At 66.7% G+C, this 57,671-nt stretch carries 41 protein-coding genes and 1 tRNA gene (1 of these 42 running past the window's edge); 16 read left to right on the forward strand and 26 right to left on the reverse strand.

What is annotated here, in order from left to right; all coding sequences use genetic code 11:
* Positions 1-3 precede the first annotated feature (3 nt).
* The 9 genes from GGR66_RS12750 (at position 4) to ampC (ending at position 26,410) form a co-directional block, all read left to right on the forward strand.
* Positions 4-6,912 carry a polyketide synthase gene (locus tag GGR66_RS12750; RefSeq protein WP_326521022.1) on the forward strand — a complete coding sequence of 2,303 codons (6,909 nt, stop codon included), beginning with the start codon at positions 4-6 and terminating at the stop codon, positions 6,910-6,912.
* 67 nt (positions 6,913-6,979) lie between these two features.
* Positions 6,980-8,293: an ABC transporter permease gene (locus GGR66_RS12755; RefSeq protein ID WP_184448737.1), complete on the forward strand. Its 1,314-nt coding sequence runs from the start codon at positions 6,980-6,982 to the stop codon at positions 8,291-8,293.
* A gap of 10 nt (positions 8,294-8,303) precedes the next feature.
* Entirely contained in the window at positions 8,304-9,539 is a 1,236-nt protein-coding gene (locus tag GGR66_RS12760; protein WP_184448504.1) for an FtsX-like permease family protein, read from the forward strand.
* Positions 9,536-20,761 (forward strand): non-ribosomal peptide synthetase, encoded by an 11,226-nt coding sequence (locus tag GGR66_RS12765; RefSeq protein WP_255421685.1) that lies wholly within the window; start codon positions 9,536-9,538, stop codon positions 20,759-20,761. Before GGR66_RS12760 ends, GGR66_RS12765 begins: the two co-directional genes overlap by 4 nt.
* A 63-nt stretch (positions 20,762-20,824) precedes the next feature.
* Positions 20,825-21,805 (forward strand): 2OG-Fe(II) oxygenase family protein, encoded by a 981-nt coding sequence (locus GGR66_RS12770; RefSeq protein ID WP_255421686.1) that lies wholly within the window; start codon positions 20,825-20,827, stop codon positions 21,803-21,805.
* Between the two features lie 58 nt (positions 21,806-21,863).
* Positions 21,864-22,823 (forward strand): 2OG-Fe(II) oxygenase family protein, encoded by a 960-nt coding sequence (locus tag GGR66_RS12775; protein WP_160964845.1) that lies wholly within the window; start codon positions 21,864-21,866, stop codon positions 22,821-22,823.
* 37 nt (positions 22,824-22,860) lie between these two features.
* Positions 22,861-23,802, forward strand: coding sequence for a 2OG-Fe(II) oxygenase family protein (locus GGR66_RS12780; RefSeq protein WP_255421687.1), 942 nt, complete (start codon positions 22,861-22,863; stop codon positions 23,800-23,802).
* A 67-nt stretch (positions 23,803-23,869) separates the two neighbouring features.
* Positions 23,870-25,096, forward strand: a complete 1,227-nt coding sequence (locus GGR66_RS12785) for an aminotransferase class V-fold PLP-dependent enzyme (RefSeq protein WP_184448506.1) — start codon at positions 23,870-23,872, stop codon at positions 25,094-25,096.
* A 144-nt stretch (positions 25,097-25,240) separates the two neighbouring features.
* The gene (gene ampC / locus GGR66_RS12790) at positions 25,241-26,410 is read left to right on the forward strand and encodes a class C beta-lactamase (protein WP_184448507.1); all 1,170 of its coding nucleotides are present in this window, start codon (positions 25,241-25,243) and stop codon (positions 26,408-26,410) included.
* A gap of 428 nt (positions 26,411-26,838) precedes the next feature.
* On the opposite strand, the gene GGR66_RS12795 is transcribed toward ampC, so the two are convergent.
* From GGR66_RS12795 to rlmE, 14 genes are all read right to left on the reverse strand, one after another.
* A tRNA-Ser gene (locus GGR66_RS12795) sits at positions 26,839-26,931 on the reverse strand.
* 82 nt (positions 26,932-27,013) lie between these two features.
* Complete coding sequence (gene csrA, locus GGR66_RS12800) at positions 27,014-27,229, reverse strand: carbon storage regulator CsrA (protein WP_160964895.1); 216 nt, start codon at positions 27,227-27,229, stop codon at positions 27,014-27,016.
* A 136-nt stretch (positions 27,230-27,365) separates the two neighbouring features.
* Positions 27,366-30,017, reverse strand: a complete 2,652-nt coding sequence (gene alaS / locus GGR66_RS12805) for an alanine--tRNA ligase (protein ID WP_184448508.1) — start codon at positions 30,015-30,017, stop codon at positions 27,366-27,368.
* A gap of 105 nt (positions 30,018-30,122) precedes the next feature.
* Positions 30,123-30,617 carry a recombination regulator RecX gene (gene recX, locus GGR66_RS12810; RefSeq protein ID WP_184448509.1) on the reverse strand — a complete coding sequence of 165 codons (495 nt, stop codon included), beginning with the start codon at positions 30,615-30,617 and terminating at the stop codon, positions 30,123-30,125.
* A gap of 115 nt (positions 30,618-30,732) precedes the next feature.
* Positions 30,733-31,770, reverse strand: a complete 1,038-nt coding sequence (gene recA, locus GGR66_RS12815; RefSeq protein ID WP_160964901.1) for a recombinase RecA — start codon at positions 31,768-31,770, stop codon at positions 30,733-30,735.
* Between the two features lie 196 nt (positions 31,771-31,966).
* A complete protein-coding gene (gene lexA / locus GGR66_RS12820) occupies positions 31,967-32,602 on the reverse strand; it encodes a transcriptional repressor LexA (RefSeq protein WP_184448510.1) in 636 nt (211 codons plus the stop codon).
* A gap of 347 nt (positions 32,603-32,949) precedes the next feature.
* Positions 32,950-34,626 carry a 2-polyprenylphenol 6-hydroxylase gene (gene ubiB / locus GGR66_RS12825; protein WP_160965205.1) on the reverse strand — a complete coding sequence of 559 codons (1,677 nt, stop codon included), beginning with the start codon at positions 34,624-34,626 and terminating at the stop codon, positions 32,950-32,952.
* 34 nt (positions 34,627-34,660) lie between these two features.
* Positions 34,661-35,155 (reverse strand): nicotinamide-nucleotide amidohydrolase family protein, encoded by a 495-nt coding sequence (locus tag GGR66_RS12830; RefSeq protein WP_048489001.1) that lies wholly within the window; start codon positions 35,153-35,155, stop codon positions 34,661-34,663.
* Between the two features lie 156 nt (positions 35,156-35,311).
* Positions 35,312-36,637, reverse strand: a complete 1,326-nt coding sequence (gene hflX / locus GGR66_RS12835) for a ribosome rescue GTPase HflX (protein ID WP_184448511.1) — start codon at positions 36,635-36,637, stop codon at positions 35,312-35,314.
* A 26-nt stretch (positions 36,638-36,663) separates the two neighbouring features.
* The gene (hfq, locus tag GGR66_RS12840) at positions 36,664-36,939 is read right to left on the reverse strand and encodes an RNA chaperone Hfq (RefSeq protein WP_010341316.1); all 276 of its coding nucleotides are present in this window, start codon (positions 36,937-36,939) and stop codon (positions 36,664-36,666) included.
* Between the two features lie 106 nt (positions 36,940-37,045).
* Positions 37,046-37,996 (reverse strand): tRNA (adenosine(37)-N6)-dimethylallyltransferase MiaA, encoded by a 951-nt coding sequence (gene miaA / locus GGR66_RS12845; protein ID WP_184448512.1) that lies wholly within the window; start codon positions 37,994-37,996, stop codon positions 37,046-37,048.
* Positions 37,996-38,898, reverse strand: a complete 903-nt coding sequence (gene folP / locus GGR66_RS12850) for a dihydropteroate synthase (RefSeq protein WP_184448513.1) — start codon at positions 38,896-38,898, stop codon at positions 37,996-37,998. The genes miaA and folP overlap by 1 nt, the downstream gene beginning before the upstream one ends.
* 281 nt (positions 38,899-39,179) lie before the next feature.
* Entirely contained in the window at positions 39,180-41,117 is a 1,938-nt protein-coding gene (gene ftsH, locus GGR66_RS12855) for an ATP-dependent zinc metalloprotease FtsH (protein ID WP_184448514.1), read from the reverse strand.
* Positions 41,118-41,188: 71 nt separating this feature from the next.
* Complete coding sequence (gene rlmE, locus GGR66_RS12860; protein WP_017910618.1) at positions 41,189-41,821, reverse strand: 23S rRNA (uridine(2552)-2'-O)-methyltransferase RlmE; 633 nt, start codon at positions 41,819-41,821, stop codon at positions 41,189-41,191.
* A gap of 66 nt (positions 41,822-41,887) precedes the next feature.
* Between rlmE and yhbY the strand changes: the two genes are divergently transcribed.
* On the forward strand, positions 41,888-42,193 hold the full coding sequence (yhbY, locus tag GGR66_RS12865) for a ribosome assembly RNA-binding protein YhbY (RefSeq protein ID WP_160964913.1): 306 nt from the start codon (positions 41,888-41,890) through the stop codon (positions 42,191-42,193).
* 19 nt (positions 42,194-42,212) lie between these two features.
* The gene (locus tag GGR66_RS12870; RefSeq protein ID WP_160964915.1) at positions 42,213-42,587 is read left to right on the forward strand and encodes an Mth938-like domain-containing protein; all 375 of its coding nucleotides are present in this window, start codon (positions 42,213-42,215) and stop codon (positions 42,585-42,587) included.
* A gap of 343 nt (positions 42,588-42,930) precedes the next feature.
* On the opposite strand, the gene GGR66_RS12875 is transcribed toward GGR66_RS12870, so the two are convergent.
* From GGR66_RS12875 to surE, 4 genes are read right to left on the reverse strand one after another with little or no spacing between them, the layout of a single operon-like run.
* Positions 42,931-43,737, reverse strand: coding sequence for a peptidoglycan DD-metalloendopeptidase family protein (locus GGR66_RS12875; protein WP_184448515.1), 807 nt, complete (start codon positions 43,735-43,737; stop codon positions 42,931-42,933).
* Positions 43,734-44,348, reverse strand: coding sequence for a YqaA family protein (locus tag GGR66_RS12880; protein WP_160964919.1), 615 nt, complete (start codon positions 44,346-44,348; stop codon positions 43,734-43,736). The genes GGR66_RS12875 and GGR66_RS12880 overlap by 4 nt, the downstream gene beginning before the upstream one ends.
* Before the next feature lie 19 nt (positions 44,349-44,367).
* A complete protein-coding gene (locus GGR66_RS12885; RefSeq protein ID WP_010341528.1) occupies positions 44,368-45,045 on the reverse strand; it encodes a protein-L-isoaspartate(D-aspartate) O-methyltransferase in 678 nt (225 codons plus the stop codon).
* The gene (surE, locus tag GGR66_RS12890) at positions 45,042-45,821 is read right to left on the reverse strand and encodes a 5'/3'-nucleotidase SurE (RefSeq protein ID WP_160964921.1); all 780 of its coding nucleotides are present in this window, start codon (positions 45,819-45,821) and stop codon (positions 45,042-45,044) included. Before surE ends, GGR66_RS12885 begins: the two co-directional genes overlap by 4 nt.
* Before the next feature lie 237 nt (positions 45,822-46,058).
* On the opposite strand from surE, the gene GGR66_RS12895 reads away from it, so the two are divergent.
* The 5 genes from GGR66_RS12895 (at position 46,059) to GGR66_RS12915 (ending at position 52,083) form a co-directional block, all read left to right on the forward strand.
* Positions 46,059-46,592 (forward strand): Smr/MutS family protein, encoded by a 534-nt coding sequence (locus tag GGR66_RS12895; protein ID WP_184448516.1) that lies wholly within the window; start codon positions 46,059-46,061, stop codon positions 46,590-46,592.
* 357 nt (positions 46,593-46,949) lie between these two features.
* Entirely contained in the window at positions 46,950-48,020 is a 1,071-nt protein-coding gene (locus GGR66_RS12900) for a DUF535 family protein (RefSeq protein ID WP_184448517.1), read from the forward strand.
* A 48-nt stretch (positions 48,021-48,068) separates the two neighbouring features.
* A complete protein-coding gene (locus tag GGR66_RS12905; RefSeq protein ID WP_184448518.1) occupies positions 48,069-48,617 on the forward strand; it encodes an RNA polymerase sigma factor in 549 nt (182 codons plus the stop codon).
* Positions 48,617-49,585: a FecR domain-containing protein gene (locus GGR66_RS12910; RefSeq protein ID WP_184448519.1), complete on the forward strand. Its 969-nt coding sequence runs from the start codon at positions 48,617-48,619 to the stop codon at positions 49,583-49,585. The genes GGR66_RS12905 and GGR66_RS12910 overlap by 1 nt, the downstream gene beginning before the upstream one ends.
* Before the next feature lie 113 nt (positions 49,586-49,698).
* A complete protein-coding gene (locus tag GGR66_RS12915) occupies positions 49,699-52,083 on the forward strand; it encodes a TonB-dependent receptor (protein ID WP_326521004.1) in 2,385 nt (794 codons plus the stop codon).
* Positions 52,084-52,111: 28 nt separating this feature from the next.
* On the opposite strand, the gene truD is transcribed toward GGR66_RS12915, so the two are convergent.
* The 8 genes from truD to kdsA all read right to left on the reverse strand — a co-directional run.
* Positions 52,112-53,161: a tRNA pseudouridine(13) synthase TruD gene (gene truD / locus GGR66_RS12920; protein ID WP_184448520.1), complete on the reverse strand. Its 1,050-nt coding sequence runs from the start codon at positions 53,159-53,161 to the stop codon at positions 52,112-52,114.
* The gene (ispF, locus tag GGR66_RS12925) at positions 53,158-53,661 is read right to left on the reverse strand and encodes a 2-C-methyl-D-erythritol 2,4-cyclodiphosphate synthase (RefSeq protein ID WP_184448521.1); all 504 of its coding nucleotides are present in this window, start codon (positions 53,659-53,661) and stop codon (positions 53,158-53,160) included. Before ispF ends, truD begins: the two co-directional genes overlap by 4 nt.
* Positions 53,662-53,699: 38 nt before the next feature.
* Positions 53,700-54,170, reverse strand: a complete 471-nt coding sequence (locus GGR66_RS12930; RefSeq protein WP_184448522.1) for a hypothetical protein — start codon at positions 54,168-54,170, stop codon at positions 53,700-53,702.
* Positions 54,170-54,871: a 2-C-methyl-D-erythritol 4-phosphate cytidylyltransferase gene (gene ispD, locus GGR66_RS12935; protein ID WP_184448741.1), complete on the reverse strand. Its 702-nt coding sequence runs from the start codon at positions 54,869-54,871 to the stop codon at positions 54,170-54,172. Before ispD ends, GGR66_RS12930 begins: the two co-directional genes overlap by 1 nt.
* Positions 54,868-55,224: a cell division protein FtsB gene (gene ftsB / locus GGR66_RS12940; RefSeq protein WP_160964937.1), complete on the reverse strand. Its 357-nt coding sequence runs from the start codon at positions 55,222-55,224 to the stop codon at positions 54,868-54,870. The genes ispD and ftsB overlap by 4 nt, the downstream gene beginning before the upstream one ends.
* 3 nt (positions 55,225-55,227) lie before the next feature.
* Entirely contained in the window at positions 55,228-56,520 is a 1,293-nt protein-coding gene (gene eno, locus GGR66_RS12945; RefSeq protein WP_184448523.1) for a phosphopyruvate hydratase, read from the reverse strand.
* Between the two features lie 87 nt (positions 56,521-56,607).
* A complete protein-coding gene (locus GGR66_RS12950) occupies positions 56,608-56,961 on the reverse strand; it encodes a hypothetical protein (RefSeq protein WP_237475226.1) in 354 nt (117 codons plus the stop codon).
* 76 nt (positions 56,962-57,037) lie between these two features.
* Positions 57,038-57,671, reverse strand: the 3' portion of a protein-coding gene (kdsA, locus tag GGR66_RS12955) for a 3-deoxy-8-phosphooctulonate synthase (RefSeq protein WP_160964941.1). The gene runs 197 nt beyond the window's last position; 634 of the gene's 831 nt are visible here — the last part of the coding sequence; the start codon falls outside the window, past its right edge; its stop codon occupies positions 57,038-57,040.

Genomic DNA, 57,671 nt, shown 5'->3' on the forward strand with positions numbered 1-57,671 from the left:
GTCGTGGGCCTGCTCGCCATCCTCAAGGCCGGCGGCGCCTACGTGCCGCTGGATCCGGACTATCCCGCCGCACGCCTGCAGCAGATCCTCGACGATGCCGATCCGGCCCTGCTGCTGGTCGATGCCGCCGGCCGCATCGCCCTCGGCGACGAGGCGCTGCCGGGCCGCCACGTGCTGGACCTGGACCACCCGCATCCGGCCTGGCACCAACAGCCGCAGACCGATCCGGATCCGCATGCCCTCGGCCTGCACGCCCGCCACCTGGCCTACGTCATCTACACCTCCGGGTCCACCGGAACCCCCAAGGGCGTAATGATCGAACATGGCTCGGTCTGCAATCAGATCTGGGCACTGAAAAGCCTCTACGGGCTGACTGCGCACGATCGCCTCCTGCAGTTCTCGTCGCCATGCTTCGACGTCTCGGTGGAGGAAATCTTCGGCGCGCTTTGCAGCGGCGCCACGTTGGTGCTGCGGACCGATGCCTGGCTAGCCTCCGCGTCCACGTTCAACGAGCTTTGCACCGCCCACGGCATTACTGCGCTCAGCCTGCCCACCTCGCTCTGGTCGCAGTGGGCCGACGCATGGAGCGAAGCGCGTGCGCCGCGGACGCTGCGCCACATCGTCATCGGTGGCGAAGCGACCAGCCGGCACGCGCTGCAGGCCTGGTTCGGCGACGGGGGCGTCAGGCCGACGCTGTTCAACTGCTACGGCCCGACCGAGACGACCGTCAACGCCACCAGCCAGGTGGTACGTGCGCAAGACCCGGCAACGCTCATCGGCCGCCCCGTCGCCAATACCCGCGTCTACATCCTCGACGCGCACGGTCAACTGGTGCCGCCCGGCGCGGTGGGGGAACTGTGCATCGGCGGCGTCGGCGTTGCCCGCGGCTACCTGAACCGTCCGGCACTCAGCGCCGAACGCTTCCTGCCGGACCCGTTTGTCGCCGATCCCGACGCGCGCCTGTACCGCTCCGGCGACCTGGCGCGCCACCTGCCTGACGGCAGCATCGAATTTCTCGGCCGCAACGACCACCAGGTCAAGCTGCGCGGCTTCCGTATCGAACTGGGCGAGATCGAGGCGCGTCTGGCCGCGCACCCCAACGTGCGCGACAACGTCGTGCTCGCGCGTGGCGAGGGCACAGACAAGCGCCTGGTCGCCTATGTCGTCCCCCGTGCGCACAGCGAACCGGGCAGCAACGACGGCACCTCCGAACTGATCGCGCGACTACGCGCGCACCTGGCCGCCGGCCTGCCCGACTACATGGTGCCAGCCGCGTTCGTCATCCTGCACACATTGCCGCTGACCCCCGGCGGCAAACTCGACCGCAACGCGTTGCCCGCGCCCGACGATGGCGCCTTCGCGCGCCACGACTACGTCCCACCCCGAAGCCAGGCCGAAACGCTGCTGGCCGGCATCTGGCAGGAACTTCTCGCGCTCGATCGCGTCGGGATGCACGACAACTTCTTCGATGTGGGCGGCACCTCGCTGCACATCATCGCGCTGCGGCAGAAGATCCACGACAACATCGGCGTCGACATCTCCATCACCGACCTGTTCGCGCACCCGACCATCGCCAGACTGTCTGAGCACATATCGGTCGGCACACAGCAACCGGCGGCGGTCGGCCCGACGCCGGAGCAGTCCGCCGCCTCCGACCCAGGATGCGCGATCGCGGTGATCGGCATGGCCGGCCGTTTTCCCGGCGCCAGCGACGTCGCGACCCTGTGGGCCAACATCGCCAACGGCGTGGAATCGCTGCGCCGCTTCAGCCGGGAAGAGCTGCTGGATGCCGCAGTGGAACCGGCCCTGCTCGACCATCCCGGGTTCGTGCCGGTGCGAAGCCTGCTGGACAACGTGACCGACTTCGACGCCGACTATTTCGGCTTCACCCCGCGCGAGGCGGAAGTGACCGATCCGCAGCAGCGCATCCTGCTGGAATGCGCGCATGAGGCGTTGGAGACCGCAGGCTACGGCGATGCCCGAAGCGAACGGCCGGTCGGCGTCTTCGTCGGCGTTGGCGAAAACCAATACGTGCTGCAACACCTGCTGCCGCAGCTGGACGCCTTTTCGGCGCTGGGCACCAGCATCGTGCACGCCAACAGCAAGGACTTCGCCGCCACGCGCATCTCTTACAAGCTGAACCTGTCGGGCCCGGCCGTCAACGTCAACACCGCCTGTTCCACCTCACTGGTGGCCGTGCACCTTGCCTGCCGCAGCGTTGCGCAAGGCGAGAGCCGGATGGCGCTTGCCGGTGCGGCCGGCATCGCCGAATTCGGTCCAGGCGGCTATCGATACGAGGAAGGCAACATCAACTCGCCGGACGGCCATTGCCGTGCGTTCGACCGTGACGCGCGGGGAACGCGGGCCGGCAACGGGGCGGGCGTGGTACTGCTCAAGCGGCTGGACCATGCTCTGGCCGATAACGACACCATTCACGCCGTGATCAAAGGGTCGGCGGTCAACAACGATGGCGCCGACAAGGTCGGCTACACCGCCCCGAGCGTGATCGGACAGGCGCGGGTCATCCAGCAGGCTCAGCGCAACGCGGACGTATCGCCGGCGAGCATCGGCTACGTGGAAGCGCATGGCACCGGCACCGTGCTGGGCGATCCGATCGAAATGCGCGCACTCAGCCACGCCTTCGCGGGCGAGCCTGCGCAACGCTGCGCGATCGGATCGGTCAAACCCAACATCGGTCACCTGGATACCGCGGCCGGCATGGCCGGCCTGATCAAGACGGTGGAGGCACTCAAGCACGGGCAGTTGCCGCCGAGCATCAACTACCTCCAGCCAAACCCCGAGATCGACTTCGCCGCCAGTCCGTTCTACGTGAATACCCAACTGCGCCCCTGGCCCACGCAGGACGGGCCGCGCCGCGCCGGCGTCAGCGCGTTCGGTATCGGCGGCACCAACGCGCACGTCGTACTGGAGGAAGCGCCGCCGGCGGCGAGCGACTCGGCAACGCGGCCGGCGCAGTTGCTGTTACTGTCGGCACGCAGCGCGGAGGCCTTGCAGGCGGCGAGTACGCGGCTTGCGGACTATCTGCGTAGCGACCAGGCGGCGCCGCTGGCAGACGTTGCCTACACGCTGCAAACCGGCCGCACGGCACACGCCTGGCGCCGCGCGGTGGTCTGCACGACGGCCGCGGACGCCGCCACAGCGCTGACCTCGGCCCCGGCCGAGGCGACCAACACGTCGGACCCGCATGCTTCGCTGATCTGGATGTTCCCCGGACAGGGAGCGCAGCACGCAGGCATGGCCGGCGAGTTGTACAAGACCGAACCGGTGTTCCGCGAACAACTGGACGCCTGTGCGGAAGGATTGCGTACCGCGCTTGGCCTGGACCTGCGCGAGTTGCTGTATCCACCGCACGAGGCACGCGAGGATGCCAACCGGCAATTGGTCCAGACCTGGCTCGCACAGCCGGCGCTGTTCGCCGTGGAGTACAGCATGGCCCGGCTGCTGCAGTCCTACGGACTCACTCCGGATGCGATGATCGGCCACAGCCTGGGCGAATACGTCGCCGCTTGCCTGGCGGGCGTATTTTCCCTGCAGGATGGATTGAGGCTGGTCGCAACGCGCGGCCGCCTGATGCAGGCAATGGCACCGGGGCGGATGCTGTCCGTGCGCGAGGACGAGGAACGCCTGCGGGCGAGGCTGTCCGACTGCGCTGTGGACATCGCCGCAGTCAACGCCAAGGGCAAATGCACGGTGTCCGGCGCTCCCGCCGCCATCGCTGCACTACGTGAAAAGTTGGTCGCCGAGGGCATCGACTGCCGGGATCTGGAAACATCGCACGCCTTCCATTCCGCGATGATGGAGCCGATGCTCGCTGCATGGCGCAAGACGCTGAGCACCGTGTCGATGCATGCGCCGCGCCTCGCCTACGTGTCGAACCTCAGCGGCGGCTTCATTTCCGCCGAGGAAGCGACCGACGTGGAATACTGGGTGCGGCACCTGCGCGGCACGGTCCGCTTCGCCGAAGGCATGGACGTCCTGCTGTCGCCGACCTCGCCACTGAGGAGCCGATGCGTCTTCGTCGAAGTGGGCCCCGGGCAGGCGCTGAGCGGCTTCGCCCGGCAGCGCGTGCATGCAAGCGCGCATACCGTGGTCCCGGCCCTCGGCCACGCCACCACATCGGATCACGACGCCCGATCACTGCAGCGTTGCATCGGCCAGATCTGGGTGCATGGCGCCGGCGTCATCGACTGGGCCGCCTATCACGCCCCCGCGCGCAGGCGACGCGTGCCGCTGCCGACCTATCCGTTCCAGCGCCGCAGGTTCTGGGTGGATACCCCCCGTCATGTTGCGCAGGCAGCACCGTCTGCCGACGCGCGCCGTCCGCATCAGCAAGACTGGTTCTACGCTCCGTTGTGGCGGTTGCGCGGCAGCAAGGCCAGGCCGGGCAGCGCTCACGCCACGCATCCGCTGACCTGGGTGGTGATGTCCGATCGCGGTGGAATCGGCGAGCGCCTCGTGCAGCAACTGCGTCACGCGGGGCAGCGGACGATCACGGTGTGCAATGGCGATCTATTCGCCCGTCTCGGTCCGGACGACTACGCGATCGTTGCCGACGACCCGCGCCACTATGGTGAACTTGCCGACAACCTGGAACGCGACGGTCTGCGCATCGACCGCCTGGTGCACCTCTGGTCGTTGGAGCGCTGCCAGGCGCAGACCGAACTGCTCGGCTTCGACCTGTTCCTGGCGCAGCAGCGCAACGGCTACTGCAGCCTGGCGTTCGCCATCGCCATCCTGATGGCGCGGCTGCAGGCCGACGACGCGGCGATGCACGTGGTGACGCACGACCTGTTTCGTGTGACCGGCGCGGAACTGCTCGCGCCGCACCATGCACCGATCCTCGGCCTGTGCAAGGTTGCACCGCAAGAACATCCGAACCTGCGCTCGCGACTTATCGATCTCAGTGACCCGTACACGGAAGACCGCAGCGAGGGCGCCCTGTCCGCGGCAAGCGCCAGCCTCTTCGGCGAACTGATGACCGAACGCAACGACAGCGTCGTCGCCTTTCGCAACGGAGCGCGCTGGACGCAAACCTACGAGCCCCGCAAGGTGCCGGACGAGCACCTGCAGCCACGCATCAAACGCGGCGGCGTCTACGTGATCACCGGCGGTCTGGGCAAGGTCGGATACGCGCTCGCCGAACACCTGTCAGCGATGTCCGCCAAGTTGGTACTGATCGTGCGCGACGAATTGCCGCCGCGTTCGCTATGGGCCAACTGGATTGCCGAGCGCAGCCCGAGCGATCCTGTGGTTCCGAAGCTGGGACGGCTGCTCGCGCTCGAGTCCAGGGGCGCGCAGGTCCTCGTCTGCCAGGCCGACGTTACCGACGAGGCACAGATGATCGATGCCTTCGAGCAGGCCGAAATCCGTTTCGGCAACATCGACGGCGTGATCCATTGCGCGGGCCAGGTCCGCGATTCGATGCACTCCCTGGCCGACACGACGCTCGAGCGCAGCCGCGCCCAGTTCCTTCCCAAGGTCAAGGGCACGATGGTGCTGCAGCGCGTGCTGAAACACCGGCACGTAGACTTTTGCGTCCTGATGTCATCGCTGTCGAGCGTGCTGGGCGGCCTGGGCTTTTCGGCATACGCCGCCGCGAACGCCTACATGGACGCCTTTGCCACCGCGCGGCATGCGCAAGGCGACGAGGCATGGCTCAGCATCAACTGGGACGGCTGGCACTTCGCCGGCGAGCCCGCCAAGGAAAACGCCCATGGCGTCGATGGCCGTGAAGGCGCGCAAGCGCTTGTATACGCCCTGTCCTGGTCGGATGTGCCGCAGCTCGTCCATTCGACCGTGGACCTGCAGGCGCGCATGGAGAAGTGGATCGACAAGTCGCCCCAGGACGCGGCGGGCATGCAGCTCTATGTCCGTGGCGGCGGCACCGCCTGCGTCGCGCCGAGCACCACCATCGAGTTCCAGCTCCTGGAGATATGGCAGCAACTACTGGGCATCCAGGACATCGGGGTGCGCGACGCATTCTTCGACCTGGGCGGTGACTCGCTGCTCGCCACGCTGCTGGTAGCCCGCGTCAACAAGGCGTTTAACGTGAACCTACCGATCCGCATCGTCTTCGAGGAGGAGACCATCGAGCGCATCGCGTTAAAGATCGACGATCTCACCAAGCGCCCGCCGCAGGGCAAGCCACTAGCGCTCAAGCGCAGCGGTGAACGTCCCCCCTTGTTCTGCATCCACCCCGGCAGCGGATTCGGGCGCCCGTACATGGCGCTGCTGCGGCACCTTCCCGCGGATCTGCCGGTCTATGCGCTGGAGGCGCGCGGACTGAACGACGACGACACGTTGCCGGAGACGATCACCGACATGTGCGCCGACTATATCGAGCAGATCCAGGTCATCCAGCCCATGGGGCCCTATCACCTGCTCGGCTGGTCGTTCGGCGCCATCGTCGCCCACGCCATGTCGGCCGAAATGCAGAAACGCGGCCTGGCGGTGGCCAAGCTGATCATGATCGACGGCGCACCGCTCTACGACGAGGAGTGGCCGCAGCAGGCCGTCGAAGAGCACCGCCTGGACCTCGAATCGCGCCTTTCCAGCTACAGGGACTACCAGACGGCGTCGGAGGACCTGAAGCAAACCATGATCGCGCGGATGAGCGCCATCCAGAGCAACAACATCCGCCTGGCCTACTACCGCGATCCATCCCCCTTCCATGGAAACGTACTGATGATCATCGCCAAGGACTCCGATCGCCCGGAGAAATACGAATTCTTCAAGAAGTACATCCGCGGGGACGTGACCGAGCTGAAGGTGCCATATCACCACAACATCCTGCTGACCAGCGAAGCCCTGGAAAGCTACGCGCCGGACATCTGCAGATTCCTCGACGCCAATACGTTGCGGCACGAGACCCGGCTGGCGACAGAGGCATAGGAACCACGGGACGAATTCCTGGCGCCCGCGAACGGTGCCTTGGTCAGCGATTGATGAAGGAGCGACGATGTTTGGCTACTACTTCCACCTTGGCTTGCGCAGCCTGATGCGCAATCCCGTGTTAACCGGCTTGATGGTGCTGTCGATCGCCGTCGGCGTAGCCGCATCGATGACCACCTATGCCGTATTCCGCGCCACCTCGAGCAACCCGATTCCGGAAAAGTCCGCACAGCTGTTCGTGGCGCAGATCGACAACTGGGGACCCACCGAAAACATCGAGAACGGTGGCGAGCCACCGCGTGCCTTGAGCTACAAGGACACCATCGCCCTGATGCGCGACCATCGCGCGATGCGGCAGACAGCGCTCTACCCGATCAAGGCATCGATCGTGCCCGCCGACATGGCGCTGCTACCGTTTCAGGTGAGCAGCTACGCGACCTACTCGGATGCCTTCCCGATGTTCGGCGTTCCTTTCCTCTACGGCGGGGGATGGTCGGCGGCCGAGGACGAGTCACGCGCGGCCGTGGCGGTGATCAGCCGCTCGCTCAACGACAGCCTCTTCAAGGGTGCAAACAGCGTCGGCAAGGAAATCAATATCGATGGCAGGAGCTACCGCATCCGCGGGGTGATGGATCGCTGGAATCCCCAGCCGCTGTTCTACGACGCGGCCAATACCGGAGGATTCGACAAACCCGCGCAGCTGTTCATCCCGTTCACCCATGCCATCAGCCTGCAATTGCCGACCAATGGCAACCGCAGCTGCTACAAGACGCCCGGCGCGGGATGGGAGGCATGGCTGCAGTCCGAATGCGCATGGATCGCCTATTGGGTCGAACTGCCCGACAAGGCGAGCGCGGAATCCTATCTGAACTACCTGCGCAACTATTCGGCACAACAGCAGCAGTCCGGACGCTTCAACTGGCCGCCCAACGCGCGCCTGCGCGACGTGGCGCAATGGCTCGACTACCTGAAGATCGTGCCGCCGGAGTCGAAGATATCGGCGCTGCTGGGCCTGGGCTTCCTGTTGATCTGCCTGGTCAACACCATCGGCCTGTTGCTGGCCAAGTTCATGCGCCGCGCAGCGGAGATCGGCATCCGTCGTGCGCTGGGCGCACCGCGCAGCGCCATCTACATGCAGTTCCTCGTGGAAGCCGGCACCGTCGGCCTGGCCGGCGGCGTGCTCGGTTTGCTGCTGACCGGCCTGGGAATGCTCGGCACCGACCTGGTGTTCGAGCCGGAAATCGCGCGCCTGGCCGAGCTGAACGTGTCTTTGGCGGCACTGACCCTGGTGGTGGCGACGCTGGCCACCGTCATCGCGGCGCTCTACCCGATTTGGCGCGCGGCACAGGTGCAGCCGGCCTGGCAACTGAAAGCGAACTGAGGCGACAACCATGCGACAACTTGCTCCCATTCTTGCCGCGCTCAAGAAACACAAGGCCGGCACCATCCTGATCGCATTGCAGATCGCACTCACGCTGGCAGTCGTCTGCAATGCGCTGTGCATCATCCAGCACCGCATCGAACGTATCTACCGACCCACCGGCCTGGCGGAACACGAGCTGCTGACGATCCAGAGCGACCGTGTTGGCGTTGCGCCCAAGGACATGCCGCCACTGATCGACGCTGATCTGATGGCGTTGCGCCGCTTGCCGGGGGTGGAGGACGCCACCGAAAGCAATTCGTTCCCCCTGGGCGGAGACAGCTGGCCAGAGGGCGTCCGTCTGGATCCGAATGCACGGGAACGAATGGCCCGCACCGAGCTGTACTTCATCGACGACCATGGTCTCTCCACGATGGGCGCCAGGCTGATCGCCGGACGCAACTTCCATCCGAGCGAAATCCAGACCGGCGACGAGCACGACTTCGCCTGGCCGGGCCAGGTGATCATTACCAAGGCGCTCGCGGACAAGGTCTTTCCGGACGGCGGTGCGCTGGGCAAGGCAATTTACCTGGGGAACACTGATCCAACGCCGAGCACCGTGATCGGCATCGTCGATCATCTACAGGCCTCGTGGTCCGGCGCCGACAGCTATGGCTACATGGACAACGTCACGCTGCTACCGATGCGGCTCACGCGCAGCGACAGCACCTACCTGGTGCGTGCCAAGCCGGGGCAGCTGGACGCGGTAATGCGCTCGGCGCCAGCGACCTTGGTCAAGCTCGATCGCATGCGCGTTTTCCCGGCCGAGCGAGGCGTTCGCACCTTCACGACGGTGCGCGAACAGGTCTATAAAAGCGACCGCGGAACGGCCTACTTGATGGGGGCCATCTCCCTGGTGCTGCTCGGCGTCACCGCGGCGGGGATCGTCGGGCTGACCAGCTTCTGGGTCGGCCAGCGACGAAAGCAAATCGGCGTGCGCCGCGCCCTGGGCGCGACCCAGCGCGACATCGTCAACTACTTCCTAACCGAAAACCTGCTGATCGGCATGATCGGCGTGGCGCTTGGCAGCGTACTCGCGATCGGACTGAACGTCTGGCTGATGAGCTCGTTCGAACTGACCAGGCTCTCTCCGCTCTACATCCTCGTGGGCATGGTCGTACTGCTGCTGCTCGGCCAGGGCGCGGTACTGGCGCCGGCATTACGCGCCTCGCGCGTACCGCCGGCGGAAGCAACCCGCTCGGCATGAAAAGCCTGCGTCAGCCATCCGGCGCCACGTCTCGTATCAGCGGCAATGCCACCCCATTGCCGCAACAGCAGGGAGCTTATTACGACATGAGCAACTCACTCCTCCTTTCAAGCGTCGCCGACTGGCGCCAGCGCATCGATGCCGCACGGAATGATCGCTGCGATCTCGACATCCTTCTGAAGGATACATGGCGCCACAAGATCGTCGTCAGGGACGACGGCCGCGACTTCGGTTCGGCGCATACCGTGTCGGCGGTGATAGAGCACGCCGGATATGCCAGCCTGATGGATTTCATCGCTGGCAATCCGGACACCTCGATAGCGGCGATGGCGCTGGTGAGCCTGCATAGGGTGCTGGAGGCCTATGGCAACGGTGCGCAGACGGTGGTTGGTTATATCCGTAGCAGCCGCGACGCAAGCGGCGACGCGCCACGGAGGCTGCAACCATCCATCATCGATCATCGGCTGCAATCGTCCCTGAGCTGTCTGCAGGCGACCCAGGAAATCGAACGCGACCTGCGCCAGGATGACGCGTTTGTCCTCGCGGACGCGCTGCTCGGTCAGGGCTGCTTCGACGCCGTCGTGCTCGACGCTGCCGATCGCCTGCCATCCTCGGCGACGGCCTTGCCGCTGGCGCTGCTCGTGCACGACGACCGTGCCGACCGCCGCCTGCAATTGCGCATGAGCTACGCGCCCGATCTGTTCGAAGACCAGACCATGCGCGGCGTTCTCGACATCGTCGTGGAAGTGCTGCACCAGATCGTGGCACGACCGCACGGCACGATGATCGATCTGGAATTGATCTCCGAAGACCAGAAGCAACAGCTGCAGCAATGGAACGCCACCGACGGCGACTTCCCGGAAGCTTCGCGCCTGGACGAGTTGTTCGAGCAAGCGGCCGGCGCATCGCCCGAGCGCTGCGCCGTTGTCTGCGGCCAGGATCGGCTTTCCTATAGCGAGCTGAACAGGCGATGCAACCGCATGGCGCATTGGCTGCTGCGGGAGGGCGTGAAGCCCGGCGAGATCGTCGGGCTGTATCTCGACAAGAGCTACAGGATCGTCGTCGCGACACTTGCGCTGTGGAAGGCGGGCGCGGCCTATACCCCATTCGATCCGAGTTACCCGCCCGAGCGCATCCAGTTCACCATGCAGGACACCGGTTCGCGGCGCATCCTGACCCATCGCCACTATTTCGATCGGCTTCGGGAGATGCTGTCCGACGCCGGCCTCGACGTCGAACTCGTCGACATCGAGCAGGCATTGCAGGACGACAATGTCACCGCCACGAATCCGAACCTGGGCCTCGGGTCCGATCAGGTCGCCTATGTCACCTATACCTCCGGGACCACCGGCGTTCCCAAAGGGGTGGCCAAGCTCCATCGCAGCGTCGTCAACAGCATCACCGACCTCTCCGAGCGCTACCGGATGCGTCATGCGGGCATCGAGCACGTCGCCCTGTTCGCTGCACTGGTGTTCGAGCCATTCATGCGGCAGACCTTGATCGCCCTGATCAACTCGCACACCCTGGTCGTGGTTCCGGACGACGTGAGGCTGGATCCGCTGCGCTTTCCCCGTTTCGTCGCCGACCACCAGATCAGCTACCTCAACGGGACGCGCTCTGTACTCCAGCATTTCGACCTCAGCCACTGCAGCTCGCTGAAACGTCTGCTGCTGGTGGGAGAGGAACTGACGCCATCGGGTCTGCGGACCCTGCGCGAGAAGTTCCAGGGCAGGATCGTCAACGAATACGCGTTCACCGAAACCGCATTCGTCACCGCCATCAAGGAGTACCCGCCGGGAGACGCCACCCGCAACGACCGCAGCATCGGCCGGCCGCTGCGCAACGTGAAGTGCTACATCCTCAGCCAGAACATGAAACAGGTGCCGATCGGCGCCATCGGCGAGTTGTACATCGGCGGTGCCGGTGTGGCGAGCGGGTATCTGAACCGCCCGGAGCTGACCGCCGAGCGCTTCCTGGCCAATCCTTTCCAGACCGAGCAGGAGCGGCTTGCGGGCCGCAACGCCCGCATCTACAAGACCGGCGATCTGGCGAAGTTCCTGCCCGATGGCCAGATCGAATTCATGGGGCGCAGCGATTTCCAGCTCAAGCTCAATGGCGTTCGCGTCGAACCTGGCGAAATCGAGGCGCGGGCACTGGAATTTCCCGGCGTTCGCCAATGCGTGGTGGTAGCGCGCGGCGACTCGATCGAAACCGGAAACTGGCGCCTGATCGGCTACTACGTCGCCGACACCGATCAGCCGGTCTCCGAAGCCGACCTGCTGGCCTTCCTCGAATCGCGCCTGATCCGCGTGATGGTGCCCGCACGCATGGTGCGCATGGACATCCTGCCGGTGAACGTCAATGGCAAGGTCGACCGTCATGCCCTGCCCGACGTCGGGCTGCATGCCCTGCCCACGTCGCTCCTGGACCAGGACAGCGCCGCGTTGGCGGAGGAAGGCGTCGTTGGCGTGTTGAAGGCTGAGTGGGGCGAAGTGCTCGGCATCCGTGCCGGCGAGATCGGCGAGGACGACGATTTCTTCCGCCAGGGCGGCCAGAGCATCAGTTGCCTGCAGCTGATCATGCGGATATGGCAGCGGATCCGCATCGCAGTCAGCGTCGAGGACGTATATCGGCTGAAGACGTTCGGCCAGTTGTCCCATCACCTGACCCTCAAAGTGGCGCAGGAGGCCGAAGCGCCGGTCGTCCCGCGCAGCGAGGACGGCGGCGACGGCAGCGACGGCGTCACGATGCTGGCCACCGGACTGCAGCAAGGCATGCTCTACCAGTGGATGAAGAGCGCGGCCACCAATGACGCCTACGTCATGCAGTCGCTTCACCACTACCACCGCGCCATCGATGCCGATGCCATGCGCCAGGCATGGAGTCTTGCGCAAGGCAAGTATCCGAGCTTGTCCCTGCGCTTCGAGTGGCGAGAAGAGGCCTTGCAGCGGATCGAACGCAACAATCGCTCACTGGCGTGGCGCTACATCGACCTGAGCCAGATGCACGACCGCGGCGAGCGCCACGCCTACCTGGCGGCGCTGCAGCGACACGACCGGATGGAACCTTACGAACTGGATCAAGGCCAACTGTTCCGGGTCTACCTGATCAAGCAGGAAGAGCAGCTGTACTCGCTTCTGTTCAGTTGCCACCACATCATCCTGGATGGCTGGAGCCTTCCGCTGCTGCACGACACCGTACACCGATTCTACATCCAGCTGCGGCGCGGCGAGTCGATCGAACTGCAGGAGGACACCGCCTACGTCGCCGCACAGCGCTACCTGGAATCGCATCGGCACGAGCACCTGCAGTACTGGCAGGAACAGTTCGAACGCCTGAGCGACAGAGGCGATTTCGCCGGCATCGTCAACGCGCAGCACCGCTACAAGGCCGATTTCGGCGACTACGACAGGATTCTCGAACACCGTACCAGGACCTTGTCCGTGGATGCGCGCTGTGTGGCCGCGATCAAGCGCTGGTGCGCGCAGAACCGGGTGACCATGCATTCGGTGCTGCAGTTCGCGTGGCACAAGGTACTGTTCGCGCTCGGCGGCCACCCCATCACCGCAGTGGGCACGGTCGTCTCCGGTCGCGGCTTGCCGGTCGATGGCATCGAGGATTCGGTTGGCCTCTACATCAATACCCTACCCGCGATCGTCGATCATGCCGAGCAGGCAGGCAAGACGATCGCCGCAGCACTGATCGACATCCAAGAAACCATCAACCGGATGAACAGCCGCAGTGCGGTAGAGCTGTTCATGGTCCAGACCACAGGCAGCAAGCGTCGCCTGTTCGAAACCTTGCTGGTGCTGGAAAACTATCCACGGCTGCTCGGAGAAGACGAAGCCGCGCTGCACCACGAGTACCTGCACTTCGAAAAGTCTTACGACGCAGACAAAGTCGATTATCCGATCGCCGTGGTTGCACGGGAACATGGCGACACGCTCGAAGTCGATCTGTGGTATGCCGGCGAACTGTTCGATGACGACACGATCGACAACTTGCTGGGAACGCTGGACGCCGTGTTCCAGCAGATTCCGCACGACTTCGAACGCCCCGTACAGGCGCTGGAGCTGATCAGCGACGGCGATCGCCGCCGATTCGAGGCCTGGAACCGGACTTGGACCGACTTTCCCGCCGAGCGCACCTTGCACGCGGCATTCGAAATCGCGGCGGAGCGCTGGCCGGACGCGATCGCGGTGGTGGCGGGCGAGCGGCGGCTGAGCTACCGCGAACTGAACCGTCGCGCAAATCAGCTCGCACGCCTGTTGCTCGCACACGTCGCGCTGAGGCCCGACGATCTGGTCGGCTTGGTGGTCGACAAGAGCGAGTGGATGATCGCGGCGATCCTCGCCGTGTGGAAGACCGGCGCGGCATACGTCCCGATCGACCCGTCCTACCCGGACGAGCGGATCCGCTTCGTCCTCGAAGACACCCAGGCGCAACTGGTCCTGGCCGACGTTGCCCACGCAGGGCGTCTGGACCAGCTCGTGGACGACCTTCACTGCCAGGTGCTTGGCCTCCAGGGCCTGCCTCTGGAACGCCATGCGGCGGACAACCTGGAGAGCCCCGCCGCCAGCACCGATCTGGCCTATGCCATCTACACGTCCGGCACCACCGGCCGGCCGAAGGCCGTGCTCATCGAGCACCGGGGCGTAGTAAACCTGCATGCGTCGCTCGAGCAGTTGTTCGGGCTGCGCAAGGACCAAGGCGACGAAGCCATTCTATCCTTCTCCAACTATGTCTTCGACCATTTCGTCGAGCAGATGACCGATGCCCTGCTGTCCGGGCAGACCCTGGTGATGCTCGACGACGCGATGCGCAGCGACACGTCACGGCTGTATGCCTACATGAACCTGCACGGGGTCACCTACCTGTCCGGAACGCCATCGGTGCTGTCCCTGTACGAATACGGCAGCATTCCATCGCTGAAGCGAATCGATGCCATCGGCGAGGACTTCACCACACCAGTCTTCGACAAGATCCGTTCCACCTTCGATGGCCTGATCATCAATGGCTACGGACCGACCGAGATCTCCATCACCAGCCACAAGCGCCTGTACCCCAGGCACGTACCGCGCCTGGACAAGAGTATCGGCCATCCGGTCGCCAATACCGCCTGCTACGTCCTGAACCCGGGCATGCAGCGCGTGCCGGTCGGCGGCGTGGGCGAACTCTACATCGGTGGCATCGGCGTGGCGCGGGGTTACCTGAATCGCCCCGAGTTGACCGCGGAGCGCTTCGTCTCCAATCCGTTCCAGACGGCTGAAGAGATGACGCAGGGAGTCAATGCACGCCTGTACAAGACCGGTGACCTGGTGCGTTGGCTGCCCAACGGCGAACTCGAGTATCTCGGCCGCAACGACATGCAGGTGAAGATCCGCGGCCAGCGCGTGGAGCTGGGCGAGATCGAGGCGACCCTGTCGTCCTATCCGGGCATCGCACGTGCGATCGTGCTGGCTCGCGAGTACGCGGATTCCGCCGCCAGCGACGCTTCGCAGAAGTATCTGGTCGCCTTCTACCTCAGCGCCGGCCAGTTGCAGGAGACCGAACTTCTGCAGTGGATGAGGGCCAGGTTGCCACAGGCCATCGTTCCTGTACGCATCATCCGGATTCCCGAGATTCCGGTGACCGGCAGCGGCAAGCTGGATGTCAAGCGCCTGCCGCCTACGGAGTTCGCGATTGGCACCGACACCGACTACGCCCCTCCCGCAAACGAGGTGGAGCGGGAACTCTGCCGGCTCTGGTCACATGTCATCGGTCTGGCCCCGGACCGGATTGGCAGCCGCGACGATTTCTTCGGCGTCGGCGGCGACAGCCTCCGCGCCATCAAGCTGGCGCAGGCCATTACCCAACATTTCGCGCAGAACTTCAATGTCGCCGCGGTGTTCGCACATCCGAACATCGCCGCGCAGGCCCGCTTCCTCAAAGCCAACGCACATGCCACCGGCACCGATCGTGCCTCGCCCGCCGGCCTGGCCGAGGCGTCCGGCGCGACGACGCCGGCTTCCCTCGCGCAGGAACGCCTGTTGTTCATCGACGACCTGGTCGATGGCACCGCCGCCTACAATATCCCCTTCGCCTTGGCGATCGACCTGGACCGCCCCACCGCACAGGACGACGTCGCAGCAGCGCTTCGCGCCCTGCTGCGACGCCATGCGGCGCTACGCACCCTCCTGCAAGGCACGGATGAGGGCCGCCGCATCCAGCGCATTCTCCCGGCAGAGCAAGCCTTGCTGCGGTTCGAACTGCGATGTTCCGATGTATCCGACCGCAATGCGCTGGATACGCTGCTCGTGGCCGAAGCCGGCCATGTGTTCAGACTGAACGAAGAACTCCCGCTTCGCGCCCACCTTCTTACCGTCGGCGGCATGCCCCATCGCATCGTGGCCAGCCTGGTTTTCCACCACAGTTGCTTCGACGGCTGGTCGTGGCGGATTTTCCGCGAGGAACTGCAGGCACTGCTGCAAGGAACAGCATACGACGCACTGCCACCACTGAAGGCGACCTACGCGGACTTCGCTCTCTGGCAGCAGCAACAGCTCACCGAGCAGCGCATGGACGCGTTGTTCCACTACTGGGAACGTTCGCTCGCCGGCTGGCAGCCGCTCAACCTGCCGATCGACCATCCGCGCCCAGCGCAATTCGACTATCTCGGCCGGGAGATCGTCTTCGACATCGACGTCGGCACCTCCGACCAACTGAAGGTCCTGGCGCAGACCACGCGCACCAGTTTCTTCAGCGTACTGCTCGCCGCCTACTACCTCACGCTCAAGGTCTACAGCGGGCAAGACGATCTGATCGTCGGCACCCCATCGGCCAACCGCAGGCACGCCGATTTCGATGGCGTGGTGGGGTTCTTCGTCAACCTGCTGGTGCTGAGGACCAGCATCGACGGCAGTGGCCGACTGCTGGACTACCTGCGAGACGTCGGCGGCGTCGTGCTGCAGGCGCAACTGCACGAGGACCTACCGTTCGAACAACTGGTCAAGCGCCTGGAAGTCGCCAAGGACACCAGCCGCCATCCTATCGTCCAGGCGGTCTTCAGCCTGCTGAACAGGGAGTCGGTGGAGACTGGTTGGTCGGCGATCCATGTGCACGTGCCAGAGGACGAAGGCAGAACCACGGCCAAGTTCGACCTATCCGTGACCGTTTCCGAAAAGGCCGACGGGCTTGGGGTCAACTTCACTTATGCCGCGTCGCTGTTTGATGCCGCGAGCATCGACGGCATCATCGCCACCTATCGGCATATCCTTCAGGAGTTCTGCCGTCTCGCGCCGATGGCCGAGTCCGCTGCGTTGTCCGACATCCGCTATGTCGGCACGGACCTGCGTGCACTGCCGGCGGCGCCCCTGGCCGTACCGCGACCGGCCGAGACCTTGCACGCCGCCTTCGAGCGGATCGCCGCAGACATGCCGCACGATGTCGCCCTGGTGCATGGCGACACACGCCTGACATATGCCGACCTCAACGCACGCGCCAACCAACTGGCGCATGTCCTGCTGAACCGCATATCGCTCGAACCCGACGATTTCGTCGCGCTGGTGCTGGACAAGACAGAGTGGTCCGTGATCGCCATTCTCGCCGCATGGAAGGCCGGCGCTGCCTATGTGCCCATCGACCCCGGCTACCCGGACGAACGCATCGCGTTCATGCTGGAAGACACGCGCGCACGGATCGTGGTGACGGAAGCCGCCCACGAACAGCGCGTCCAGCAACTGGCACGCCATCACGACATACCAGTCGTGAACGTGCAGACGCTGCCACTGCAGGACGCAACGTTGCCGAACCCGGCGACGACTGCCGACGGCGGCCACCGCGCCTACGCGATCTACACGTCGGGCACCACCGGCAGGCCCAAGGCCGTCCTGGTGAGGCACCGCAATGTGCTGAGCTTCCGCGATGGCCTGGCACGTCGCTACTTCGGCGATGCCGAGGCCGGATCGCCGCGCCAGGGTGTCCTCTTCCTCGCCAACTACGTGTTCGATTTCTCGGTGGAGCAGCTGGTGTTGTCGATCCTGAGCGGCAATACCTTGATCATTCCCGAGTCCACACTGGTGTTCGACGACGCATTCTATCGACGCATGAACCAGGAACGTCTGAGCTACATCAGTGGCACCCCGACCCACCTGCAACTGTTCGACCTGTCCCGATTCGATCACCTATGCGCAGTGCTTGTCGCGGGCGAAACATTTCGACGCCATCACTTCGAGAAGATCCGCCAGGAGTATCGGGGGCCCTTGTACAACGCCTACGGAACCACCGAAACCAGCGTTTACAACACCATCAGGTACTTCGCGCCCGGCGCGCCGTACCGCAACGACATTGGCCAAGCCATTCCGAACAGCGCGCTGCTCATCCTTGACGACACACTGCGCGAACTGCCGACGGGTGGCCTTGGCGAGATTCACTTGGGGGCCGATTGCGTCGGCGCAGGTTATCTCCACCGCGACGAACTGACGCGCGAACGCTTCATCGCCAATCCCTTCCAGAGCGCAGAGGATCGACAACAAGGGCGCAACAGCATCCTGTACAAGACCGGCGATCTGGCCCGGCGACGCCACAGCGGCGAACTAGAGTTCTTCGGCCGCAACGACCGGCAGGTGAAGATCAACGGCATTCGCATCGAAACCGGCGAGGTCGAGGAGGTAGCCGCGTCCTTCCCGGGCATGACGCAATGCGCCGTGATCGCCCGCTGCGACGACGAAGACGGAGGCGACAGGCTTGTCTGCTACTACGTCGCCGAACCAGCGCTCGACGAACATGCCTTGTCCCGCCATCTGCGTTCGAAGCTGCCAGGGGCGATGATGCCCTCGAGCCTGGTCAGGGTGGAGCATGCTCTACCACTGACCGTGAACGGCAAGCTCGACACCGGCGCGTTGGCGCGCCTGTGCCCAGAGGAACCCGGCGCAATCTATGCGGCGCCTTCGCAACGGATCGAATCGCGCCTTTGCCGCATCTGGAGCGACGTTCTGCATGGCCGGGCGGTTGGGATCCACGATAACTTCTTCCAGATCGGCGGCGACAGCATCGCCGCTCTGCACCTGACCAGCCAGATCCGCAGAAAGTTCGCTCATAAGGTCAGCGTGAAGCACATCTTCGACTTTCCCACTGTCTCCGCGTTCGCCGAACATGTCTTGAAGGATCCGTCAGACAGGTTGCCTGCGCAGGCCCATACGGCACCTGCCGGCGAATGTCCGCTGCTGCCCATCCAGGCATGGTTCTTCGCCAAGAACTTGCACGACCGTGGGCACTGGAACCAGTACCTGACCATCCGCACTCCTGCGCTGGACACCGACCGGCTGCGCATCGCGCTCGGCAAGCTGTCGCGACACCACGATGCATTCCGCCTCAGGTATAGAACCGCGACGATCGCCCCCACGGGCATCACCCAGTTCTACGCTCAGGACAGCGACATTCCGCTCCACGCTATCGATCTGCGCGTCTCCGGCGAAGACACACTGGCGTGGCAACTGGCTGCACTACAGGGCGGCTTCGACCTCGAGCGTGGGCCGCTGTGCAGGGCTGCCGTGGTACATGGATTCGCCGACGGTTCGGCGCGCATCTGGATGTCCTTGCATCACCTGATCGTGGATTCGGTGAGCTGGGAAATCCTGTGTCGCGATCTGGAAGCCCTCTACCATGGCGCAGAACTGGATCCGCCGGCGGGCGACATCCTCCGCTGGGCCCAGGCGTTGCAAGCGTATGTCCCGGCAGCCGGAGAAGTCCAGCATTGGCAGCAGATCGCGCAACAGGTCACGGCGGACCAGCCGGTGCTACGCGAGGACCCGTCCACAGCCGCCGGCCATCGCACGCGCTTTGCGCTCAGCGACGAAGACACGGCGGTGTTGATCGGCCGCGGGCGCAGAGTCGGTGAGGCGCACACGCTCGACCTGATGCTTGCCGCGCTGGCTCGAGCGCTTCGCGGCGTTACTGGCCGGACCCGTCATTTCGTTACCATGGAAAGCCATGGCCGGGAAATACTGCACGATGCCCCGGACGTACAGGACGTCTTAGGGTGGTTCACCGCCATGTATCCACTCGCCATCGTCGGCGAGGACGACATGGGGCAAAGCCTGGCGGCGACACGTGCGAACCGCGATTGCGTTCCCTCCAATGGCGTCGGCTACGGCGCGCTCCGCGGTGTCTACGGCAGCGACGCTGCTCCACTTCCCGAGATCAGCTTCAACTACCTGGGTAGCTTCGCCGATCCTGGCACCGCCGACGCAGGCGATGCGCACGATGGCACCGCGCGCTGGCGACTGGACCCGGCGATGTGCGGCATCAGCACGTCCGGCAGCGATCAACACGCGAGCGACTGCGTAATAGATATCACCGCACGCTGCATCGGGACGCGGATGGTAGTGGATGTGGACAGTCGCTTGGCTGACGAACAGGCTAGACAATTTTCCAGGTCGCTGGAAGCGGCGCTGCAAACGTTCTGCGCGTATGTGGGCAAGCACGCGACGCAACGCGCCGAACCCGCAAAGCCCTCCCCCGCGCGTCCCCGCACCGTGGATTTCGAGCCCTACTTCGTCATCAACGAAGCCACGGCCGGCCCCACGCTGTTCGTCCTTCCGCCCGGCGAAGGCGGCGCGGAAAGCTACCTCAACAACCTGGCGAAACAGCTCCCGACCCTGCGCCTGGTGCTGTTCAACAACGTGCACCTGCACAGCCCCATGCAGTCCTTCGAGGAAATCGCCAAGTACTACATGCACCACGTACGCCAGCTGCAACCAAGCGGCGCCTACAACTTCTTCGGATGGAGCTTCGGCGGCGTGGTCTCCCTGGAGATGTCGCTGCAACTGCTGCGCGAGGGTGAAGCGGTTTCGAATCTGCTCATGGTCGATTCGTTCTTCAACGTGGAGAAGGCGGTGGACGATCTATGCCTGCCTAAACATGCAAACTCGCTCGATCCGATCAATCACCGCTACAGACCAAATCAAAAGGCGCTGGCAACGCTAGCGGAAACCGCCGACAACATTGTGCTCTTCAAGGCCGTTGAGCCCATTGCCGACCATCGCAGCGACGAGCAGCGCAAGGTGTTCGAGTACTACGCGAGTTCGCCCTTCAACAATCTCGATACGTTGCTGCCGCCGTCGTCCTTCACACTGCAGACCCTCGGAGACAACAGCCATTTCTCCTGGATCCACGAGAAAGCGACCGTAGGCAAGGTGTGTTCGACGACGGCATCCCTGATCCAGGAAAGGGCGACCATCTAGACCCGAGCGCAACACGACATCCGCCTGACGCATCGACAACTTCCCTTAGCGACAGAGATGACCATGAACAGCCATGCAGACGTACCGGTGATCGACATTTCCAGACTCGCCGGCAGCGACCCGGCCGCCAAGCGCGCTGCCGCCGACGAAATAGACCGCGCTTGCCGCAGTTCCGGATTCTTCTATGCAGCCAATCACGGCGTCGATCTGGCAGCGCTGCAGAAGGTAACCACGGACTGGCACATGGCCATGTCCGAGGCAGAGAAATGGGCCTTGGCGATCAATGCCTACAACCCGACCAATCCGAGGAACCGCAACGGCTACTACATGGCAGTTCAGGGCAGGAAGGCCAACGAGTCGTTCTGCTATCTGAACCCATCATTCAACGCGGAGCACGCATCGATCAGGGAAGGACTGCCTTCCCACGAAGTCAACATCTGGCCCGACGAGGAAAAGCATCCCGGCTTTCGCCCATTCTACGAGCGCTACTACACGGACGTGTTCGACGTCGCATCCTTGGTCCTGCGCGGTTTCGCCATCGCTCTGGGCAAGGATGAAACGTTCTTTGAGCCCCACTTCACCGCGCAAGACACCTTGTCGGCGGTGTCACTGATCCGCTACCCGTACCTTGAAGACTATCCGCCAGTCAAAATCGCAGCCGATGGAACGAAACTCAGCTTCGAGCATCACCAGGACGTCTCGCTGATCACCGTCCTCTATCAGACCGCCGTTCCCAACCTTCAGGTCGAGACCGCAGAAGGCTATTTGGACATCCCGGCATCCGAAGAGCACTTCCTGGTCAATTGCGGGACCTACATGGCGCATATCACGCACGACTACTACCCAGCGCCGGTGCACCGGGTCAAGTTCATCAATGCCGAGCGGCTTTCCATACCCTTCTTTGCCAACCTCTCCTACAGAAGCACCATCACGCCGTTCGCCCCTGCGCAACATCGTCCCGCCTACACCAACAGGGCGCTCTCCTACGGCGACTATCTGCAGCACGGGCTTCTCGACCTGATCAAGGCCAATGGCCAGACCTGACCCACGTGACCCGAGCCGCACACGACATCTGCATATCACCAGCGCCGAGGCGACACACATGACCGACACCGGGATCCATGTCTTTGAACTGGATGAGCTCAAGCAGCGCATTCGCACCGATTCTTTACGCAAGTCTCTGTTCGAGACCGGCGTTTTCTACATCAGGGAGGACGACGACCTGAAACTACAGCATCGGAGGGCGATGGAGGCCGTCATGGACCTGTTCGAGAACGGCAGCGCGGAACAAAAGAACGCGCTGCGCAATCTCACCCCCAACATCCGACGGGGACTCTCCGACCTCGAGGCGGAAAGTACCGCAAAAATCACCAAAGGCGGCCAATACACGGACTATTCGATGGTCTACTCGATCGGCCTTTCGCAAAACCTGTTCCCCTCCAAGCCCTTCGAGGACGTCTGGACCGCTTACTTCGATCGTTTTTACGGCGTTACCAAGGACATCGCACGGTGCGCCCTGCAGGCCGCCGACGTGGATCCCGACGAGGGGCTGGATGCGTTCCTGGAATGCGATCCATTGCTGCGTTTCCGCTACTTCCCCGAAGTGCCTGAAGACCGATGCGCGGAACAGGAGCCACGCCGCATGGCGCCGCACTACGATCTCTCCATCATTACCACCATCCAGCAGACGCCCTGCGCCAACGGCTTCGTCAGCCTGCAGTGCGCCGTGGACGGCCGCTACGTCGATCTTCCACCGCTGCCTGGTTGCATGGTGGTGTTCTGCGGCGCAGTCGCTCCGCTCGTATCGAATGGAAGGATCAAGGCACCGCGGCATCAGGTCGCTTCGCCGTCGATCAGCCAGCGCAGCGGCAGCGCGCGAACTTCCAGCGTGTTTTTCCTGCGTCCGAAGCCAGATTTTCGATTCTCGGTCGCGCTTGCCAAGGCCGCCGGCCTGGACGTCGATTTCACCGGCGACACCGCCACGTTCGGCGAATGGATCGGCGGCAACTACGTCAATCTCCGCTCCGCGGCCAGCGGTTCGCTTGCCCCAGCCCTCGCTTGACCGTTGAAGCGACCCATCACAGAAGGAGTGCAAACGCATGAACGAACGGACCGTTCCGACTTTCGCGCTGGAAAACATCATGCGTGGCGAGCAGATGGAAGAACTGCGACGCTGCGCGAGCGAGCAAGGCGTCTTCTATCTCGAGGTGAACGGCCCACTGAACGATGCGCACGTCCAGGCCGGAAACGCCGCGATGACGTTCTTCGCCAATGCCGACGACGCTGCAAAGCAGGCTGTCACCAACAGTAGACCGAACATGCGCCGTGGCTTTTCTCCGCTAGGCTCCGAAAGCACCGCGCGCTGCACCAATACCGGCGAGTACTCCGATTACGCGATGGTCTACTCGATGGGAATCTCCGGCAACCTGTTTCCCACGCAGGACTTCCAACGGCTGTGGAGCAATTACTTCGACATCTACTACGCGATTTCGCAGCAGACGGCGAAAGCCGTGCTGCGGAGCATGGATGTCCATCTCCACACCGATATCGACACCCTGCTCGATTGCGATCCGGTACTGCGATTCCGCTACTTCCCCGATGTCCCCGAAGACCGTTGCGCCGAACAGCAGCCCAACCGCATGGCGCCTCACTACGATCTGTCAATCGTCTCACTGATCCTGCAGACCCCATGCCCAAACGGATTCGTCAGCCTGCAGGTGGAACTCGACGGGCACTTCGTCGAATTGGCGCCACGTCCAGGGTGCGTAGTGGTTTTCTGCGGGTCCATCGCGCCCCTGGTTTCCGATGGGAAGATCAAGGCACCGCAGCACCGGGTGGTATCACCGAGCAGGACGCAACGGATCGGCAGTAATCGCACATCGAGCGTGCTCTTTCTGCGGCCGCGTTCGGAATTCACCTTCTCGGTGCCGCTAGCCAAGGCGCTCGGCATGGGCGACGACCTGAGCGGCGAGCGTGCCACGTTCGGAGAGTGGTGCGGCGCCAATTACATGGAGATGCACGTCATGTCGCCTCAACCCTAGTACATTCGGCATGGCCACGCTATCAGTGCCCGCCAGCGCGCCGTCATCCCACCGGGAGTGCCCGTTCATGATTTCGCACATCGACGCGACGCACGTGCGTGAGCGCATGCTGTTACCGCCCTCCGTCGTCTATCTGAACGCTGGCTCATTCGGCCCACTTCCGCGCGCCGTATTCGACACAACCGCGGCGCTTCGGCACCGGCTTGCACAGGAACCAACTGACTTCCTGTTGCGCCAGGTGCCCGACCTGCTCTGGCGCGCACGCGAGCAGTTGGCCGAATTCCTGGATTGCGCGCCTAACCGCCTTGTTTTCACCGCAAGCGTCAGTGCCGCGACAAGCCTGGTGGCATCCTCGCTGGCGCTTGCCACTCCCGGCGAAATCCTGCTCAGCGACCAGGAATACCTGACCATGCGATGGTGCTGGGAACGCATTGCGGACCGGCACGGCCTGGCGCTTCGCACTTTCCAGGCTCCGCCCATGCCGTCGGACCCCGAGGAGATCGTGCAAGCGGCCGTTCACGCCATGGGACCGCGTACTCGCCTGCTCTTCTTCAGTCATATCGCTTCGGCAACCGGGCTGGTACTGCCCGCCCGGCGGATCTGCGAAGAAGCGCAAAAGCGCGGCATCATCAGCGTGGTCGACGGCGCGCATGCTGTGGCGGCCAGCGCACTGCGACTGCAACAGATCCCCTGCGATTTCTACGTCGGCAGTTGCCACAAGTGGCTGCTTGGGCCGAGCGGTGCCAGTTTTCTCTATCTGGGACGCGAGCGGGAAGAGCGACTGCAACCACTGACGATCAGTTGGGGGCACCACAGCGCACAGGCCGCATCGGCGCCAGACGAACGCGATCGATTCGGGAGCACACCTCGGCTGCGTCGGCTTGAATGCGAGGGAACACGCGACATCTGCCCATGGCTCGCCCTGCCGGAGGCCATCGCCTTCCACCGCTCTTTCAAGCCAGACCACGCCATCGCCCATATGCGCATGCTGGCCGAGTATGCGCGGGAACGCCTCGCAACGCTGGGCCTGATCGCTGCGACGCCCACCGACCCTTCGTTTAGTGGGCCAATGATCGCCTTCGAGCTACCTTCGGCGGCAACGCCGGCACAATTGCAAGGCGTGCTTTGGGACCGGTTCCATCTCGAGGTTTCCGTCATCGAGCGCCAGGACGTGGCACTGCTTCGGCTATCTCCTCACGTCTACAACACCTGTTCGGACATCGACTATCTGGTCGAATGCTTGGCTGCGCTCATGCGCAAACCGTCATCGAGGCGCCGATCGGCGGTCGTTTAGCCGGCACCGGGCCGCTAGCGCAAATGAGCCGCTTCCCTCCCGCTGCTTTTTTGTCCATCCTGTAGAACGCGAAAGCGGCACGATCCACGCAGTGGACGTGATCGCCACAATCTCAAGCAGGTAGGAAAAGGCAGGGTACAGACGATGAAGAGGCTTTTGGCCTTCTGTTTGCTTTTCGTTGCCGCCATCGGCAGCGCGAAGGACGTGCCCACTTCGCGGGCAGATGCGCAGAAGCAGCTACAGCACACCGTTCAGGCCTTCATGCAGCAGTACGACGTGCCCGGTGTGGCCGTTGCCATAACGGTCGATGGAACGGACTACTACGCCACCTATGGCGTGTCCTCGCGAACGACGCAGGCGAAGATCAGCAAGGACACCTTGTTCGAAATCGGCTCGATCAGCAAGACTTTCACCGCCACCTTAGCCGCCTATGCGCAGGTCAACCACAAGCTGTCCCTAATGGATCACCCCAGCAAATATCTGCCGGAGATGAAGGGTCACGACTTCGACAAGGTCACGCTGCTCAATCTCGCGACGCATACAGCAGGCGGCTTCCCGATGCAGATGCCGGAGGATGTCAAAAGCGACGCTCAGGTAACTGCCTATTTTCAGGCATGGAAGCCTCAGTACCCTGCAGGCACGAAGCGCACTTACGCAAACCCGAGCATTGGCATGTTGGGGGTGATCACGGCAAAAAGCATGCATGTCCCGTTTCGCAAGGCGATGGAAGGCATCCTGCTTCCCAGGCTTGCGTTGCCCAACACCTACCTCTACGTTCCGCCCGGAAAACAGGCGCTGTACGCGCAGGGCTACGACGAGAACAATGCCCCGGTACGCATGAAGCCAGGCGCTCTATGGGAACCGACCTACGGCATAAAAACCACAGCCAAGGATCTGCTGCGCTTTGTCGAAATCAATCTCGACCTGATCGAAGTGCAGCCTGCGCTGAGGCAAGCCATCAAAGACACTCACACCGGCTACTTCAAGCTCGGTGACATGACCCAGGACCTGGTCTGGGAACAGATTCCCTACCCCACCGACCAGAACGGGCTGTTGACGAACAGTTCCCAGAAGGTCATCTACGAGAGCAATGCTGTGGACACGCTAACGCCACCATTGCAGCCACAGCAGAATGTGCTGATCAACAAAACCGGCTCGACCAGGGGCTTTGGCGCATACATTGCCTTCAATCCGTCGGACAGGATCGGCATCGTCCTGCTGATCAATCGAAACATCTCCATGGAAGCGCGACTGCGCCTGGCCAATGCCGTGCTGGATGTCGCACGCGGCTTGCCAAACGGGCATTCACACTAAGCGCCTTTTCCGCTTCGCCGGGTGCACACGACATAAAAGCACATGCGAGCTTCGCTGATCGGCTCGATGGCCCTGAGCTCCAACATGCGCACGACGCACCGAGTGCCGTCCGGCCAATTGCTGAAGGAGCGACAGGTGCTTGTCGTGCTCTGTGGCCACCCGGACGAAGCACCGTCCAGCAGCGTCAAAGCAGCAACGCATCGCCAAGGAAGGCGTGATCGCAGATCGTGCTGATCTTCTCGCTGGGTGCGCTTGCGCCCGAGGCGTGCCTGCAGGTCCGCGGGAACGCGCAAACGAACGTAGTAGCGGCCAGTCTCGCCGCGCGTGAGGGAGTGCGCTACTCGCATGGAAGTGTCCAAGCGAGCGTCCAAGGTGGCCGAAAAGAAAAACGCCCACAAATCGTTGATTTGCGGGCGTTTCCTTGACACTGGCGGAGTGAGAGGGATTCGAACCCTCGATAGAGCTTTTGACCCTATACTCCCTTAGCAGGGGAGCCCCTTCAGCCACTCGGGCATCACTCCGGATTTCTGCGCTGCGGATATTTCCGCGACCGGGCGCGAAGAATACCGGGTTGTGGGGTCTCAGGTAAACCCTTTCGACGCATCAATCGGCAGATTGATCGCCGCCGTGACCGCCACCGTGCGAGTTCGGCTCGTCGCCGCGCTGGATGCGCTGGTAGATCTCTTCGCGATGCACCGCCACGTCCTTCGGCGCGGTGATGCCGATACGCACTTGATTGCCCTTGACCCCAAGCACCGTCACGGTGACCGAATCGCCGATCATCAAGGTTTCGCCTACCCGGCGAGTCAGGATCAACATTTTTAGAATTCTCCAGGGAACCGGTGGGCTTCACCGGCACGGCGCCCGCGCTGCGGCACGCCCCATAATGAAAGTGAAAAGAGGGGTGATGTTACGGGAAGCCGCGCCCTGCCAGCAAGGCGCGCCGCGCGTATGTTCAGGGGAGATGTTGCTTGACCCAGGCGGGGACGCCGGCGAGTGCAGGGGCAAGGGCGGGCCCGTCCTCGCCACCACCCTGGGCGAGGTCCGGGCGGCCGCCGCCCTTGCCCGAGATCTGACCGGCGATGTGGCTCAACAGTTCCCCCGCCTTGACCCGCCCCATTGGGCTGCCGTTCACGCCGGCAACCAGGGCGACCTTGCCCTCGCTGGCGCCGGCCAACACGATCACGCTGTTGCCCAACTGCTGCTTAAGGCGGTCCATTGCCTCGCGCAGGGCCTTGGCATCGAAGCCTTCCAGCCGCACCGCCAGGACCTTCACACCGGCGACGTCGACCGCCGATCCGGCCAGGTCGGCGGTGGCACCGGACGCCAGCTTGGACTTCAGCGCCTCCAGCTCGCGCTCCATGCGCTTGTACCGATCGCCGAGCTGACGGATCTTGTCGACCACGTCGTGGCTGTTGCCTCCGACCAGGTCGGCCGCCTCGCGCAGCCGGGCCTCCTCGGCCGCCACGTAGTCCAGTGCGCCCTGCCCGGTCACCGCCTCGATGCGGCGCACGCCGGCGGAGACGCCGCCTTCGCTGGTGATCTTGAACAGGCCGATGTCGCCAGTCCGCCCGACATGCGTGCCGCCGCACAGTTCGGTGGAGTAGTCGCCCATCTTGAGCACGCGCACGCGCTCGCCGTACTTTTCGCCGAACAGCGCCATCGCACCGAAATCCAGCGCTTCCTGCATGCCCATCTGATGGACTTCGACAGCGTTGTTGGCGCGGACCTGCTGATTGACCTTGCGCTCGATCAGCGCCAGTTCCTCGGCTCCGATCGGCTGGAAGTGCGAGAAGTCGAAGCGCAGGCGATCCGGTGCCACCAGCGAGCCCTTCTGCTGGACATGAGTGCCCAGCACTTCGCGCAGGGCGGCATGCAGCAGGTGCGTCGCCGAGTGATTGAGGATGGTGGCGCCGCGGCGCTCGGCATCGACCTGGCCGGCGAGCACATCGCCGAGCTTCAGGCTGCCTTCTTCCAGCGTGCCGACGTGGCCATGGAACTGGCCGGCGAATTTTTGTGTGTCGGTGACCGTCAGGCGGGTACCGGCGGCGGCCAATGTGCCGAGATCGCCGACCTGGCCGCCGGATTCGGCATAGAACGGGGTCTTGTCGGTCAGCACGATCACCGCGTCGCCGGCCTGGGCCGACTGCACGGGGCGGCCGTCCTTGAGCAGGGCGACCACGCGCAGGCCATCGGCCTGCAGGCTGTCGTAACCCAGGAACACGGTCGGGGCCAGGGTCGCCACCAGATCCGCCGGCAGTTGCACGCCGCCACCGAACTTGCCGGCCTCGCGCGCGCGCCGGCGCTGCTCGTCCATCGCGGTCTCGAAACCCCGCTCGTCCACACGCAGGTCGCGCTCGCGGGCGATGTCCTGGGTCAGATCCAGCGGGAAGCCATAGGTGTCGTACAGGCGGAAGGCATCCTCGCCGGCGATCACCCCATCCTGCGCCTTGGCGGCGACGTCCTCGAAGATCTTCATACCGGCGTCGAGGGTTTCGGCGAAGCGCTCCTCCTCGGCCTGCAGCGCGCGCAGCACGGTGTCCTGCGCCGCGGACAGTTCCGGATAGGCCTCGCCCATCAGGTCCACCAGGGTCGGCACCAGCTTGCTGAAGAACGGCTGGCGCACGCCGAGCATCCAGCCATGGCGCAGGGCGCGGCGGATGATCCGGCGCAGCACGTAGCCGCGGCCTTCGTTGGACGGCAGCACGCCGTCGACGATCAGGAACGCGCAGGCGCGGATGTGATCGGCGATCACGCGCAGCGACTTGTTCTCGAGGTCGGCGGTGCCGGTCAGCTCGGACGCCTTGCGGATCAGCGTCTGGAACAGGTCGATCTCGTAGTTGGTGTGCACGTGCTGCAGGATCGCCGCCAGGCGCTCCAGACCCATGCCGGTGTCCACGCAGGGTGCCGGCAGCGGCACCAACGTGCCGTCGGGCTGGCGATCGAACTGCATGAACACCAGATTCCAGATCTCGATGAAGCGGTCGCCATCCTCGTCGGGCGATCCCGGCGGACCGCCGGCGATGTGCGCGCCGTGGTCGTAGAAGATCTCGGTGCACGGGCCGCAGGGGCCGGTGTCGGCCATCTGCCAGAAGTTGTCGGACGCATACGGCGCGCCCTTGTTGTCGCCGATGCGCACGATGCGCTCGGCAGGCACGCCGATCATGTCGCGCCACAAGCCGTAGGCCTCGTCGTCGGTGTGATAGACGGTGACCAGCAGGCGCTCGGCCGGCAGCTTCCAGACCTGGGTCAGCAGCTCCCAGGCCCAGGCGATGGCGTCCTTCTTGAAGTAGTCGCCGAACGACCAGTTGCCGAGCATTTCGAAGAAGGTGTGATGGCGTGCGGTGTAGCCGACCGAATCGAGGTCGTTGTGCTTGCCGCCGGCGCGCAGGCAGCGCTGCACGTCCGCCGCGCGCACGTAGCTGCGCTTCTCGGCGCCCAGGAACACGTCCTTGAACTGCACCATGCCGGAATTGGTGAACAGCAGCGTCGGATCGTTGCCGGGCACCAGCGGTGCGGACGGCACGATGGTATGGCCCTTGCCCCTGAAGAAGTCGAGGAAGTCGCTGCGGATCTGGGAGGTGGAGAATTTGGCGGGTGCGTTCATGGGCTGGCTATAGACGAGCGGACGGGCTTCCTGGCATCCCTCGTAGATGAGGGCGCCCCGGAAACCGGACAAGACAACTCGCCAAGGGTAGCAGGCCCAGCCCGCTCAGTCCTCCGCAGCGTCGCGCACGGCGGCGCGGATGCTATCCCCATCGAAACCGCGCCGCGCCAGCAGATCGGCGGCCTTACGCTGCTGCGGCAGATCCATCGCCCCTGCAGCACCGAAACGGCGCCGGACCAGATCGCGGGCGTTTTCGGTCCAGTCGCCCTCGAAGGCGACCATCGCGGTGGCGATGGCCTCGCTGTCCAGGCCGTGGGTGCCAAGCTCGGCACGGATATGCAGCGGACCGTAACCTGCCCCGGCGCGGCTGCGCACCAGCAGTTCGGCGAAACGGCCGTCGTCCTGCCAGCCCTCGCCGGTCAAGCGCTCCACCGCTTCGGCGGCGGCGTCGGCTTCCACCCCACGCGCACGCAGTTTACGGGTCAGTTCCTTGCGCGAATGCTCGCGCCGCACCAGCAGGCCCAGCGCCTTCTGCAACGGAGTCTGCTCCGGTTGCCGGCGACGCCGGCGTGGTGCTTCTTGTCCCTGTTCGTCGCTCATGGGCCATGCCACCCCATTCAAATGCGCCGTCCCTGGCGCGCGCCCTCCTGGTTTGCTCAAGACTGCCGAGGGAGACAAGCGGCACTGACTCCACCGCTCCCCCGGCAGAAAACCATTACGCGTCGGCGTCTTCCGCCTCGGCCTCGCTCGGCGCGATTTCCGCGGGCTGGAACTTCTCGCGCAGCTCGCTTTCCAGCTTCGCTGCCACCTGCGGGTTGTCGCGCAGGTACTGGCGCGAATTGTCCTTGCCCTGGCCGATACGCTCGCTGCCGTAGCTGTACCAAGCACCGGCCTTCTCGACCAGCTTGGCTTCCACGCCCATGTCGATCAGTTCGCCTTCGCGGCTGATGCCCTCGCCGTACAGGATCTCGGTGATGACCTGCTTGAACGGCGGCGCCAGCTTGTTTTTGACCACCTTGATCTTGGTCTGGTTGCCGATGATCTCGTCGCCCTTCTTGATCGCGCCGATGCGGCGGATATCCAGGCGCACCGAGGCGTAGAACTTGAGCGCGTTGCCGCCGGTGGTCACTTCCGGGCTCTGGCCCGGCATCATCACGCCGATCTTCATGCGCAACTGGTTGATGAACACCACCAGAGTGTTGGAGCGCTTGATGTTGCCGGTGAGCTTGCGCAGCGCCTGGCTCATCAGGCGTGCCTGCAGGCCCGGCAACTGATCGCCCATCTCGCCTTCGATTTCGGCCTTGGGGGTCAGCGCGGCGACCGAGTCGACCACCACGATGTCCACCGACCCCGAGCGCACCAGCATGTCGGCGATTTCCAGCGCCTGCTCGCCGGTGTCCGGCTGCGACAGCAGCAGCTCGTCGACGTTGACGCCCAGCTTGGCGGCGTAGATCGGATCCAGCGCGTGCTCGGCGTCGATGAACGCGGCGGTGCCGCCGTTCTTCTGACACTGGGCGATGGCCTGCAGGGTCAGGGTGGTCTTGCCCGAGGATTCAGGACCGTAGATCTCGACCACGCGGCCCTTCGGCAGGCCGCCGATGCCCAGCGCGATGTCCAGCATCAGCGAGCCGGTCGGAATCACTTCCACCGCTTCGATGACGCGATCGCCCATCCGCATCACCGAGCCCTTGCCGAACTGCTTCTCGATCTGGCTCAGGGCGGCAGCGAGCGCGCGCTTCTTGTTCTCGTCCATTGTGGTGTCCTTGGAAGGTGAGGAGGATTTGCGGAGTGAGGTCAATGTAAAGGCCTGGTATCGCACGGACTGAGACAGTGCGTGGCGAGATGAAAATAATTCGTCCGGACCGGGCTGCGGCAGCGGCGAATGGCGATGTCTGGGGTCGGAAAAGTCCGGCCGGCACTGTAGTGCACGCCCTGCTCCCGGTACGGCATCAGCGGTTGGGACGCAGCAGGCCGCAGTACAGGCCTTCGATGGCGAACTCCTGGTCCGGCAACACCTCGATCGGCGCGTAGTCCGGATTGCGCGGCAGCAGGCGGATGCGGTCCTTGCCGATCTTCAGCAGCTTGACCGTGATCTCCTCGTCGATGCGCGCCACCACGATCTGCCCGGAACGGGCATCGCGGGTGCGATGCACGCCGATCAGGTCGCCGTCGAAGATGCCTTCGTCGCGCATGGAGTCGCCCTGCACCTTCAGCAGGTAGTCCGGCGCCGGCGAGAAGAACACCCGGTCCAGCACCACGAAGTCGTCCGAACCGATGTCCGCGCCGATCGGCAGGCCGGCCGCGACGCGCCCGAGCACCGGCAGGCGCAGCACGTCGGCGCTGTCCACCTGCGGCGCGGGCGCCGGCGCGGCGGCCCCACCGATCAGGCGAATACCGCGCGCCTGCCCGGGCACGCGGCGGATCGCCCCGGCCTGTTCCAGCGCTTCCAGGTGGTATTGGGCCGCGCGTACACCTTTGAAGCCGAAGGCACGGGCGATCTCGGTCTGCGATGGCGGCACGCCATCGTGTTCGATGCGCTCGGCGATCAGGTCGAGGATCGCCTGCTGGGTTTCGGTGATGTCCATGGTTAGTAGTAATACTACTAAATCGACTGGCGAGCAACTGGCGTGTGGATCCGGGGTGCCGGCGGGCGGCGTCGCCGGCCGCTGCGGCTGGGCCGCGCGGCAGTCTGCGATGGCAGCCCATCCTTGGCAGATGCGTCGCGGCCTCTCGCGTTCTTCCAGGTCGTTACAGAGTGTCGGAGCGATGTGTGCCGAGCGACTTGGTTACATCGCGTCGGGGCTGAAGCCCCTCCCACAGGGGAGGACGCGCGCGCCGGCACTCCTGTGGAAGCGGTTCGATTGGAAGCGGCGCGATGCTTGGCCAGCAGCCTCGACGCCTGCGGCGGACCGCGCTCGAAGGCTCGCGGCGCTCAGCGCCCGCTGCGCCAGATCGAAAACAGGATCCACACCCCCGACAGCGCCGCGCCGACGAAGCCGCAGACGCCGATGGCCAGCAGCCAGCGGCTGGAAATGCCGCCGACGCTGTTCATCACGATCGACGAACCGATGATCAGCGCGGCGGTGACGATACCCATGGTCAGGCGGTTGGCGGCGCGGTTGACCTGGTCGCCGAAGCCCTTCAGCGAGCCGGTCTCCACGTTCAACTGCAGGCGCCCGCGCCGCGCCGCCTGCAGCAGCCGGCGCGTATCGCGCGGCAGGTCGCCGAGCAATTCCAGCGCGCCCAGCACGGTGCGGCGGCCGCGCCGGGCCATCGCCCGCGGCGCGAACCGCTGCAGCATCACCCGCTCCAGGTACGGGGCGGCGGCGCCGGCCATGTCGAAGTCCGGATCGAGCTGGCGCCCTACCCCTTCCAGGGTCAGGAAGGTCTTGATCATCAGCGCCAGGTCGGCCGGCAGCGCCAGCGCGTGCTGGCGCAGCAGCGCGGTGACGTCGCCGAGCATGGCGCCGACCCGCAGATCCTTCAGCGGCACGCCGCGGTACTGGTCGACGAAGGCGGCGATCTCCAGTTGCAGGCGCGCCTCGTCGACCTCTACCTCGCCGTCGGTCCACTCCAGCAGGATGTCGGCGACCGCCTCGGCGTCCTGCGTGACCAGGCCGTGCAGCAGTTGCACCACCTGGTAGCGGCGCTGCTCGGAAATGCGCCCAACCATGCCGAAGTCGATCACCGCGATGCGCTCGCCCGGCAGATAGAAGATGTTGCCCGGATGCGGATCGGCGTGGAAACAGCCGTCCTCCAGCACCATCTTCAGCACGATCTCGGCGCCGGTGCGCGCCAGTTGCCGCCGGTCCAGGCCAGCGGCTTCGACTCCGGCCAGGTCACGGCCGCCGATGCCGGCAACGAAGTCCTGCACGTTCAACGTCTCGCAGGTCCACTGCCAGTGCACCCGCGGGATCACGATCTCGTCGTGTCCCTGGAAGTTGGCGGCGATGCGCTCGGCATTGCGGCATTCGCCGGCGAAATCCAGCTCGCGGCGCAGCGACAGGGTGAACTGGTGCACCACCGCGGCCGGGTGGTAGCGCTTCAGGTCCGGCGCGCGCGCTTCGACGATCTCGGCCAGCCGCGCCAGCAGCCGCAGGTCGGCCTCGATCACCTCGCGGATACCGGGGCGGCGCACCTTGATCACCACCGCGGTGCCGTCGTGCAGCCACGCCCGGTGGGTCTGCGCCAGCGAGGCAGCGGCCAGCGGAGTTTCCTCGAGCCTGGCGAAGATCGCCGTCGGCTCCTCGCCGAGCGCCTCGATCAACTGCGGCAGGATCTGCGGATAGTCCAGCGCCGGCGCGGCGTTCTGCAGTTCGCCCAGTTCGTCGATCCACTCCGGCGGCAGCAGGTCCACGCGCGTGGCCAGCACCTGGCCGAGCTTGACGAAGGTCGGGCCGAGGTCCTGCAGCGCGCGCCGCACCCGCTGCGGCGCCGACATGCGCAACATCTCCTCGGCGTTGTGCCAGTGCAGCAGGCGGCCGGCGCGTTCCAGCACGTCGGCCATGCCGATGCGCCGGACCACGTCGCCGAACCCGTAGCGGATCAGCACCGAGGCGATTTCCTGCAGGCGTCCCAGGTCGCGGACGGTGCTCAATGCCTCCCACATCGCGCTCATCCTCGGGGAAGGCGCGCGGCCACGATCACAACAGCGCGTCCAGACCGCGCAGGGCCGCGGCCACGGTCTGCCGGCGCACCGCGTCGCGGTCGCCCGGGAAATGGAACAACTGCGCGCTGGCGTAGCCGCCGCGGCGCTTCCAGCCCAGCCACACGCTGCCGACCGGCTTGTCCGGCGAACCGCCGCCAGGGCCGGCGATGCCGGTCACCGCGACCGCGACGCTGGCGCCTGAATTGACCAGCGCCCCGGAGACCATCTCGATCACCGTCTCGCGGCTGACCGCGCCGTGATGCTCCAGCGTCTGCGGGCGCACGCCCAGCAACGCCTGCTTGGCCTCGTAGCTGTAGGCGACGATGCCGCAGTCGAACCAGGCCGAGGACCCGGCGACGTCGGTCATCACCTTGGCGATCCAGCCGCCGCTGCAGCTTTCGGCGGTGACCAGGCGCTCGCGCGCGGTGCGCAAGCGGTCGCTGAGCGCGGTGGCCTGTTGCAACAACTCCGAATCGGTGGGAAGCGTCATGGCACAGCTCGGGAAACCAGTGCGCTTTGTAGCCCAATTCGCCGTGGCTGTCGCGCCTGTGCGCGCCGGCGGATGGCCGGCCGTCAGCCAACGCGGCGCATGGGCCGCGGCCGCGCCGGCCCGCCCGCGTCGACCGTGGCGACGCCGACGCGACACTCAGCGCCGTTGCCACTCCTCCTGCTCGCGCGGAGGCAGCAGCGCGCGGATCGGCGCGCCGTCGTCGGCGGCGGCCAGGCGCTCGGCCTCGGTGATCGGAATGTCCACCTGCAGCAGCCAGCCATCCTCGTCGGCCTGCTCGCTGCGGATCACCTGCAACTGGTGCAACTGCGAGCGCAGGCGTCCGGCGCTGGGCGGCAGGCGCAGGCTGCCCTGCACGTGGCGCAGGCCCAGACGCTGGCCGAGCACGTGCTGCAGCAGGTCCAGGCCGCGCCCGTCGCGCGCGGAGATCCACACCCGCTCGCGCCGCGCCGTGTCCGGCACGCCGTCCTGCGCGTCGTGGCGCACTTCGGCGCCGTCGATGCGGTCGATCTTGTTGAACACCAGCAACTGCGGCAATTCGCCGGCACCGACCGCGTGCAGCACCTCGTCGACCTGGGCGATGCGCTCCTCGCGCAGCGGGTCGGCCGCGTCGACCACATGCAGCAGCAGATCGGCCTCGCGCGCCTCGGACAGGGTCGAGCGGAACGCCGCCACCAGTTCGTGCGGCAGGTTGCGCACGAAGCCGACGGTGTCGGCCAGCATCGCATTGCCGCCGGGCAGCGCGATGCGCCGCACGGTCGGGTCCAGGGTCGCGAACAACTGGTCGGCGGCGTAGGCCTCGGCGCCGGTCAGCGCATTGAACAGGGTCGACTTGCCGGCGTTGGTATAGCCCACCACCGCGATCCGCGGCAGTTCGCTGCGCACGCGTGCACGGCGCATCTGGGTGTGCTGTACCTCAACCTTCTCCAGCCGCTTCTGCAGTTGCTCCACCCGCTTCTGCAGCAGGCGGCGGTCGGTTTCCAGCTGGGTTTCGCCGGGGCCGCGCAGGCCGATCGAGCCGCCGCGCTGGCGCTCCAGGTGGGTCCAGCCGCGCACCAGGCGCGTGGCCATGTGCCGCAACTGGGCCAGTTCGACCTGCAGCTTGCCTTCGTGGCTGCGCGCGCGCTGGGCGAAGATGTCCAGGATCAGCCCGGTGCGATCGAGCACGCGCCGCTCCAGGAGCTTCTCCAGGTTGCGCTCCTGGCCGGGACTGAGCGCGTGGTTGACCAGCACCAGATCCGCGCCGCTGGCGTCGGCGGCGGCCTTGACCTCCTCCAGCTTGCCGCTGCCGATCAGCGTCGCCGGACTCGGCTTGTCGATGCGCGCGGTCACGGTGGCGGCGATGCTGGCACCGGCCGAGCGCGCCAGATCGGCGAACTCCTCCAGCACATCGTCTTCCAATGGTCCGCCCGCGTAGGGCTGGATCAGCAGTGCGTGTTCGCCGCGGCGTGACCGATCAAACACCCGCGGCTCCGCGCTTGGCTACCGAACTACTCGACTTCATCATCACCCGCACTGCCACCTTCGTTCTGCTGCACATAACCGCCGCCGGGCCCCACGCGCACGTTGCGCGCCGGCACCACGGTGGAAATGGCGTGTTTGTAGACCATCTGGCTGACGGTATTGCGCAGCAGGACCACGAACTGATCGAACGACTCGATCGTGCCCTGCAGCTTGATGCCGTTGACCAGATACACCGAGACAGGGACCCGTTCGCGACGCAACGCGTTGAGGAAAGGATCCTGCAAGGATTGCCCCTTGGACATGCTTGACTCCCAAATTATTGTTTTTATGGTCCGGGACGGCACTGCAGCTCCCCTGCCGTGGTCCGGAACGTCGATGGTACACAACCGCGGGCGCCAGCGGCGCCGATCAGCCGAGGAAGTCGTCCAGCGCGGCCCTCAGGCGCCCGGCGTCGCGAGCGGGGTCGAACCAGCGCGCGTCCTGCTCGCCGCGCAGCCAGGTGAGCTGGCGCTTGGCCAGCTGCCGGGTGGCGGCGATGGCGCGGGCGCGGAAGTCGGCCGCATCGCCAACGCCGTCCAGGTACTCCCAGGCCTGGCGGTAGCCGACCGCGCGCACCGCCGGCAATTCCAGCGGCTGCGCCACCGCCTGCATCCCGGGCAGCGCACGCAAAGCGCGCACTTCGTCGAGGAAGCCCTGCCCCAGCATCGCGTCGAAGCGGGCTTCGATGCGTCCATGCAGCACGGCGCGATCGGCCGGCGCCAGCACCAGTTTCAGCACCCGCAGCGGCAGCCGCGGCGGGCCCGGATCTGCCTGCCATGCACTGATCGGCCGGCCGCTGAGCCGGTACACCTCCAGCGCGCGCTGGATGCGCTGGGCGTCGCCGGGTCGGATCCGCTGCGCGGCCAGCGGGTCGATCCGCTGCAGTTCCGCGTGCAGCGCCGCCCAGCCTTCGGCCTGGGCCTGCGCAACCAACGCCGCACGCAGCTGCGGGTCGCCCGCCGGCATCGGCGCCAGCCCCTCCAGCAGCGCCTGGAAGTACAGGCCGGTGCCGCCGGCCAGGATCGGCAGGCGGCCGCGGGCGACGATCGCCTCCAGCGCAGCGCGCGCGTCGGTGGCGAACTCGGCCGCCGAATAGGCCTGCCAGGGATCGCACAGGTCCAGCAGATGGTGAGGCACCCGTGCGCGCTCGGCCGCATCGGGCTTGGCCGCGCCGATGTCCAGGCCGCGGTAGACCAGCGCCGAATCGACGCTGACGATCTCGCCGCCGCAGCGTTCGGCCAGGGCGATCGCCGCGGCGGTCTTGCCCGAGGCGGTCGGGCCCATCAATGCGATCGCGCGCGGGCGCCGGTCGGCCGCCATCAGTCCTCGTCCGGCCAGCGGATCGTCGCCGCGGACGACGTGGCCGCACGCGGCAACGGCACCGCCTGCAGCGCATGCCAAACCTTCAGCGCGTCGACGGTAGCGGCGACGTCGTGCACACGCAGCAGCATGGCGCCGCGCTGCGCAGCCAGCAGATGCGCGGCGACCGAGCCGGCCACCCGCTGCTCCGGCGCCTCGCGCCCGGTCAGCTCGCCGATGCTGCGCTTGCGCGACAGGCCGGCCAGCACCGGCACGCCCAACTCGACCAGCCGCGCCAACTGCGCCAGTAGCTGCAGGTTGTCGGCGGTGCTCTTGCCGAAGCCGAAGCCCGGATCGACCACAAGACGCCGCTTGTCGATGCCAGCCATCTCCGCAGCGAAGATGCGCTCGGCCAGGAACCGGTGCACCTCGCCGACCACGTCGTCGTAGCCGGGCGCGCTGCCGGCTGCGTAGGCATCGGCGGGCATGTGCATCAGCACCACCGGTACTCCGAGTTCAGCGGCAATGTCCAGCGCGCCGGGCTGCCGCAGCGCCTGCACGTCGTTGATCATGCCGGCGCCGGCGGCGACCGCGGCGCGCATCACCTCCGGCTTGAAGGTATCCACGCTCAGCGGCAACGCGGTCTGCGCGGCCAGCCGCTCGATCACCGGAATCACCCGCCGCAGTTCCTCTTCCACCGGCACCGGCGTCGCGCCCGGGCGGGTCGACTCGCCGCCGATGTCCAGCAGGTCGGCACCCTCCGCGGCCAGGCGCAGGCCGTGCGCCACCGCCGCGTCCGCGCTGGCATGCGCGCCGCCGTCGGAGAACGAATCCGGGGTGACGTTGACGATGCCCATCACCCGTGGGCGATCGAGCACGAGCCGGTGGGCGCCGCACTGCAGGCTGGGCGAGGTGTCGAACATCGGTGGGTCTCCTGGTGGTGGCCGTGGCAGGCGGCGGGACGGCGCTGGCAGCGCCAGGCTGCATCCGCCGCACACGCAGGGCGGCGGCCGCGTGCGACGGCATTTCCGCGGCACGCACATCGCATCGACGCGACGAGCTGCGGCCAGCGCAGCGCCATTGTCGCCCACGCGCGCGCAGGCGGCGAGTCGGCATGGGCCGATGCGATCGACCCCGCACCGCTGCCAACAAAAAAGCCAGGGATCGCTCCCTGGCTTTTTCGGTGCCTGAAAGACCGACGCGCTTACACCTGTTCGGCAGGCCCGGCGATCGGCGGCAGCGGGCGCGAATTGCCCTTGTCGTTATTGCCGCCGTCCTTGCCGGACCTGTTCCAGCCCATCGGCGGCGGCGGATCGCGGCCTTCCATGATCGCCTCGATCTGCGGCGCATCGATGGTCTCGTACTGCAGCAGCAACTGCGACATGGTGTGCAGCTTGTCCAGATTCTCGGTGAGAATCTGCGTGGTCTTCGCATACGCCTTGTCGAGGATCGACCGCACCACTTCGTCGATGCGACGCGCGGTGTCGTCGGAGACGCTCTTGTGCTGGGTCACCGAACGGCCCAGGAACACTTCGTCGTCCTCCTCGCCGTAGGCGATCGGCCCCAGCTCGTCGGACAGGCCCCACTTGGTGACCATGTTGCGCGCCATCTTGGTCGCACGCTCGATGTCGTTGGACGCGCCGGTGGTGACCTTGTCGGTGCCGAAGATCAGCTCTTCGGCGACGCGGCCGCCGTACAGCGAGCACAGCTGCGACTCGATCGCCACGCGGTTCATCGAGTACTTGTCGCCTTCCGGCAGGTACATGGTCACGCCCAGCGCGCGGCCGCGCGGGATGATCGTGACCTTGTAGACCGGGTCGTGCTCGGGCACCAGCCGGCCGACGATGGCGTGGCCGGCCTCGTGATAGGCGGTGAGCGTCTTCTCGTCCTCGCTCATCGCCATCGAGCGGCGCTCGGCGCCCATCAGGATCTTGTCGCGGGCGCGGTCGAAGTGGTCCATGCGCACTTCCTTGACCGACTCGCGCGCGGCGAACAGGGCCGCCTCGTTGCACAGGTTGGCCAGGTCGGCACCGGAGAAGCCCGGCGTGCCGCGCGCGATCACCATCGGCTCGATGTCGTCGGCCAGCGGCAGCTTGCGCATGTGCACCTTGAGGATCTGCTCGCGGCCGCGCACGTCCGGCAGGCCCACCACGACCTGACGGTCGAAACGGCCCGGACGCAGCAGCGCAGGATCCAGCACGTCCGGACGGTTGGTCGCGGCGATCACGATCACGCCCTCGCCGCCTTCGAAGCCGTCCATCTCCACCAGCAGCTGGTTGAGGGTCTGCTCGCGCTCGTCATGGCCGCCGCCCAGGCCGGCGCCGCGGTGACGGCCGACCGCATCGATTTCGTCGATGAAGATGATGCACGGCGCGTGCTTCTTGGCCTGTTCGAACATGTCGCGCACGCGGCTGGCGCCGACGCCGACGAACATCTCCACGAAATCCGAACCGGAGATGCTGAAGAACGGCACCTTGGCCTCGCCGGCGATGGCCTTGGCCAGCAGGGTCTTGCCGGTGCCCGGCGGGCCGACCATCAACACGCCGCGCGGGATCTTGCCGCCGAGCTTGGTGAACTTGGTCGGGTCGCGCAGGAAGTCGACCAACTCGCCGACCTCTTCCTTGGCCTCGTCGCAACCAGCGACGTCGGCGAAGGTGATCTTGATCTGGTCTTCGCCCTGCAGCTTGGCCCGCGACTTGCCGAAGGACATCGCGCCCTTGGCACCGCCGCCACCGCCCTGCATCTGGCGCATGATGAACAGCCAGAAGCCGATGATCAGGATGACCGGCAGGAAGTTCAGCACCAGCGACCAGAAGCCCGGACCGTTGGCCGGCTTCTGCCGGGTCATCTCCACGTTCTTGCTGTACAGCACGTCGACCAGCTTGTCGTCGCGCGGCCCGTAGACCGTGCCCTCGCTGTTGTCGGTGCGCTTGAAGCGGATCGCGGTGACCGACTGCCCGGTGTCGTCGGTGAAGTCGACCGACTTCACCCGCCCGGCGTCCACGTCCTTCAGGAACTGCGTGTAGGTCACGGTGTCGCTGCCCGGGCCGCCCGCGAGACGCGGCGAGAAGCTCTGGAACACCACCATCAGCACGACGGCGACGACTACCCACAACAGCAGATTCTTGGTCAAGTCGTTCATCCTCATTGGCTCCGGTGTCCCTTCAACTCTGTCTCGATGCGTGGCATTGCGGGTTCAGCCTTGCGTTCAGCTTACTTGATCTGGGCGCGCTTGCCCTGTCCGAGGGCGTAGACCTCCGGCGAGCGCTTGCGCGACGCGGCCGGCTTGCGAATGGTCACCTTCTCATAGCGGCGGCGCATGTCGCGGATGTAGTCGTCGAACCCCACGCCCTGGAACAGCTTGATCAGGAACGCGCCATTCGGCTTCAGGTGGCTATCGGCGAACGCCATCGCCAATTCCGCCAGATGCATCATCCGCGGCTGGTCGACCGCATCCATTCCGCTCTTATTGGGGGCCATATCCGACAGCACAAGGTCTACCGGGGTGTCGCCCAGCATGGCCTCGAACTGCGATAGCACCGCGTCCTCCCTGAAGTCACCGTGAAGGAACTCCACGCCGGCCAGCGGCGGCATCTCCAGGATGTCCAGGGCCAGCACCCGGCCGCGGTCGCCCATCGACTTGCGCACCTGCTGCGACCAGCCACCCGGGGCGGCGCCCAGATCGACCACCACCATGTCCGGCTTCAGCAGCCTGTCGCGCTGCAGCAGCTCCTCCAGCTTGTAAGCCGCGCGCGAGCGCATGCCTTCGGCCTGGGCCTTCTTCACGAAGGGATCGGCGAAATGTTCGCGGAGCCAGCGTTGGCTGCTTTTGCTGCGGGTGGCCATGGACGCACGGTCGGAAGGGGCAGCCATGATACCCTGATCGCCCTTGCCAACCCTGCTCCCACCTGCATGTCGATCAGCCTGACCTCGGCCCAGAACCGCTTCCTGCGCGGCCTGGCCCACGACCTCAAACCCCTGTTGCAGATCGGCAGCAAGGGCGTCACCCCGGCCTTCCTGGCCGAACTGGACGAGGTGCTGGAGCGCCACGAACTGGTCAAGGTGAAGGTCGGCGGCGACGACCGCGAGGCCCGCGACGCCGCCATCGGCAGCCTGGTGGAGCAGTCGCACAGCGCGCTGGTGCAGCGGATCGGCCACACCGCGATCCTGTATCGCCCGGCCAAGGAAGACCGGCAGATCGTGCTGCCGCGCGCCTGAGCGCGCCTCCGGTGACCCCATGCAACTGACCCAGGACCTGCCCGACTACGCCTACGCCCTGCGCATGGCCGACGGCCGCCAGGCCAAGGTGAACGACCGGCTGCTGACGCGCAGCTTCATCCTTGCACCGGATACCCTGGTCGAGGACTGGCAGGCACTACCGGCCGGCGACCTGCAGCCGCAGCATCTGCAACCGCTGCTGGAACTCAACCCGGCCCTGGTGATCCTCGGCACCGGCGAACGCCAGGTGTTTCCGGCCGCGGCGGTGATGGCGCTGTTCCTGACCCGCGGCATCGGCATCGAGGTGATGAACAACGCCGCCGCGGCGCGCACCTACAACGTCCTGGCCGCCGAAGGCCGGCGCGTGGCGGTCGGGTTCCTGCTCGAAGGTTGAGGCGGAGCATGCCTGTGGACTGCGGCCCACGCAGTCCGCTGCCGTGCTTTCATCTGGGCTGCTTGAGCCGCAAGCGGACGTCGCCGACGGCGCGGTCGCTCCTACAAGGACAAGATTGACGCGCCGCGGTGAATGTCCTGCTCGCCCGGTGTCGCCGTCGTGGCGCATGCGTGATCGAAGCCCTCAGCCGACATTCGCTGGGTAGGAGCGGCTTCAGCCGCGACCGGACATTCCTCGGCGCCTCCGGTCGCGGCTGAAGCCGCTCCTACAAACGCACCACAGATTGCGTACGCGCGCTGCGCCGGGCCGGGCCGGGTATCCACCCACGTAACAACGCGGCCGGTTACTTCGGCGGCAGATACAGCAGCGGGTCGACCGGCTTGCCGTTGTAGCGGATCTCGAAGTGCAACATGTCGCGGGCCGCGCCGCTGTGGCCCATCTCGGCGATCTGCTGGCCGGCCTTGACGTTCTGGCCCTCGTTGACCAGGCGCTTGCGGTTGTGGCCATAGGCCGACAGCCACTGTTCGTTGTGCTTGACGATGATCAGTTCGCCATAGCCGACCAGGCCGGCGCCGGAATAGACCACCACACCGTCGGCCGCGGCGCGCACCGCTTCGCCGTTGCTGCCGCCGATGTCGATGCCTTGCTTGGTCGCCTCGCCGCCGACGAAACGGCTGACCACCACGCCATCGGCCGGCCAACGCCAGGAGAAGCCGCTGCTGACCGGCGCTGGGGCCGGCACAGACGGCGGCCGGGCCGCGGCGCCAGCACCAGCGCCGGATGTCGGCGGCGGCGTCACCGGACCGCTACCCGGTCGTGCGGCCACTGCCCCGCCCGGCGGATACAGCTTCAGCGACTGCCCCGGATAGATGGTGTACGGCGGCTGCAGGCCGTTCCAGCCCGCCAGGTCCTGCGGCGTGATGTTGTTGGCGCGGGCGATCGCGTACAGCGTGTCGCCGCGGCGCACGGCGGCGCTGACGCCGGGCTTGGGCACGGAGACCCGCGGCGCCGAAGCTGCAGCGCTGCCGCGCACGGGAGTACCGCCGGGCGTGCGTACCACCGTGGCGCTGCTGCAGGCGCCGAGCGCCACTGCGACCAGCATACCCAGGCCGCAACGCAGGCCGTTCCGCACAACCCGATCGACGCTCATCCGACCTTCGCTCTCCATATGACCCACACCACCAGCAACGCCAGGATCGCCGAGGCGACCCAGCCGAGCGGCTCGATCCAGCGGCGCAACGCGGCTTCCGCGCGCGGCCCGCCGAGGCGGATCGCCCCGGCCACCAGGTACACGCGCTTGCCGCGCCCCACCAGCATGCTCGCCAGGAACGGTAGCAGCGGCACTCCCACGATGCCTGAGGCCCAGGTGAATATCTTCAGCGGGATCGGGGTGAAACCGGCCAGCACCAGCAGCCAGAAGGCGCGCCACGGCGACTCGGCGATGACCTCGCGCAGGTGGTTCACCTGCGCATCGATCTTCTGCGTCCAGCCCAGCCATTCGATCAGCGGCTGCACCGCGGCGAAGGCGAAATGACCGAGCAGGTAGCCGATCACCGCGCCGGCCAGCGAGCCGGCCAGGCTCAGTGTGGCGAACCACAGCGCGCGGCGCGGCTGCGCCAGCGACATCGGCGCCAGCATCACCTCCGGCGGCACCGGGAACACGATGGCCTCGGCGAAACTGAGCCCGGTCAACAAGGCCGGCGCGCGGCGATGCCGCGACCAGCTGATGGCACGTTCGTACAACGGCCCGAAAATCTTCATCCAGTGCGGCTCCGAAAGGTCAATCCAGCATGCCCGACAGCAACGGGACGAAGGTCACCGGCGCCAGGACGTCTTGTTCGATCTGGCCGTCGGCAGCGCGGCGCAGGCGGATCAGCGATTGCGCGGACGGGCCGCCGACCGGCGCCACCAGGCAGCCACCCGGGGCCAGCTGCTCGACCAGGGCATCGACCAGCGCCGGCGCCGCGGCGGTGACCACGATCGCATCGAAGGGGCCGTGCTCGGGCCAGCCGATGCGGCCGTCGTCGTGCTTGCTGCGCACGTTCATGCCGAGCTGGCGGAAGCGCTTGCGCGCCTGCCGCAGCAGGTCGCCGATGCGCTCGACGGTATGCACCTCCAGGCCCAGCGCGGCCAGGATCGCCGCCTGGTAGCCGGAGCCGGTGCCGACTTCCAGCACCTTTTTCGGCGCCGCTTCCAGCACCGTCTCGGTCATGCGCGCCACCACCCACGGTTGCGAGATGGTCTGGCCATGGCCGATCGGCAGCGCGGTGTCCTCGTAGGCGCGCGAGGCCAGCGCCTCGTCGATGAACAGATGCCGCGGCACGGTGCGCACGGCGTTGAGCACGCTCTCGTCGCGGATACCGGCCTCGCGCAGGCGCTCGACCAGGCGGTCGCGCACGCGCTGCGAGGTCATGCCGATGCCGATGGCCTCCGGCTGCAGGCGCAACCGCGGGGTCATGCCGGGCGGTCCAGCGCGGCGGTCAGGCCGCCGACCCAACTGGCGACCTTTTCCAATGCCTGATAGCGGGTCAGATCGACCTGGATCGGGGTGATCGAGATGAAGCCGGTGCGCACCGCGTGGAAGTCGGTGCCGGGACCGGCGTCCTGCTCGCGCCCGGCCGGGCCGATCCAGTACACGGTGCCGCCGCGCGGGTCGGTCTGCGGCAGGCAGGGTTCGGAGCGATGGCGATTGCCCAGCCGGGTGACCTCGAAGCCCTTGATCTCCTGCCACGGCAGGTCGGGCACGTTGACATTGAGGATGGTGTCGGCGGGCAGCGGATCGGCCTTGAGCTGCGCCACGATCTCCACCGCCGCGCGCGCGGCGGTCTGGAAATGCTTGGGTTCGTGGTTGTGGGTGACCAGCGACACCGCCACCGCGGGCAGGCCGAGGAAGCGGCCTTCCATCGCCGCCGAGACGGTGCCGGAGTAGATCACGTCGTCGCCAAGATTGGCCGAATTGTTGATGCCGGAGACCACGATGTCCGGATCGAACTCCAGCATGCCGGTGAGCGCCAGATGCACGCAATCGGTGGGCGTGCCGGCGACGCTGCAGGTGTAGTGGTCGATGCGCTTGAGCCGGATCGGCAGATCCAGGGTCAGCGAATTGCTGGCGCCGGACCGGTCGCGGTCGGGTGCGACCACCGTCACTTCGTGGCCGGCGCCGCGCAACTGCTCGGCCAGCATGCGAATGCCGGGGGCGTCGACGCCGTCGTCGTTGCTCACTAATACGCGCATGGTGCTCCTCGAAAACCGGTGCATGATACCGGATGCGTCCGGTCAGGTCGCTGACGGCGGGCCGGCGCTCGCGGCGTTGACCTTCGCGTGGGACGCTGCAGGCGTAGCGCTTGGCGATTCGCTTGGCGATCCCGACGCGACTATTGCGCGCAGGCAAGGCCGCGGCACCCGACGTGCAGGTGCTGGCGGCGACGCCGCACTCACCTCAAACCGCGCGGCACGTTCTAAGCTGTGCGCATGGCGCATTCCGACGACGAAGACCCCGCCGCGCTGTTCCGCGCGGCCATCGGCAAGGTGGCCCCGCTCAACGCGACGCCGCCAGCCAATGCCAAGCCGCGCCCCAAGCCGCGCGCGCGCATGGCCGAGCGCGACGACGCCGAGGCGCAGGGCGAATTCCAGCGCCTGCTGCGCGATGCCGCACCGCTGGAAGCCGGCGATGTCGCCAGCTACCGGCGCGAGCACCTGCCGGCGCGGGTGTTCCAGCGCCTGCGCAAGGGCCAGTTCTCGGCCCAGGACGAACTGGACCTGCACGGCGCCACTGCGGCGCAGGCCGAGGCGCTGCTGCGCCAGTTCCTGGCCGAGGCGCACGCGCATGAGTTTGGCTGCGTGCGGATCGTGCACGGCAAGGGCCTGCAATCGGGGAGCGTGCCGCTGCTGAAGAACCTGGTGGACCGCCTGCTGCGCCAGCGCAACGACGTGCTGGCCTTCCATTCGGCGCCGACCGCGCAAGGCGGCACCGGCGCGATGCTGGTGCTGCTGGCGCGGCGCTGAGCGGCACGCAGTCCCGGGCATAAAGGCGCTCGGCCCGGGGAAGCAAACTGCGCACCGGCCAAGATCGCGGGCGCCGGATCGTCTCTACGCGAATCCTGCACCGCGCACTGACCTGTAACGCCCGTGTAGGAGCGGCTTCAGCCGCGACCGGCGTGAACGGGAAAGCCCCGTCGCGGCTGAAGCCGCTCCTACGTCAGCGCATGCACGTGATGTCACGCGCACCAACGCCCCGCCCGACCCCGGCCCGGTCGGGCCAGGACGCCGGTTGCACGACCGACCACTTCCCATACGGGTGCATTTCAATTTTCGCGCGCTGAAACGTCTTGTCAGAGAGTACCGCCCCTCTGCGAGCCGAACGTGACCGAAGCAACCACCGACTTCTTCCTGCAACCCACTGATCTGATGGACGTTTCGGCGGGTGCCGCCGCGTTCGAAACGATGTCGGCTCCCCTGGCCCGGCCGGCGCCGTCGCCGTCCCGGTCGAGCGGCACGACCGCACCGCCCCGCTGGTGGCCGCTGTTCCTGGCGTCGTTCCAGGGGCGGACCGACTGGCACGGCAACCGCCTGCAGCGCGGGATCAAGGCGGCCAAGTACCTGCTGCGTGCATTGAGCATGCCGACCGAGCACGGCCGTTTCCTCGACGCACTGCGCCGCGACCCGCGGATGCGCGGCTACGCCGAGCGCGATCCGCGCCTGCTCGAGCGCCACCTGCACCGTTTCGTCAACACCCGCTGGAGCAGCGCGGAGCGGTTGCGCCACCTCCGGCAGCACTATCGACTGATGCTCGATCGCCTGCCCGCCGCGTTGTTCGATGCCATCTACCGGCAAGGCCAGGCGGACCTGGGGACGCTGCCATTGCAAGATGGCAGCGCGCTGACGTTGTCCCTGCTGCCGCCGGCGCCGATGAGTTGCGAGGGCGAACTGTGGCTGCAGCTCAGCGACACGGCGCGGCGCCCGCTGTATCGCCTGGTGCTGACCGTGACCAGTGACGACGCCCATCCGACTGTGCTGATCGGCTGCCTGCAAGGCCCCAGCGGCGGCGATGCCCGGGACGTGGTGCGGACACTCACCAAGCAGATGCATGGGCTGCGCCCCAAGCAACTGATGCTGGCGCTGGCCTATGCCTTCGCCGAGCGCATCGGTGCGCGCGGTATCCGCGCCATCGGCAATGCGGCGCATCCACTGCAGCGCAAGCGGCAGGTGTTCCTGGCCGACTACGACGCGTTCTGGACCGAACAGGGCGCCGCACCCGGCGCCGACGGCTGGTTCGAGCTGCCGCCGACACCACCACGCAAGAGCGTGGCGGACGTACCCAGCCAGCACCGCTCGGCGTTTCGCCGCCGCGAGGCGTTACGGGCGCATGCGGAAGGTCTGCTGGCCGCGGCGCTGCCGGCCACCTGCGGTGCGGCGTCGCGTGACGGCCAGTGAGGCTGGCTATACTGCCGCGGCCGCTTCCCTCCAGGAGCACCAGCAGTCGTGAGTCGGGCCGAGCACACCGAGGGCGCGCCGTCGCCGGAGCAGGCGCCGGCGCACCACGTCGACGCGTTGTTCAAGGAGCATCACCGCGCCCTGCTCGCCTTCCTGCACTGCAAGCTCGGCTCGATGGCGGACGCGCAGGACGTGGCACAGGAGGCGTACATGCGCATCGTGACGCTTGAACGCCCGGACGCGCTGGCATCCCCGCGCGCCTACCTGTTCCATGTCGCCTCCAACCTGGCGGTGGACCGGCTGCGCATGCGCAAGGTCCGCGAGCATGCGGCCGTGGAGCTACCGGAGCACGACCTGCCGCTGCCGCCGATTCCGGAGCGGCACGCCACGGCCAGCGAGCAGTTGCGCGAGCTGACCCGGGCGCTGCAGGAACTTCCCGCCAAGACCAGCCGCGCCTTCGTGCTGCACGTGATCGAAGGCAAGGACTTCGGCGTGATCGCCAAGGCGATGAACGTGAGCGAACGGATGGTCCGCTACCATGTGGCCAACGCGCTCGCGCATTGCCGCAAACGCTTCGACGAAGCGGAGATTCCGTAATGGACAGCGGCATCGACCAACACATCCTCGAGGACGCCGCGCGCTGGTGGACCCTGCTGCGCGAACCCGACGGCAACGAGGACACTATCGCGCGCTGGCTGGACTGGACCGCGGCCGACCCGCGGCATCTGCAGGCGTTCGAACGGATCAACGCGCTTGGCGGCGACCTGGCAACGCTGGACGCAGCCGCGCGGGACCAGGTGGTACACCAGTTCGCGCCGCCGCGCTCGCGCTGGCGGCCGCTGCAGGTGGCGGCCTGCGTGGGCGTGCTCGCGCTCGGCGGTGCCCTGGCCTGGCGGCAGCTGAGCACGCCGCCGGTCACCCAGGTCTACAGCAGCGCGACCAACCGCCACCAGGACATCGTGCTGGCGGACGGCTCGAAGATCGCGCTCGGCGGTGCGTCGCGGCTGAGCACCCGGTTCAGCGCCGCGCAGCGCCACGTGGACCTGATCGCCGGCGAGGCCTTCTTCGACGTGGCGCATCACGCCGGGCGTCCGTTCGTGGTCGACGCCGGCGGCGTGTCGATCCTGGACGTGGGCACCGCCTTCGATGTCAGCCGCGACGGCAACCGCGTCGAGGTCGCGGTCACCGAAGGACGGGTTCGCATCTACGGCGCCGGCCAGGTGCCGGCCGACGGCCGCGGCGGACTGGAAGCGGTGGCCGGGCAGCGGGTGTCCTACGATCCGGCCAAGCCGGCCCTGCAGGTCAGCCGGATCGACGTGGAGCAGGCCACCGCCTGGCGCGATCACCGACTGGAATTCGTCGATACGCCGCTGGACACGGTGATCGCCCGGGTCAACCGCTACAGCGACCGCCCGCTGCGCCTGGCCGACCCGGCGCTTGCGCGGCTGAGCTTCACCGGCACCGTCGACACCCGGGCGACCGCACAGTGGATCGAGGCCTTGCCGCAGGTCTTCCCGCTGCAGGTGCGCCAGGACAAGGACGAGATCGTGCTGAGCCGCCGCTAGGCGATGCCGGTCGCCACCGCGGTCCCGCCGAGGCGGCGGCCGCGTCGGTCCGGCACCGCGTCGGCGATGCCACGCGTGGCATAATCCGCGCTTCCGCTGGGGGGCGACGGGCAGTGCGTGGGCTGAGGCGACTGATCATCTGCGGCAGCCTGGCACTGCAGCTCGTACCCTGGAACCGTGCCCTCGCCGCCCCGGCGTCCGAGGCACGGCAGATCGCCTTCTCGATCCCGCCGCAGGCGCTGTCCACGGCGCTGATCGCGTACGGCAAGCAGGCCAACGTGCAGGTGCTCACCGCCAGCCCGACCCTGGCCGGGCTGCGCAGCGACGGGCTGCAAGGCGTCTTCACCCCGGACGCGGCGCTGCAGCACCTGCTGCAGTCGAGCGGCCTCGCCTACCGCGTGCTCGATGCGAACACCGTGGCCATCACGCCCGCCGCGCCGGCGCCGGCCGACCCTGCCGATGCCGCCGATGCGCATCGCGCCGGCACGCCGCCCAAGCTGCTGGAACAGGTCGATGCCGCGGCGCTGAGCGAGCGCGCCATGGGCGACGTGCCCGCGTACGCCAGCGACGCGCTGCGCTATGCCGCCGACTCCATCGCGGTGCCGCAGTCGGTGAACGTGGTCGCCCCGCATCTGTTGGCCTCGCAACAGGTGCGCACCGTCGCCGACGCCCTGCGCAACGTGGCCAGCGTGCAGCAGATCGAAAACCCGTTGCGCGCGCCGCTGTTCAAGATCCGCGGCATCTACACCGGCAACGGCATGACCGACGGGATGCCGAACAGCTTCGTCGGGATCGGCGGCTATCCGCCGATGATCGGCGTGGAGCGGGTCGAGGTGCTCAAGGGCCCGGAATCGATCCTCGGCGACAGCAACGGCGGCGACATGAGCGGACTGATCAATGTCGTCACCAAGCAGCCGCTGCGCAGGCCACAGCGCGAACTGAGCTACGTCCTCGGCGAACGCGGCGACGTGCAGGCCGGGCTCGATGCGACCGGGCCGATCGGCGCCACGCCGCTGAGCTACCGGCTCGTCGTCTCCGGCCAGCATGCGGACTCGACCGCGCAAGGCTACGGCCCACGCAACGCCGCCTACCTGGCGCCGTCCATCGCCTGGCAGGGCGACGACAACCGTCTGGTGCTCGGCATGCAGCGCGTGACCGACCGCGAGCCGGCCGCCGACCACGCACTGCTGCTGCGCAATCGCGTCTCGGCGATGACGCCCCGGACCTTGCGTCTCGGCAATCCGCAGGACCACACCGCCTACCGCACCCAGCGCGCCTACTACCTGTTCGACCAGCGGCTCAGCGACCGCTGGCAACTGCGCAGCCGCGGGCAGTACGTGCACCAGGCGGTCGACGCGCGCAACTGGGGCATGTTGTCGCCTTCGCCGACCGGCCTGGTCCGTGCCTATGCCGAGGCCTATCGCAACGAAACGGCGTATTACACCGTGCAGAACGACCTGGTCGGCAGCTTCGGCGACGGGCCGCTGCGGCAGACCGTGACCCTGGGCGTGGACTACACGCGCGCACGCCTGGGCAGCAGCGATTACTTCATCCGGATGCACCGCAACCGCTACGACGTCTTCGGCAACGAGCGGCTAGGGCCGGTGCACTGGCCGCATTCGCAACGCGGGATTCTGCATTACCCCGGCAGCCCCTGGTCGAGCCGCAGCGGCCTCCTGCTGCAGGACCAGATCAGCGTGGGCGAACGCTGGGACGTGTTGCTGGCACTGCGCCGCTCCGCGTACGAGATTTCCAACTACGACGCCAAGGGCAAGCTGCGCCAGTTGCGCCGGCGCCGCTGGGTGCCCAACGTCGGCGTGGTCTACAAGCTGAGCCCGGAGGCGTCGCTGTACGCCAGCACCATGAACGGCTTCGCGCCGAGCGCGGTGCTCGGCAGGAACGGCCGGCCGCTGCCGCCCGCGTTGTCGCGACAGGTGGAGGTGGGGGCGAAGGTCGATCTGTTCGACCACCGCGCCCGGCTCAGCGTCGCGTATTACCAGATCACCGTCGACCGCAGCTTCGATCTGGTGCTTGCGCATCCGTCGTATTTCGCCAAGCCGATCGACAGCCAAAGCAACCACGGGCTCGACCTGGATTTCGTCGGCGCGCTCGCCCCCGGCCTGGAATTGAGCAGCAGCCTGGCGCTAGCCCGCATCGGCCGGCGCGACGGCACGCCCACCACCGGCGTTCCGCGCACGCGCTTCACCCTATGGAGCAGTTATCAGTTCCAGGACAGCCGCTGGAGCGGCTGGGGCGTGGCCGGCGGCATCCTGGCGCGCGATCACACCCTCGGCCGACGCCTGGCCGGCGGCTACTTCAAGATCCCAGGGCAGGCCAGCGTGGACGCGAACGTGTCCTACCACACCGAGACCTGGGGCGTGACCGTGGGCCTGCGCAACGTCTTCGACCGGCGACTGTATGCCGACGAGTTCGACGAGACCTTCGTGCCGCTAGCGGACGGCCGCAGCCTGCTCCTGAGCGGCGCCTACCGGTTCTAGCGCGCATCGCAGGACTTGCGTGCCGCGCTCAGGCCTCGGTGGACGCCTGCGGCGCCTCCTCGACCTGGCCGAGTTCGTGCAGCAGCGCCGTGGCGTAGCTGCCCGGCGGCAACGCGAAGCGCAGCTCCAGCGCGTCGCCCTGCCCGTCGAGCCAGCGCCACTGCAGGTCCGCCACACGCAGGCGCGTCGCCCGCCGCTCCTGTTTCAGCCCTTCGCGCTCCAGACCGTCACGCAGGCGCAGCGCGACCGCCTCGTCCAGCGCTGCCAGTTCCAGCGCACGCGCCGCCTCGGTGCTGCGCAGTTCGCCGGCGCCCCACAGCGGCGCGGACGGATGGATGTCGAAGCGCTGCAGGCGTTCGGCCAGCGCCTCCGACCACGGCTCCGGACCGAACACGCTGCGACTGCCGTCGAGCATCCACACTTCGCCGTCCAGCGCGCTGTCCCAGTTGCCGGCAGCCACGCGCGCGGCCAGCACCCGGTTGAACAGCTCCGAACGGGCCGCCGACAACAGCAGCGAGCGCTGCTCGCGGCGCACCCGGCGGCCACCGAACATCGTCAGCGCGGCGCCGACGTTGCCGCCGTCGCGGCCGAAGCGCTGCTCACCGAACCAGTTTGGAATCCCGCGTGCGGCGATCTGCGCCAGTCGCGCATCGATCGCCTCGCGCTCGCCGCGCACCTCGCGCAGCACCAGCACGAAGCCGTTGCCGGCCAGTGCGCCACGCGGCAGCTTGCGGTTGTGCCAGTGCGACTCCAGCACCTGCAGATCCGCGTCCTGCAGGCTCTCCAGCGCCGGGGCCACGCGCTTGGGCAGATGCACCGAGAAGCGCTGGGTGGTGACCGCATGGCGGTCCTTCATGCCGGCATAGCCGATCGCCAGTTCCGCGACTCCGGCCCACTGCGCCAGGCGGCGCGCGGCGAAGGCGGTGTTCATGCCGCGCTTGCGCACCGTCAGCAACAGGTGCTCGCCCTCGCCGCTGGGCGCGAACGCGGGCAGTTCGTCGACCTGGAAATCTTCCGCGGTGCTGCGCATGCGCGCCTGCAACGGCGCGGCGCCGTACGCGCGCGGCAACTCGCTCACAGTGCCACCAACAGGGCCACGGCCTGCGCCGCGATGCCTTCGCCGCGGCCGGTGAAGCCGAGCCTCTCGCTGGTCGTTGCCTTGACGCTGACGCAGTCCAGTTCGACCTGCAGCAGCGCCGCCAGGCGTTCGCGCATCGCCTGCGCGTGCGGGCCGACCTTGGGCCGTTCGCAGATCACGGTGACGTCGGCATTGCCCAGGCGCCAGCCGCGCGCATGCAGCAGGCTCACGCAGTGATCGAGGAACTGCGCGCTGTCGGCGCCCTTCCAGCGCGGATCGGACGGCGGGAAATGCTGGCCGATGTCGCCCAACGCCAGCGCGCCGAGCAAGGCATCGCAGAGGGCGTGGATCACCACGTCGCCATCGCTGTGGGCGAGCACGCCGCGCTCATGCGCCACGCGGACGCCGCCGAGCATGATGTGGTCGCCCTCGCCGAAGGCATGGACGTCGTAGCCCTGGCCGATGCGGAAGGGAGGAGCGGAAAGGGAATCGTGTGACATGGGAATCCTGTTCGTGGAGCGTCGACGCTGTCTGGCGGTCAGACGCCGGGGTGCAGCGTGCGCAGGTAAACCGGCAGGGCCTCGGACGCCGGCAGCGCGTCGTCTTCCGCGTCCGCTGCGCCCCACCGCGGGTTGAGCCAGTCGGCCTGGACGATGCGCTCGGCGATCGCAGGCAACGGCGTCTGCCGGATCGGCACACGGAACGGCAGGCGGCCGTGCGCCGACGACACCAGGCTGAAGCGCAGCTGCCGCGCCTGCCCGTCGTGCCAGCAGTAGAAGGTCATCGAAGGCGCGCCCTGCGCGCGCAGCGTGGCCTGGCGATGCTCGGCGACCGCATCCACGAACCACGCCACGCTCGCCACGTCGATCCCCGCGGATCGAGCGTCGCGTGGCGAGAACGCCCTCAGGTTGGCCTGGGCCTCGTGCTGGATGTCGTCGCCATCGATCGCGATCGCAGCGTCGGCGGCCTGCTGCAGCCAGGTCTGTGCCACCGCGTCTTCGAACCGCATCAGCCGCTCTGCCGCTGGAACAGTTCGAACTCGAAACGGGCCAGGTCGGCCGGCGTGGTGACCTTGAAATTGTCCTCGGCGCCCTCGACCAGCAGCGGGCGCAGTCCCAGCAACTCCATCGCCATCGCGTCGTCGGTGACCTCGATGCCGGCCGCGGCCGCCTGCTCCAACGCGCGGCTCAGTTGCATGCGCCGGAACAGCTGCGGGGTCAGCGCGCGCCACAGGCGCTCGCGCGGTTCGGTGCGGTCGATGCCGCCGTCGTCGCCGGCACGCTTGAGCGTGTCGCGCACCGGCGCGGCCAGGATCGCGCCGACCGGATCGCCGCGCCCCGCCTCCAGCAGCCGGTCCAGGTCGGACAGCGCCAGATTCGGCCGCGCCGCATCGTGCACCAGCACGAAGTCGTCCGCCTTCACCGACTCCGGCAAGGCGTGCAGCGCAGCCAGCACCGAGCCGGCACGGCTGCCGGCGCCCAGGCAGGTCAGCACCGGCTTGCCGGCCAGTTCGGTCCAGCCCGGCCACTGCGCATCGTCCACGCTCAGCGCGACCATCGCCCCGGCCACCGCCGGATGCGCCAGCAGCGCTTCCAATGCATGCGCCAACAACGTGCGCCCGCCCGCCTGCAGGTACTGCTTGGGCGTGGGGCTGCCGAAACGGGTGCCGCGGCCAGCCGCTGGGACCACGGCCCAGACCGTGGCCATCAGGGTTGCTCGCTCGGCGCGGGGGGCGTCGCCTGCTCGCCCGGCACGGTGCCGGCCGAGGCCGGAGGCACCGGCGCGTTTTCGACCACGCGGTAGAACTTTTCGCCCGGTTTGATCATGCCCAGTTCGCTACGCGCGCGCTCCTCGATCGCTGCCTCGCCGTCCTTGAGATCCTTGACCTCGGCGGCGAGCGCGGCGTTGCGTTGCTGCAGTCCTTCGTTGTCGCGCTTCTGGTGCTCGACCTGACTTTCGAGCACCAGCACTTCGCCGGAATTCCCCGGACCGAGCCAGAAGCGGTACTGCAGCCACGCCAGCAGTCCCGCCAGCACCAGCAGCAGCCAGCGCCAGTTGCGCACGGCTTATCGCTTGAGCGAGACGAACGCGTCACGCCCCGCGTAGCGCGCGGCGCTGCCGAGCGCTTCCTCGATGCGCAGCAGCTGGTTGTACTTGGCCACGCGATCGCTGCGGCACAGCGAGCCGGTCTTGATCTGGGTGGCGGTGGTGGCCACGGCGATGTCGGCGATGGTGGTGTCCTCGGTCTCGCCGGAACGGTGCGAGACGATGGCCGCGTAGCCGGCCTTGTCGGCCATGGCGATGGCTTCCAGGGTCTCGGTCAGGGTGCCGATCTGGTTGACCTTGATCAGGATCGCGTTGGCGGTGCCGGACTCGATGCCCTGCTTGAAGATCTTCGGGTTGGTCACGAACAGGTCGTCGCCGACCAGTTGCACCTTGCTGCCGATCCGGTCGGTGAGCAGCTTCCAGCCGGCCCAGTCGTCCTCGGCCAGGCCGTCCTCGATGCTGACGATCGGGTACTGCGCGGCCCAGTCGGCGAGGAAGTCGACGAACTGCTCGCTGGTCAGGCGCTTGCCCTCGCCCACCAGGTGGTACTTGCCGTTGTCGTAGAACTCGCTGGAGGCCACGTCCAGGCCCAGCAGCACGTCCTCACCGGCGGTGTAGCCGGCCTTGCCGATCGCTTCCAGGATGGTATCCAGCGCTTCGACGTTGCTGCGGAAGTCCGGGGCGAAGCCGCCTTCGTCGCCGACCGCAGTGGACAGGCCGTGGCCCTTCAGCACCGACTTCAGCGCGTGGAAGATCTCGGTGCCGGCGCGCAGCGCTTCGGAGAACGAGGCGGCGCCGACCGGCAGCACCATGAATTCCTGGAAATCGACGTTGTTGTCGGCATGCGCACCGCCGTTGATGATGTTCATCATCGGCACCGGCAGCGCCAGGTTGGCGGTATTGCCCGAGGCCAGCGACTGCCACAGCGGCTGCTTGCGCGAGGCGGCAATAGCGTGTGCGTTGGCCAGCGAGACGCCGAGCAGCGCGTTGGCGCCGAGGCGGCCCTTGTTCTCGGTGCCGTCCAGGTCGATCAGGCGGCGGTCCAGGCCCTGCTGGTCGGCGGCGTCGAAGCCTTTCAGCGCGCCGGCGATGGTGGTGTTGACGTTCTCCACCGCCTTGCGCACGCCCTTGCCCAGGTAACGGGTCTTGTCGCCGTCGCGCAGCTCGACCGCTTCCTTGGTGCCGGTGGACGCGCCCGAGGGCACCGCGGCACGACCGAACGAACCGTCCTCCAGGATGACATCGGCTTCCAGCGTGGGATTGCCGCGGCTGTCGAGGATTTCACGGGCGTGGATGCTGCGGATCGTACTCATGGGCGGGCCGGTTACCTGTAGGAAGAGGGGGCGGAAACGAATGCCGACTGATTATCCCCGGCCGCCCGTTGCTTGCCAAATGCCGCCTCAGCCGAGGCGCACCGCGCCCAGCGGGATCCCGCCGAGGAACAACAGGATCAGGACCAGCATCGCCAGCAGCAGGCCGGCGGCAATACCGGCCAGGACGCGGCCGCGCCGCAGCGCCCAGCCCAGTGCGGCGGCGATCAGGGTGCCGAGCGCGGCGACCGCCAGCACCAGCAGGCCGCCGACGATCCAGGGCTGCATGGCCAGGATGCCGTGATCGCCGTCGCCGGGCGCGCCGATCGCGCGCCTGAACGCGAACAGCACCACGCCCAACGCCGCCCAGGCCAGCAGCGACAGCAGCAAAGCACACAGCCCCCAGGAGCGGGAGCGGATCTGGCCGCGCGGGTTCACCTGCATCCCACTGCGCCAGGACGCGTCCGGCAGGACACTTCCCGCCAGGCGTCGCACGGATGCCGCGGCTGCAACCGGGGTCTCACGCGAAGCGCGAGAACCCGTGCTTCTTGGTGACCGCGTCCAATTCCATCAGCGTTTCCAGCAACGCTTCCATCTGGTCCAGCGGCCACGCGTTGGGGCCATCGGACAGCGCCTTGGACGGATCAGGGTGGGTCTCGGCGAACAGGCCGGCCACGCCCACGGCCACCGCCGCGCGCGCCAGCACCGGCACGAACTCGCGCTGGCCACCGGAAGTGCCGCCCTGCCCGCCCGGCAACTGCACCGAATGGGTAGCGTCGAACACCACCGGGCAGCCGGTCTCGCGCATCACGCTCAGCGAGCGCATGTCGCTGACCAGGTTGTTGTAGCCGAAGCTGGCGCCGCGCTCGCAGACCATGATCTGCTCGTTGCCGGTGGACTTGGCCTTGTCCACCACCGGCTTCATGTCCCACGGCGACAGGAACTGGCCCTTCTTGATGTTGACCGGCTTGCCGGCGGCGCACACGTTCTTGATGAAATCGGTCTGTCGCACCAGGAACGCCGGGGTCTGCAGCACGTCCACCACCGCCGCCACCTCGTGCATCGGCGTGTACTCGTGCACGTCGGTCAGCACCGGCACGCCGATCTGCGTCTTCACCGCCTCCAGCACCTTCAGCCCTTCTTCCAGGCCCGGG

Origin of the sequence: Xanthomonas sp. 3498 (genome assembly GCF_014199795.1) — a bacterium.
GTDB lineage: Bacteria > Pseudomonadota > Gammaproteobacteria > Xanthomonadales > Xanthomonadaceae > Xanthomonas_A > Xanthomonas_A rydalmerensis.

Bases quoted from the DNA above. Each gene is read 5' to 3' on its own strand.
- GGR66_RS12755 (WP_184448737.1), top strand. From the start codon at position 6,980: ATGTTTGGCTACTACTTCCACCTTGGCTTGCGCAGCCTGATGCGCAAT.
- GGR66_RS12760 (WP_184448504.1), top strand. From the start codon at position 8,304: ATGCGACAACTTGCTCCCATTCTTGCCGCGCTCAAGAAACACAAGGCC.
- GGR66_RS12765 (WP_255421685.1), top strand. From the start codon at position 9,536: ATGAAAAGCCTGCGTCAGCCATCCGGCGCCACGTCTCGTATCAGCGGC.
- GGR66_RS12770 (WP_255421686.1), top strand. From the start codon at position 20,825: ATGAACAGCCATGCAGACGTACCGGTGATCGACATTTCCAGACTCGCC.
- GGR66_RS12775 (WP_160964845.1), top strand. From the start codon at position 21,864: ATGACCGACACCGGGATCCATGTCTTTGAACTGGATGAGCTCAAGCAG.
- GGR66_RS12780 (WP_255421687.1), top strand. From the start codon at position 22,861: ATGAACGAACGGACCGTTCCGACTTTCGCGCTGGAAAACATCATGCGT.
- GGR66_RS12785 (WP_184448506.1), top strand. From the start codon at position 23,870: ATGATTTCGCACATCGACGCGACGCACGTGCGTGAGCGCATGCTGTTA.
- ampC (WP_184448507.1), top strand. From the start codon at position 25,241: ATGAAGAGGCTTTTGGCCTTCTGTTTGCTTTTCGTTGCCGCCATCGGC.
- csrA (WP_160964895.1), bottom strand. From the start codon at position 27,229: ATGTTGATCCTGACTCGCCGGGTAGGCGAAACCTTGATGATCGGCGAT.
- alaS (WP_184448508.1), bottom strand. From the start codon at position 30,017: ATGAACGCACCCGCCAAATTCTCCACCTCCCAGATCCGCAGCGACTTC.
- recX (WP_184448509.1), bottom strand. From the start codon at position 30,617: ATGAGCGACGAACAGGGACAAGAAGCACCACGCCGGCGTCGCCGGCAA.
- recA (WP_160964901.1), bottom strand. From the start codon at position 31,770: ATGGACGAGAACAAGAAGCGCGCGCTCGCTGCCGCCCTGAGCCAGATC.
- lexA (WP_184448510.1), bottom strand. From the start codon at position 32,602: ATGGACATCACCGAAACCCAGCAGGCGATCCTCGACCTGATCGCCGAG.
- ubiB (WP_160965205.1), bottom strand. From the start codon at position 34,626: ATGTGGGAGGCATTGAGCACCGTCCGCGACCTGGGACGCCTGCAGGAA.
- GGR66_RS12830 (WP_048489001.1), bottom strand. From the start codon at position 35,155: ATGACGCTTCCCACCGATTCGGAGTTGTTGCAACAGGCCACCGCGCTC.
- hfq (WP_010341316.1), bottom strand. From the start codon at position 36,939: ATGTCCAAGGGGCAATCCTTGCAGGATCCTTTCCTCAACGCGTTGCGT.
- miaA (WP_184448512.1), bottom strand. From the start codon at position 37,996: ATGGCGGCCGACCGGCGCCCGCGCGCGATCGCATTGATGGGCCCGACC.
- folP (WP_184448513.1), bottom strand. From the start codon at position 38,898: ATGTTCGACACCTCGCCCAGCCTGCAGTGCGGCGCCCACCGGCTCGTG.
- ftsH (WP_184448514.1), bottom strand. From the start codon at position 41,117: ATGAACGACTTGACCAAGAATCTGCTGTTGTGGGTAGTCGTCGCCGTC.
- rlmE (WP_017910618.1), bottom strand. From the start codon at position 41,821: ATGGCCACCCGCAGCAAAAGCAGCCAACGCTGGCTCCGCGAACATTTC.
- yhbY (WP_160964913.1), top strand. From the start codon at position 41,888: ATGTCGATCAGCCTGACCTCGGCCCAGAACCGCTTCCTGCGCGGCCTG.
- GGR66_RS12870 (WP_160964915.1), top strand. From the start codon at position 42,213: ATGCAACTGACCCAGGACCTGCCCGACTACGCCTACGCCCTGCGCATG.
- GGR66_RS12875 (WP_184448515.1), bottom strand. From the start codon at position 43,737: ATGAGCGTCGATCGGGTTGTGCGGAACGGCCTGCGTTGCGGCCTGGGT.
- GGR66_RS12880 (WP_160964919.1), bottom strand. From the start codon at position 44,348: ATGAAGATTTTCGGGCCGTTGTACGAACGTGCCATCAGCTGGTCGCGG.
- GGR66_RS12885 (WP_010341528.1), bottom strand. From the start codon at position 45,045: ATGACCCCGCGGTTGCGCCTGCAGCCGGAGGCCATCGGCATCGGCATG.
- surE (WP_160964921.1), bottom strand. From the start codon at position 45,821: ATGCGCGTATTAGTGAGCAACGACGACGGCGTCGACGCCCCCGGCATT.
- GGR66_RS12895 (WP_184448516.1), top strand. From the start codon at position 46,059: ATGGCGCATTCCGACGACGAAGACCCCGCCGCGCTGTTCCGCGCGGCC.
- GGR66_RS12910 (WP_184448519.1), top strand. From the start codon at position 48,617: ATGGACAGCGGCATCGACCAACACATCCTCGAGGACGCCGCGCGCTGG.
- ispF (WP_184448521.1), bottom strand. From the start codon at position 53,661: ATGTCACACGATTCCCTTTCCGCTCCTCCCTTCCGCATCGGCCAGGGC.
- GGR66_RS12930 (WP_184448522.1), bottom strand. From the start codon at position 54,170: ATGCGGTTCGAAGACGCGGTGGCACAGACCTGGCTGCAGCAGGCCGCC.
- eno (WP_184448523.1), bottom strand. From the start codon at position 56,520: ATGAGTACGATCCGCAGCATCCACGCCCGTGAAATCCTCGACAGCCGC.
- GGR66_RS12950 (WP_237475226.1), bottom strand. From the start codon at position 56,961: ATGCAGGTGAACCCGCGCGGCCAGATCCGCTCCCGCTCCTGGGGGCTG.